Source organism: Vibrio sp. 2096 (assembly GCF_033339595.1).
Lineage (GTDB): Bacteria > Pseudomonadota > Gammaproteobacteria > Enterobacterales > Vibrionaceae > Vibrio > Vibrio alginolyticus.
In genome coordinates, this window is the sequence record NZ_JAWOUX010000013.1 from 57,672 (window position 1) to 115,342 (window position 57,671).

A 57,671-nucleotide genomic window follows, 5' to 3' on the forward strand; every position below is an offset into this window, starting at 1 on the left:
AATTCGCTCAAGGCCTATATTGCTTTTTATCCATAAATGACAATGGTAGATTGCAATGAATAACATTAATCTCATTACAGTGGGGATTGCTTTAGCGGTTTCCGCCCCCTCTGTAATTGCTTCAATCAAAGCACCACACAATGCAGGGAGCTACAATAAAGTTATTAAGGTTCCTTCACACATGAACCAAACAAGTGCAGTTGGCTTGGATGATACTTTAGGCTCCAGAAACATCTCTGACGAAACAATCGTTGAGCTCCCAACCGTCCCAGATGATCCAGTAGGGGACTTTGAGATCCCCAAACCTGGAGAGGATGAAGATGAGGCAGTAGATATTACTATTAACTGTGGATGTGCTTCTGTGAATGTCGCAAGGGGAGCATGTTTTTCTCCAAAAAGAGCTAAAAGCGCAATGGACAGCAAAGCAAGTGGGTACTTTAGCTCATCTTATGGTTCATATTGGCCTAACTCGTCGAACATTGATTTCCTTGTAACATATAACCTGGAAACCAAAGGGATCACAAAAATAGCCATCACTGATCATAGTAAAATATACAATCTCACTGATGAAATCGCTAATGCTGGTTTATTTGAAATTTCCGGGCCAGTGACATCAACTGCTACACCTAGCTGTAGAGTAAGCTTAACTCGTGCTGCGTTTGCTGACATGGGATACTACACAATGGGTGCAGATGATCCATGGAGAGTAAGGTATAGAGGGTGGGCACATTACAACAAACCTTCCGGTTCCAGATACAAAACTGTAAATGGTGGTACCACAAGCACTCGACCTCCATCCGGGAAGACCTACTATTACTAGATAGCTTGAGTTTGTAAAAGCTTTTCTGGGCCTCTCAAACAAACCTTCCTTGGTGTACCAGGTCTTAATATACAAGTGGTACATCAAGGACGTTTTCTTAAAGCGTTAGTTTTCGTCCTAAATGTCACCCCAGACACTATTGGACCATAGTAAATCAATAAGATAGAAGAACACCTCTATCTAAGTGTGACATCTAGGACGAAAGTTTTCTATCTAGTGCCACCGCATATATTTAACTCATTGATATGCTTTTCTACTTTCTTATACTCAAGTAGGCTTTACGTCCTAGATGTCACAGAGAAGAGATTTTTATCTTTATTTTCAATGCTTTAAATATATTCAATGATATCTATAGTAACTAGCTTTTCTTAAATTCCCAACTGGGCTAAACCATTTTACCCCTACGAATGTTTTCGTCCTAGATGTCACCTATCACTCTTTACTGTATATCGAACGTAGAGAAAGTATGACTCCAGTGTGTAGCTTTTTATATCAGCCTAAGGCACAAATAAAATATCTTTTATTTTCAGTCAGTTATAATCATTAAGTTTGAGCTTTATTCTATAGAGTACTGGACACACATTGTTGCTTCTTAAAGTATCATTTTAAAACCGTCCTAAATGTCACCCCTCACGCTCTTGACACAGAAAAACAATTAAAATACATATACTTATAAAAAATCCGATTAAAACATCGCCATAGAACAGTGACACCTAGGACGAAAATAGAGAAAAAAACGCATTGCATATTCATTGATCCCTTACTTTCGTCCTAAGTGTCACCCCTCCAACTAGAAGCAATAGATACTATCCTTATAATTCAATACGTTAGAAGGAGTTCTGAAAAATTAGCTTAACCTTCATTTACAGGGTTTTCATTCAAAGGAAGCAAAAAAGCAGGTTATAAAGAAAGAATTGGGTCTTCATCACCCACAAAACAACTTCAATCACGGATAAAAAACAACAATTAGGGAGTTGGATCACAGTTATTGAGAGGTTTAGCCACCAGCAATATCTGGTAAAGGTGACACTTAGGACGGTATTTTGAGGCAGAACTAGCACACTTGATTGTTGAATGTGCTAGTTGGATGGAAATTTACTTCTTTGGTGTGCTAGTTGAAGCTAATCTTCATCATCTGTGACTATTTCATAGTCGGTTACATCAATGACGTCATCTGATTTCTTCATTGATGTACCTTTAGCATCTTTTGACTCTTCACCAAACTTCTTAATAGCGCTTAGGACAGCAGGGGATATATCTTCACCATTCAGCAATAGTTCTCCAATCTGCTCAGTCAATGCGACCATTTCACTCTGCTTTGGTTGAAGGTTGGCATTGATAGCTTTGATTGCTGACCTTGCAAGGGATAGTTTACTTGGGGCCTTTTTAGAAAGCTCCCAGGTAAACTTAAATGCGACAGTCTTGGTACCTTTTCGAACATCCTCGTAGGAAAGACTTTTGAAAATGTGCAACTTATTAAGTTCTTCAATTGCTGGGTTAAGCCAACGTTTCTTAAGAACCGCAGTTCTGTCATACGAAGAGGGCAGTTGCCACCTAGAGCGCATCCAATCAACATCTAGAATTAGGTTATTTCTTAAATTCTTCCACTGATTGATAGCCTCATAAAGCCTCATGGTATAAACGGAAGATAAGTTTCCTGCTTCACCTATCAGCAGCTGTGTATAGTTTGATGTGGTTTGGTTAATGATACTAATCAACTCAGCATTCAAATACAGCACTACATGTCCTCGTTTAGGACGATAGCTCTGTTTAGTGGTCCAGTGGATAGCATCATAAGCTTTTTCACCATCTTTGCTGTCTTCATCAGGAAGATAGATAACCACACTTTTCTCATGTAAAGATTGTGCTGCGCGTTGTATGTCTCTTGATAGGTTTTTCTTCGACTCATCATCTATCTCGAAGTATTCGATGAACTCTTTGTTAGAAATAGTGATCGGATACTGACCATATTCCATTGTTTTTAAATGTTCGGGAGTAGGGTTTTCCTGATTAATCCGCTTGAGGCACATGTATACAAGCCGCTTCTCATAACGAGTAAGGCTATAAGCTGCCGTTGTTAAAGCGTTCGCTTGTCTAACAGTAAGATCGTTTTTGCTGTTGTTCTCGGTCATGATACTGATACACACAATAAGAAATTGTACCAAATGTAACATTGTAGGCTTAAATGTGCCAGTAAGTAAGCAAACCAACCTTATACATACTTATACAGACTTATCCACAACCGAAAGCGTCCTAGATGGCACGGTAAGTCGTCCTAAGCGATCTTCAAATCTTCCTAAATGTAATAGTGTTTCGTCCTAGATGATCTTAAACGAATTCCTAACTACTTGAATTATAAAAACATAGATAAGTTATCAACACCCTAATAAGATCTTAAAAAAGATCTTAATAAGATCAATAAAAATATTATTATTAAATAGTGTCTAGAAATTAATCAGTTAGAAGGGTAAAGGGACGATCTTGGAGAACAAAGAAGTAGTAATAGTTCTTTTTTTGCATGTTAACTCAAAAAGCCACTCAGTAGAGCTATATGAGCTAATTTGCTCTATTTAGACACATATACCGGGTTGTGTCCAATCATAAGCATAGAGGCGCTCTCAGCTTGCATTTGCCCTAAATTTTCAATGACGATCTTTAGATCATTCATTTAATTAACCATTTGGTTTAAGGATCATACGCACGAACACAATGGGTTTAATCTTCCGAGGCTCTCCAGAACCATCATGTCATATAAACAAAGAAAGTTAAAAAATCATACACAAACAACTGTTATAATATGGTATTTACTGTTATACTAATGGGGAATTAACGGTTCTATCCCGTTGAAATATATGTAATAGCTTGGGGGCTAAAATGAAAAGAAGATCTTTTGTAAGTAGAGAAGAACTAAACTACGCTAAAAATTTACTAGTCTCTTATGGCTGTATGAATAAGGTGATTAACAGCGCAATTCAAATGGTAGATGAACTTGATATTGAGCCTGGCCTAAAGTTCCAGGCTAAGATGGGATCATTTAAGAAGGAATTGGATGTAGCTATATCAGCTATAGGAAAACCAGAATCACGTGCCAAGTTCATTCTAAACATAACGAACTTCTTGGTATCATGGTATGAAAGTGGAAATAAGTGCTTAGACAAGTTCTCGGTTGCCAGGTTTTCAATTTTGCTCTTTCATGCTACTGAACTTAAATTAATATCCGCTCGACAACAATTGGATATCATTTATGGGTGTTTGAAAGTTAGCGAGTTACCAAAATCAGACACACATCTGTTAATCCAACTGCCCATAACCCAGGATATCTTCACTTTAGAGAAAGTGCAGTCTCACCAATCTAAGGCTCATGTTATCAACCAAGACGATCATACCCTCGTTCAACTTGATATATCTGATGTTCCAAAAGAAAACCAAAGTGCGATAATTGGTGCGCTAGACGATTTAAGTCTGGATGAGGTCTCACTTTCAAAAGATGGAAAGTACCTTTCATTACTCGCTCCATTAACCTTGGAATGCGGCTTAGAAGATACACTCAAGAAGGTTGAAGCTCTAAAGGCGTGTTCAATGCTTGATGTATTTTGCCAATTTAAACCAATCTCTTTAGAAGAAATAGCTGTTAAGTATTGGGATGGTAAGCAGTACTTTGATGAGCTGGCGACAATGTATAAAGCAAGCTCTCAGTCAGAATCTACTCGACAAACTATAAGCAGTGCACTTGAACTAGTTAATACCGGTTACATTCTGAGTTCTTTAGATGGTTTATCCACTCTTTGTCATCGTTTAGCTGTAGATACGGACAAGGACTATAAATATAAAGGATCGTCAGCTCTATATGAGCTTCTGGACACTCTAAGGGGGTTTTATAGAGACTTACTATGGAAACTCGAAGATATGGGTTATGAGTTTCAATATACATCTGCATTTTCGAACGTGCTTTAGTTGATTTTCGGGGATTCCGATTAATGCTTCCACTAACTAAACACATTAACTCGGATTCCCTTTGCTCCCTGTCGCACTTACAAGGTCATAGCGCTAGATTTTAGCTGTATGTACTGGATAGAAACTAGGCATGGGTATAGAAGTTAATCAGAAACACTTCGACTTGATTTAACGTTTGACACTAATTAATAAATCAGCACTCAGAGGGAAACATTTTGTCAGATTTAGACTTCACAAAGCACTGGACATCCGAACGTACCCGCAAAAAGCAAACAGCTCTAACAAAGCTATCAAATGGACTTCTAAAAGAAGTAGTCGAAGACCCATTCTCTAGAGACTTGTTTGAACTCGAAGAAATTGAAGCGATGAAAGTCGCAGCAAAGGCTTTGAGTAAAGCAAAAGAAAAGTTTACCAAAATTAAAGAGAAGAAAGCCCGTATCGAAAAACGTAAGGCTCAAGAGTTAGCAAACATCAATAAACAAGCGAAAAAATATGCTATTGAGGTATTAGATTCGCTTAATTCCAATCCGGATACTTTTACACGAGAACAGCTGTGCCTATGGGTGACGGTCGCTCACTTTACTAGTTCTGTTTTAGATCCTGAGAGTTGGGAGATAGACATTAACGATAATATTGCTAATCACTATTTAGAGAGTGATCACGCATTAAGAAGGCGTAATGTTTGGACTATGAGAAGTAAGGCTCTAAACGCTTTCGAAAATTATTTTAAAAGAGCATGGCAATTCTCTTTTGAAACAGACTCTTGGGTAGTACGAGTGCCAATTAAAGAGTCCGTAGCACAACTTAAGGCACTAATAAATCATGATGAGTACATCAAAAATGAAAAGCTATATGCTCATTTACTTGAGCCTTTAGAGGCTTACAATCGTGAGGTTGATGCAATTAAACGACGCAAGAACATGAAGTCTATTTAACCAGGAGAAGATTCACCAATGACATACGAAGAATTGTACGCCGACTGGGAGTATTTGTTTAAAAAAGTTGGCTGTGCTGAAGACATGACGGGTGGTTATGTTGACTCTGAAGATTTAGAGGAACTACTTAAAAAGCCAACTAAATCTACAGCAAAGAACTGCTTGAATAGACAGATCGATTATTGGTTCAGAGCTGGAATTCAGTTCGACTATGACCTCAAAGGTAGGTCGGTTTTCGATCTCATAGAAGAGTATCCGAAGATAGAAGAAATCGCAGACAGACACTTTGTTGATTTAGATGATTGTCCCGACCCTTTCGTTAAGACAAATGATTAAAGGGGAAAGCATGGTAGATTTATCTATTTATAATATTCGACCTGAGCCTAAAGAAGCTGTCTGCATTGGCTGCGGGTGTAGTGATAATAATGCATGTTTTGAGAACTCCCAGGCATGTTATTGGCTAAAAGTGGATAGAGAAAAACAGCAAGGTGTTTGCTCAAACTGTCATGACCTTTTGTCTCAGTAAATTTAGGAAATGGATGAATTTTCTATAATCACAATCGCTTAATGCCTAACTATAGGAAGGAAATAATGAGTCGTCTTGAAACACTTATAGAACAGAGCAATGATGAACTTTGTAGTGTGTCAGTCCCTGTTAAAGAACAGTGTCTGAACCGATGCAATGAATGTCCAGTTGATGATGAGTTAATTGGAACGTTGACAACAGATAGTAAGAGCTCAACAGAAGAGTCACCAAATGAGTGAGAAAGTACTTCTAGGCACATTATTGGTTGCAGGTTTTTTGTTAGCAGTGAGATGGGCATTTAAGAGTGATACATCTTCATTTGATGAAGCACTTAACAGGTTTCTATCAAGTGAACAACGAAAAGAGAAGAAAGGTAACTCAAATCCTAGTAGTGCTTACGAACGACGCAGGAAGGCTATGTTTAGCGGCACAGATTCGATGGGTTGCTATCAAAAGCACAAAAAGGCCAACGAAAGGCTTCATCGTAAAAGGTGAACCTTAGATAAAAAAATAGGCCCCATATCATGCAATATGATGACCTGGTTTATTAATTGGTCTGGGATGTATTGGTGTAGGAGAGGAATAAAGTTTCATGCTGGTTGTCTTGAGCATCCACAGATTGAGCGGTCCCATTCAAATACGTTTCTGGACAATTATCATTTTCGGAAAATCAAACATTAGCAATCCATGAACAACTCTATGTCTGGGAAACTACTCCCGAACTCATTATTAAGGTTGATTTAAAACGCCCAGCCCCAATATTCTTATAATCCACCCACAACGCTACCTTGGCTATGCAAATCAAACGAGACTTTGACTACTACCACAACCTTCACAACGTCATTACCCACGCCCTGCTTCATTTGCTGTGTCAGGTTTCCGCATCTTCCCGTTTTGTTCCAGTAAAATCACGCAATGACATACTGATAAAGTACCTTAAGCCAAAGCTCAACGATAAGTCGTTATCGAATATCAAAAAAGACATCAAACTGATGATCAGCTTAGCAAGAAAAAAAGGTGGGAACCTAGAAATGAAACTGCATCAACTTAATTCACAATCGAAGCATACAAAACTCATCGGTGCTGAAAAGCTTTATAACCTACTCGTACACCTTTATGACGTAGAGGGTATCGAATCAAGACTGTTTGAGGAGGGTAGTGAAGCGGAGCCTGGGATTCTTTATATGCTAGAGGAACAAGTCGAACACGGTTTTGACCAAGAACACAATCAACTCACCCCGTTATCGATGCTTATCCAACTAGAGCGTGCACCTGAATTAATTGAATCGATTAATGCTCACGGCCTATTTCTTGCTGAAATGAAAGAGTGGAACACCGAGAAACATCAAGCCCACATCTTAGTACACCCAGCTTAAAAAAGCTGGCTAGCCATCATTTAAACGCCCGCTCATTCTATCTTCCATGAACTGGCTTCACCAGCTAGTTCTAAGTTGGACATAAACGTTTTAGAAATGGCGGCGTACTCTGATGGCTGCCATTAAGTATAAAACTTTAATACTCAGTATCAAACTTATTGCTTAGTAACGAAACTTTATTCCTCACAAACAAATGGAGTTAATGGGTTTGAAAGCTCTCCACTAACAGGGTTCCCCCTAGTCGCCACCGAGGCCCACCCGCCGGACTTACCCCTGCATTACTAAGTCTCGTTCCTCGCCAAGTATTGCCGCTCATGGGCTGTTGTCCACCAGCGCTAGTACGATGCCAACAAAACCCCATTGTCACCGTCCTAGCAGAATGCTGGTGGCCATATGATCCGCCTTCGGCGAGCTAAAAAGCATTTGTAACGCTTTTCTTAACGGCTTCGCCTAAAAAGCTGACCCTCTATCGAGCCCTATTGTGTCGCCTTTGTCCGGCCCAAAGTCCAGATAATAAGTTAATTATATTTCACAAAGGTTAGTGTTTAAATGTGGTATCTATTTGTTGTTTTTTATATAATTATGACATAGTTAAGGCAAGTGAGATCAATTGCTTGGGGGCAGTATGATAAAGGTATTAGAGAAGAAAGTTTCTCTCCATAGAAATAAACTAAGAGTATTCTTCGAAGGGCAGTATTTACTAATGGCGGGTTTTAAAGGAGGGGCTAAGTTTCAGCTTAAGTCTGACCGTACAAAGAAAGAAATTAAAATAGTTATTGATCGTTTCGGCTCTCGACAAGTGACCAACTCAAGACGAAACGGTAAAGAGCGACCTGTCATTGACTTAAAGCACGCTGATTTAGATATTTTCGGAGACCATGTAAAAGCCTACATCAAAGATGGTGAAATCCGAATTGTCGAATTGCATTCAGTCCAAGAGATTCGTGACAGAGAGCTGAGGTTTAAGGATATGACGAGAAATCTTAAGCCTTTAAACCATGCCGTATTCAGCTTTAATTCTAATTTAGTACTCCTTTCTAACGAGTTGGAATACAACTCGCCAATAGAGCTGTTTGATCTAAAGAAGAGTAGCATCAAGGCTGAAGTGATTAGCTTACAAGGTGCGCCAGAGGCTAATTGTTACTTTTACTTAATGACTGCCTTCATCAAAACACTTCAACCATCTGCAATTTTTATAGATACACAGTGGACAGATCCTCTTGAAGCCGCATTTTCACATACTATGAAAAATATGGGTTACGTAAAAAATGATGAATTGAATGGTTACTTATCTAAAAATATCACAGGGGCTGAGCTTGGTTCTGCTTCTGTTGAACTAACTCCGGCTTCACCTATCAAGAAGTTAAGTCTCGATAGAGTGATAAAGACTTGGAGGAATCTCAAACAAAAAGAGCGTGTTCAGAGAGCTATGTCAAAGTACAAAGCGAATATACCTTTATCCACTTCAGATATATTTAATGGTATAGGGGTATTGTGCTCAAGTATTTCCGATGGACTTAAGCGGAGTAAGCTTTCTACTTTCGTAAAGGTAATTGTCGAATCGAGTGAAAGGTACTTCAATGCATGTCTGCAAAATAATCCTGTGTGGGCTGTGGAGGCACCGGAAGAGCAATACGGATTAAATATGCGATTGGAGAGTGTTGATTTGTCCAGAGGTGGCGTTAGAACGGAAGTCAATTCAGGATCGCTGCCTTGCGAAGGGAGTTCCATAAGCGGCAGATCTAAGAACGGAAATAAATTTGCAGAAGCACACAAAAATACAGGCGGGTGTTTTATCGATTTCTTGCATTGGCAGTCGATAACGAATCCAATTATTTCTGTTTTTGAGAATGTTACTTCATTTACTAAATCAAACTCATACGCTGTTATCGTAGATACGTTTAGTAAAGTGTTTGGGTACAACTTTATAAATATGACATTAGCAGGTTCTCAGTTTGGTGCACTTGAAGATAGAAAGAGGCTTTGTGGTATTGGATACTGCAGCTCCTTCAAAGAGGGTTTAAAGGACTTTATGCCCCAAAAGGTAAGGACAACTTATAAATATAGCTGCTTAGCTGATGTACTCGATGATATACCTGAAACTCATGAAAGCTATAAGCCCTATACATATTTAGTGGAAAAGGAAAAGAGAGACATTGCTCAAAAGAAAGGCTTTCGACTCCAGTGGCTTAAGCCTACTGCTACAAAGGTAGGGTGCATAACCAAATCATACCAAAAGTGTCGATCTACCGATCCATTTCTAATCCATAGCAATGGTAAATTAGCTAGGTTATTTACAACTGTTGAACATGCCAAGTGCAAGCAAATACCAGAATCGTTCGTTCGCGATCTGACCGTAGGACTAGCCCACGAATGTTTGGGCCAGTCGGTGATTTACTCGGCCTTTTGTTGGGTTGGTGAATGGGTTGGTAAGTGGCTTAACAATGTGTTAAACACACAATACGAGCGAATGGCGGCATAGAATCTAAATAGAATATCGACCTGCAATAGAGCTCTTTTTTATTGCAGGTTATGAATTTCTCTCCACTAACAGGGGTTCCCCCTAGTCGCCACCGAGGCCCACCCGCCGGACTTACCCCTTGCATTACTAAGTCTCGTTCCTCGCCAAGTATTGCCGCTCATGGCTGTTGTCCACCAGCGCTAGTACGATGCCAACAAACCCCCGTTGTCACCGTCCTAGCAGAATGCTGGTGGCAATATGATTCGCCTTCGGCGAGCTAAAAGCATTTGTATCGCTTTTCTTAACGGCTTCGCCTAAAAAGCTTTCCCTCTGTCGAGCCCCATTGTGGCCCCTTTGTCCAGGCCAGAGTCAATCTAAATAGTTAATTATATTTAACATTTATTTGTGTGTTAATATGGTATTTATTGGGGGTTGTTAGTATAATTAACACATCAAATAAATACGTTAAATCATTTGTTAAACATAGATAGCTTGGGGGCTACAGATGCAAAATTTAGTTAATAAAAAAATCGAGGAATACATTGGAGAAGACAAGGATCTGCTTGAATATAAGAGCCAGCTTGATCCTTCATCAATTGAGCGAGCTTTTAATGGCCAATCTCAATTTCCTGAGCGTCACGCCGCTCAAGCAGTAGTTGACTACTGCAACGCATTACGGACATTCAAAATTTCACTTCATGAGCTGATCAAGTCCACTTCGGAAAGCGCACCATCGAAGGCGTTTAATTGTTCAGTGGAAGAAATTGTTGAAATTGAGTTTGAAGAATTTCAAAGAAAGTTAAAACGCTACTTCGATGAGTACATAAGTGCAGAGTCCAAATGTATCTCATGGCATGTAACAGGGCCAGCGAGATTCCCTGTGGCGAAAGCAGAAAAGGCCAATAAGAATAGTAGGGATAAGCTTAATCAATATGCAGATTATCCTCAGAGAGCCTTAAAAGCCATTGCAAAGAAACTGTTCCCCGATGGGGATGGTTCAGTTGTCAAAATGTCATCAGATAACCCGGTTGAGCAATTAAGAATTAAAATTAGTGAAGCGGAAACAATGCATGGCTACATGAAAATAGCTAATCGTTTAGTGCCAGCTGCATATAAAGCGTCTGAAAATGGAGAGCTTACAGATAATAGTGCTGCTGTACTTGAAAACAAGATGCTTGAACGTGGTATACCTCAAAACCTCCTTAAAACGTTTTTGGAGCCAAATCCAATAGTAAACACTTGGGGACGATTTAGCTTAGCAAACTCAAATGCTAATATCCGACGATTAAAACAACGTTTAGTCGAAGCAGAGCGAGTCGAAGAAAGTCGAAATTCAAACTCATTAGAAGGTGAATTAGAAAATGGAATTAAGCACGGGGTTATTGATGGGCGCATTGGTATTTGGTTAGGTGGTAGGCCACCGAAAGAGGTTACCCAAAGACTAAGAAAGTTTAGCTTCAAATTCTCACCAACCCGAAATAATGCATGGGTTCGCGCTCATACTGTGAATGCTGAGGCGGTATTTAAGAGAGACGTAGTACCATTTCTTGAACAGCTAGATCCTCAAACATTTGATTAAACGCTCCCCAAGCGAAAAGCCCTTGCTTACAAAGCAGGGGCTTTTTTTTGTCCGTATAAATTCAATAAAAGAAATAGAGACCTTGCAAGAAAATTTCTCTCCACTAATAGGGGATACCCCTAGTCGCCACCGAGGCCCACCCGCCGGACTTACCCCAGCATCACTAGGGCTCGTCCCTCACCAAGTTCTGCCGCTCAAGGCTGTTGTCCACCAGCGCTAGTACGATGCCAACAAAACCCCGTTGTCACCGTCCTAGCAGAAAGCTGGTGGCCACATGAATCGCCTTCGGCGAGCTAAAAGCATTTGTATCGCTTTTCTTAACGGCTTCGCCTAAAAAGCTGTCCCTCTGTCGAGCCCCATTGTATCGCCTTTGTCCGGGGTAAAGTCAACCAATATAGTTAAATATACTTAACTATATTTAATGTTTAAATGTGGTATTTTAGGGCGTATTTTAGTATAATTTCCTTAGTTGCTTATGTAACTATCTATTTTAAAACAATTGCTTGGGGGCAATATGAAGATTTCATCATTCGATAAGAAAGTAGTCATTTCATTACTTAATCAGCTGACACCCGAAAAGACTGAAACATCCACGGAGAGAAACGGCGAAATAGACAAAGTAGCCCTAGCTGTTCGATTAGGGAAAATCCGATTCATTAAACAAGAAGACCAGTATGTAGATTTAAAAGCTCTATCTGGTGACCTATTTAATCCTGATGTGAACATCGATATAAGTAAAGAAGAACTTAAGCGAAGTGAAAGTGCTTTTAGAGTGCGCGTTCATCGTGAAGGTGTTTGGATTGTCGAATCGCAATATTGGACCGGGAGAGCTTGGGAAGGTATCGAAGGTATCTCAAACAATGTTATTTGTGGCTTTGTAGGTGATGACTTTGTTGGCTCTGGATACGAACTGGATTTAGGTCGCGAAGCACTTACTGCATACAATAGCCAACCCCTAGACGCGCTTGGCTTTGTAATTGATCCGTTCCGTCAAGAATAGTAATCGGTAAATCTAACGTGTATAGAGGGCTCAATGGCCCTCTTTTTTATAAAAAGTTGCTTGGGGGCAGTATGGACAGAATCATAAAGATCAACGAAGAAAAGAAGGCACAAGTAAAAAAAGCACTTACACTAGCATTCAAGTGCGTAAATGCTATTCAAGGCAAACGTCTTAGAAGCATCCGAACCCAACCTATTCAGAGCAAATACGGAAATTCCGACAAGGTGCTAGCATGCTGGTACAAACAGGTACGTGAATTCGAAACCAAACTTGGGTACTTACTGGATGATTTAAATACGGTGCTCCCTTACCTGGAGTGGGTCAATCAAGTACAAGATTTAGGAATCAAAAAATCTGAATGCAAAGGCCAACTTTTAGAGGTTGATTACATTACATGTAATCTCCTTACCAATCTGATTTACAAGTGTACCGCTTTTACAGAATCCTCAGAACACCAAGTAGGTCGATTTACATTCCACGAAATACTTCATGAGTTCATAAATTTAATGACTGTAAGGCATGCACTTGTTTACGGGCTACCACCTAAAATTGAAACAGTCTTCCTAAAGATGATCCGCAATAAACAATCAAGCTTTTTTAAGAATGGCTTTATCCCAGATCTGTTTGTTGTTGATGCTTGCAGTGAGATCAATAACACACTTAAAGCCATTAAATGTAGTAAAGATCGCGTATCTACCCACTCTGTAGAGCCTGGGTATAAGCTTACAGCTGAAGAAGCTAGCTACTACGATTTATATATACTGTAGAAAAATTTGACTGGTCATTATGGCCAGTCAAGCGCTCTCCACTAACAGGGGTCCCCCCTAGTCGCCACCGAGGCCCACCCGCCGGACTTACCCCTTGCAATGCTAGGCCTCGTGCCTCGCCAAGTATTGCCGCTCAAGGCTGTTGTCCACCAGCGCTAGGACATTGCCAACCAACCCCCGTTGTCACCGTCCTAGCAGAATTCTGGTGGCCATATGATTCGCCTTCGGCGAGCTAAAAGCATTTGTATCGCTTTTCTTAACGACTTCGCCTAAAAAGCTTTCCCTCTGTCGAGCCCCATTGTGGCCCCTTTGTCCGGGCCAAAGTCAACAAATATAGTTAATTATATTTAACAATCATATGTGTATTAATATGGTATTTATGTGTGAGGTTAGATATAATTATTAACAGTTAATCAATGATATACATTGCTTGGGGGCAGTATGGAAAATTTAGCATTAAAGTTAGTACCCGTTTCAGAACAATTTGAATCAGAATCCTTTTATCAAACACCTGAAGAGATCAAGAAGGAGTTCGAGGTCTCCTCAAAAACTTCAATCGCACGTAAATCTGTTAGTGCCCCATTAAAACAGTTTCTCTCACAGTTCCCTCATTTAGTGTCAGCCCCAGCTTTGAACTATGCGAAAGGGCGTGAACAAGAAAGTAAGGACACTCAAGCTATATACGATTTATCAGGTATGTGTGCAGAGTACGATTACACATTTTGTCCTGATCTAGACATTCTTAAAGCGCATTACTCATTTGTATATTGTGGATATTGCACCAATGTATTGCCCCCTTTACCCAGAAAACAGGTCTGGAAAAACCTAGCTAAGCTCTGTAGTCAAGAGGGCGGCATAGTCGTTGTTTCAGCTCGCTCTAATACGGACCGAGGAATTAAGGGAGTACCGGAGTTTGATGGGTTTCGTACACTCCGAGGTACGTATCAAAAAGGATATTTTAAAGATGAGTTGTTTTTTGAGGCGAAAGAAGTCTTTTCCCACGTAATAGAGCTCAAAACAAAGGGCGCATTTAGGATGGTCATTTGTTCACACTCGAACATCAATTTAGACCAAGGGGAAGGCTAATGTTTGATATCAACAACCAATATACAACAGTTGAGCTTAGCACTGGCCATATAAAGGAAGGAGATGTAGTTGCCCTTGATGAAATCTCTAAGGAAGAATTTTCATTAGTAGCAAAACGAAATACGGGCTATTTCATTAAATTGCATACACAACACGATTTAAATATCCGTAAAGAATATTCTGACGAGCTAAATTTTATTCTTTCGAAAGCAGCCCAATTGGGTTTTAAGTGTGTAGAGTTAGATTCAGATGCAGGAGAAGAGCGATCATTGCCGATCTTTGAGTGGTCCTAACCTATAGAATTTAGCCATCGTCTCGGTGGCTAAATTGCTCTCCACTAATAGGGGTTCCCCCTAGTCGCCACCGAGGCCCACCCGCCGGACTTACCCCTGCATCCCTAAGGCTCGTTCCTCACCAAGTGCTGCCGCTCAAGGCTGTTGTCCACCAGCGCTAGTACGATGCCAACAAACCCCCGTTGTCACCGTCCTAGCAGAATGCTGGTGGCCATATGAATCGCCTTCGGCGAGCAAAAAGCATTTGTATCGCTTTTCCTAACGGCTTCGCCTAAAAAGCTGACCCTCTATCGAGCCCTATTGTGTCGCCTTTGTCCGGCCAAAAGTCAATAAATAAAGTTAAATATATTTAACTAAATTTAGTGTTGTTATGTGGTATTTAATAGTCTATTTGGTATAATGGCTATTATGGATTGGGGCAGAAATGCTTTAATCGTTGATTGATATTCAGGGCTTGGGGGCTTTATGAAAATTATCGTAACTGAAGGTGCATTTAAAGGTTGCAAGGGAGCACTACTTGAAGTGCTGGAAGATGGATTCTCTTATGTAAAACTTGAGACTTCAAAGGGTAGTGAAATTAAAGTTGTTTTGCGGGGCAATGAGTTTGACCAATATACGGAGTTTTTAACTTCAGTTCGATTTGGCTCTTCAGAGAGCAAAGCTTTCGTTGTCAGTGCTATCAATCCTAAGCATGCAGCCTATATTGCAGCCCAGAACATTAAAGAGTGTTGTAAAAATGAAAATGTTCATGACTTTTTTGTCGATTTGGTAGCTGACCGGGAATTCAATATCAGTCAAGGATTTCAGTTCTCATCCAAAGAGCTAGAGCAAGATTTGTTTACTGGCTTAATAGCTTAATCTCAAGGAGTAAGAGAGGAATATCCATGCTGAAATATATTGAAAATAGCTTAACTTCAATACCATTGTGCGAATCAAGGTTTACTTCTGGAGAGGAGGTCATTGTCGTTAATGGTTATGGCTTAGTTCTGCAAGGCTTCAAAGTGATAGGTTTCTCACAACCGTGTCAAGAGAGGCAAGCCTATATTCACTTAGATTGGGACTGCTATTGGTTCTCATTACCAGATAGCAGGGTATTTAAAACCTATGAGCTGAGCTCTTTTTATCGTATCTACTCACCAACCAAAGGATTTTTAGGTTTGGACGATGATAACAGCCTGATCTGGCTCAGTAACTCGCAATACAGTGAACTTTACAGTCAAACCACAAAAGACAATTTTTCAGCTACTTCAATGTGTGAAAACGGTGTTGCTGATGCTGTTTATGTTAAAGCATTAGACTCAGAACCTACCAGGGATTAACGCTCCCCAAGCGACCAGCCCCGGCAATATTGTCGGGGTTTTTTTTGTCTCTCGTGTTAATGAAATCATAGAACTAAAATAGAAACTTAAAATTGCTCTCCACTAATAGGGGGTTCCCCTAGTCGCCACCGAGGCCCACCCGCCGGACTTACCCCAGCATCACTAGGGCTCGTCCCTCACCAAGTTCTGCCGCTCAAGGCTGTTGTCCACCAGCGCTAGTACGATTCCAACCAACCCCCGTTGTCACCGTCCTAGCAGAATGCTGGTGGCCATATGAATCGCCTTCGGCAAGCAAAAAGCATTTGTATCGCTTTTCTTAACGGCTTCGCCTAAAAAGCTGACCCTCTATCGAGCCCTATTGTGACGCCTTTGTCCGGGGCAAAGTCAATGTGATTAGTTAATTATATTTTACTTTATTTAGTGTTTAAATATGGTATTTGTCTATGGGGTTAGATATAATTATTACCAGTTAATCAATTAGATATATTGCTTGGGGGCATTATGGAAATTACAACATTTATAGACGAAGATGGTCTGTCATTCATTCTTTCACAATCATTAGGAAATGTTGAGGTGCTTTATGACTGCGGCTCTTCCGTACTTCTAGACACCCCTAGTAAAGCGGAATACAAAAAAAAATTTGGTGCTAGTCGTCCCTCAAGAGCAATAGTTGTTCACAGCGATACAAAGCCCAATTGCTTAAAGAGTCTGTTCATTATCAACAATATGAAAATGTCGGCACCCTTAGAAGACACTTTCTATTACCAATGGCTGGAGAGAAATGAGTGCGATACTCGCCAGGTAACAGGCAATAAGATCATTGATAAAGCCAATTTTTTGAACGCTCTTGGTTTCCACCCAGACATTCACTTCATCAGTGAGGATACTTTGACTGTAATCAAGCATGCACATGACCATTTCTTTTTCAACAAACTTAATGAGAAAGAGCAATCTGATGATCACTCCATTGAACATGAACTGTCATTGCTTCTACCAATAGACAACACACTAGTATTACCTCAAAAGCAGCTGAAGCACTACAAAGCGATAAAGAACTTATTACTTAAGGCTGGAGGCAAATACAAAAAAGGTGCATTTCATTTCGAGTATAGAAACGTAGTTGATATACAAAAGAAACTTATCGAAGGAGAAGAGCTCAATGATAAGAAAAAATACCAAATGTTTTTCTCTCCGGACACTCTAGCAGATGAAATGATGATTGACTTAGATCTCAGGCCTGAACATAGATGGATGGAACCTAGTTGCGGCGATGGTAGGTGTGCAAATCGTATGGCTCGAATTAGTGATAATGGTGTTGCTATCGAGCTGAACCCTCAGAACTTCGACATGCTTAAGCATCATAGATACGCAACTCACTGTATGGACTTTATGGAGTACCCTGAGGGTAATAAGTTCGACCGTATTTTGGCTAACCCCCCATTCAATAAGCACCAGGACATTAAGCATATAAGAAAGATGTTCAATCACTTAGACATCGGTGGCCGCTTAGTTACCATAGCAAGTGATGGAGCGGTTAACGGGACCCGTAGAATTCAAAGAGAATTCCAAGAATGGCTGAAGGAGCTGGGCGCATCGGTCACTAGTTGTAAAGAAGGGACTTTCTCCGAATCTGGTACACAAGTGAAGACTGTAAAAATAGTGATTTCAAAAGGTAAATCTAATGAGTGTTAAATGTATAGCAAGACCTAAAGAAGGCGAGAGCTGTTTAATTACTGGACTAGAGGCATCTAATCTATATTGCTATGGGGAAAATTTTATCTTGAAGGAGTTGGTACCAGCTCCAGCTGATGGTTGGACCTACGAAGATTTAGAGGAGTGCTGCTCTAAGTTTGAATACGATTATGCAGATGTCTATCTAGGCGAGCAATGGATAGGCAGCACAGAAATTTAGTGGTTAATTGAGAATGCCATGGCCTTAGATTTTTTAAGGGCCATGTCACCCCAGGAATTCACTAAAGACGAACAGAGTAATAGAAAAAATACCACAACATAGATGTTATAATGTGGTATTTTAATTCGTGTTTTGTTATACTCTTTACATGGCTTGTTAATAAATTCAATTGCTTGGGGGCAATATGAGACACAATAATATTCTCATTTCTTTTGAAGAAATGAAGCAATTTCTCAAGTTTCATTACAGACATTCACGGCTATATGGCCGTAACAAAGATAATGGCTGGGATGATGGATACGGTGACCGCATTGTAGAGGCTTATCATATCGATATCATTAACGGTAAGCGCTGCTATATCTCCCGGCATGAGCACCAGAAAGCTGATGGCTTAAGTTTCTCTTCCCAGGATGTATTCAACTATATTGGATACATTTCATCAAATGACACCCTCGAGGCTGAGCTTGAAGTGTTAAAAGAAATGCTAGGCACTGACAGTCAAACAGAACCTAAGTTAGGTAAGAGCTCACATGTTACTACTAAAGATTTGGCAAAACAGAAATATGCTATTTACACGAGAATTTTAAGCCTTCGACCTCGAGCTAAAGTTTCTTGAGGATTACCAGTATAAAGTTTTATTTCGTTCGGCAACTAGGAGCTAATCTTATGAGTAACAATATTATCGCTTTCTTATTAATAGCAGCACTTTCTCCCTCGGTCAGCGCGGTGGGTCAAATCGATGAGAACGTGAAATATACCTCAATACCAACGGTTCATCATCTGAACCAAAAGTAGTAGAGATACTTCAAAACCCCTCAAAAAAACTCAGTGTTAAGCACTGAGTTTTTTTTTGTCCTGTGAACAAGATATTGAGATGAATTTTCTCTCCACTAATAGGGGTTCCCCCTAGTCGCCACCGAGGCCCACCCGCCGGACTTACCCCTGCATCCCTAAGGCTCGTTCCTCACCAAGTGCTGCCGCTCAAGGCTGTTGTCCACCAGCGCTAGTACGATGCCAACAAAACCCCGTTGTCACCGTCCTAGCAGAATGCTGGTGGCCATATGAATCGCCTTCGGCGAGCAAAAAGCATTTGTATCGCTTTTCTTAACGGCTTCGCCTAAAAAGCTGACCCTCTATCGAGCCCTATTGTGACGCCCTTGTTCGGGCCAAAGTCAATAAATAAAGTTAAGTATATTTTACTATTTATAGTGTGTTAATATGGTATTTATTGGGGGTGTGAGTTATAATGTTTTTAAGTTAAGAGAACAACTTATTCTTAATCTATTTTTCCGATGCTTGGGGGCAACGATGATTAAACCAATTTCAGTTACTGTATTATTTTCTGAATCAAAAATGCTTGAAGAGAAAGATTACTCTATCGAAGATTTTGAACAACTTGCTCATGAAGTAGCTGCAAAATGCGAACTAGGGTATGAAAAGACAGATGTTAAGGTAACTTTCGATTCTGGCACGATTTTCAATATTGACCTAAGCCTGGGTCGTGGTTGCGACAAAAGTATAAAAGAGCGCCTAGGGAAGTTGAAATCGTATGTAGAAGAATTCAAGGAGCGATTGACACGAGAAGAGCTGCTTGAGTTTGGTTTTCTAACTAAGGTCGATTTAGAAGATATCGACAACAGCAAGAACAAGGCACTTTATTCCTCTATTATTGCCGAAGAAGCTAAGCGCAAGGAAGAGGAAGAAAAGAAAGCATACGAAGAAAGGCAAAAGCGCATAATGGAACATCGGAAAGCGGTAGAGGCTTTCCAGGACAACTTATCTATCCCTGAAGATGCCCAGGCGGTTATCGTTGCCAAATTTACCTCTATGAGTGATAGATCAGACCCTTATACTGATTATTATGAAACACAAACTAATAGAACCATCATCCTGGCATGGTCAAAGCACACCCGAGATCTATTTTCTGAGATGCGTAAAGCAGCGCTAAACCACCAAGACACCGCAGCCCTATCCGACAAAGAGCTTAGTACAGAGCACAGAGAAAAGTATTCTATGGGACGAGGCTTTTATCTGACAAATAAAGATTACATTCGTTGCGGTATAGAAATTAGAAAGATAGTGCTCAACACGAACGATAAAAAATCAAGTGTTCCTTATGGAGAAATAGCTATTCCAGAAAAGAAGGTTACTGGCAAGAAAACAGAAAACAGTAGTAATCAATCCGAAGTAGACCTTAAGAACTCTATTGTTGGGAAGGCCAAGCCAATTGAGGTGATGCATCACACAAAAAAAGGCCATTTAGTTTTCGTGGTGAACTTCGAAGAAAAACAAAGCCCTGATGTTTTTAAGTCGTTGCTTTCAGTGGCTAAGGAGAACAATGGGTATTACTCAAAGTTTAAATCTGATGGCGCTATCCCAGGTTTTCATTTTACTGACCGTTCGGATGTAAATGGCTTCTTCAAATGCATTGGTATGTTGGCTGATTACTCATGCCTTAACGAGCCATCTAGTAATGGTCAGCAAGACAACTCTAACAAGGAGCCTATCAAGCTTAATCATTCCGAAGTCGTCAGCGTCGAAAGTGGAAAAGAGAAGGAAGGGCAAGGAAGTAGCTACATCAAATCTATGATTGCCAATAAGAAAAAGCAACATGAAGATGTAAAGAAATGGATTGGATTTACTAAGGTTATCACAGTACAGGTGGGTAGCTTTCCACAGGAACAGATAGATAAGCAGTCATTTCTCGATATGTCAGAGTTGTTCTTAATGTCAGAACCAATCGTTAGTAATAACACTGTGGTTTATAGCTATGAAGATACGATTTTCACACTCGAACTTGAAGCAAACATTAGCTTGAATGTACATTAGACTTGGTATTGGTTTTGGGTTGTTTTTTATGTGGAAATTATATTATTACAATTTAGGTGGGTCAGCAGTAGAGAGAAAGCCTGAACCTCTTTCGCATACTTTAGAAGACAGCCTGAACATTCTCGAGCGTAGGTTTAAAAGCCAATGCCTAACAGAAGTGGTGAAGGCTAAACATTTTTCCTTGTACTCTATCTGTGTCCCCCATAAGGGAAAGAGCAATCAAAAGTCAATTAGTGGAAGATTGCTGGTATATAGAGAACCAGCACCAGAATAACCGCTCCCCAAGCGACCAGCCCCGGCAATATTGTCGGGGCTTTTTTTTCTCTGGTGTACATAAAACCAATCAACTACAATCGAAACATAAAAATTTCTCTCCACTAATAGGGGATACCCCTAGTCGCCACCGAGGCCCACCCGCCGGACTTACCCCTGCAGCGCTAAGGTTCGTTCCTCACTAAGTGCTGCCGCTCAAGGCTGTTGACCTCCAGCGCTAGGTCGTTGCCAACAAACCCCCGTTGTCACCGTCCTAGCAGAATGCTGGTGGCCATATGATTCGCCTTCGGCGAGCTAGAAGCATTTGTATCGCTTTTCTTAACGGCTTCGCCTAAAAAGCTGACCCTCTATCGAGCCCTATTGTGTTGCCTTTGTCCGGTCCAAAGTCAATCAATATAGTTCAGTATATTTTACTATGTAAAATGTGTAAATGTGGTATTTTAGGGCGTGTTTTAGTATAATTTCCTTAGTTGCTTATGTAACTATCTATTTGAAAACAATTGCTTGGGGGCAATATGAAAACAGAGTTCTGCAATTACGATAATCTTAAAAAAGTCGCTCAAGGCCAAGCAATGCTCTTTGTTTGGCCAAATGAATTAATCAATAAATCACTCACAACAATTTCTTTTACTGATGAATCTAAAGAACTAGGTCTTCAACCACTACTGATAGACGCATTCACTGCTTCCATATTAGTAAAGGTGTTAGATGCGCTAAGAGAATCAACGCAAGATAAGGTTAAAGAGAGAATTCAAACAGACAGAGCGAACTTCTGTCTGTTCTACGAAAGAGCAATGAGTGTCATCTGACAAGCAAGATCATTTGTAAATGTTAGGAGGAAAGACATGTTTAAGTACTTACCAATAGCAGCTTTTCAAGCTGAATCGTTGCCAGAGACGAATGCAATTGCTACTACCCCCGATAAAACTGAATATTATCTAGACATAGCCGCTGCCAAGGAGCTTTCAGTATATGACCAACTGGTAGATATTGAGCCAGAAATTGCCACATTGGCTGAAAGCGGTACGGAAGTAATAAACCTAAGTGTTTACTAATTAATGGGTACTTGACCCCAGGTAAGCCGCAATGAGTAAACATTGCGGCTTACCTGCTCTCCACTAACAGGGGTTCCCCCTAGTCGCCACCGAGGCCCACCCGCCGGACTTACCCTTGCAATGCTAGGTCTCGTGCCTCGCCAAGTATTGCCGCTCAAGGCTGTTGTCCACCAGCGCCAGGACATTGCCAACAAACCCCCGTTGTCACCGTCCTAGCAGAATGCTGGTGGCCATTAGAATCGCCTTCGGCGAGCTAAAAGCATTTGTATCGCTTTTCTTAACGGCTTCGCCTAAAAAGCTGACCCTCTGTCGAGCCCCATTGTGTCGCCTTTGTCCGAGGTAAAGTCAATCAATATAGTTAAGTATATTTAACCATATTAGGTGTGTGAATGTGGTATCTTATGGCATGTTTTAGTATAATTTCTTTAATTGCTAATGTAACAATACATTTGAAAAACAATTGCTTGGGGGCAATATGACCAAAACAATAAGCAGCTTATCTATAAGCAAGAGAAAGAAGTACATAACTACCTGCGGAAAGACCATATCGTTGTGCCCTGAAATGCACATCTGTAACTATAATTACATGGATCAATATGGTACTCAGATTGCGAGAAGGAAAGAGCTGTTCCAGAAGAATGAAAATGCATATCTCTATTTTTCATACAATCTGGAACCAGGCAGTCCAGTGTATTACTTTTCGAATGGTTACAATGGGATTCACATCGATGACGTAGACCGGGAGGACTGTCTATTCTTCGGTATTATCCTCACTACTCAGATCATAGAAACGGACCTACTCATCATTTTTTTAATGTCTAAGATGCTGGTCAAAAAGAAAATCAGAGAAGGGACATATGTCTATGGCATTCATGACAAGACACTACCAGGACAGCTAGCACACCACGAAGTCGTATGGGATAAGCGCAAACAACTTTTCAACGATCATTCTGAAGTAATTAAGAAAATAAATGAGATTCATAGCTACCTTACAAGCAAGGAGATATTAGAACTCCATAAGGAGGCCGTTCATCATTCAATCACTGCTAGTAAGGAGAATGTATGAGATTAGTAGGATTAAAGGTATTCAATAAAGATAAAGTATTAAAAGGGAAGGTTACCCAGCAATACACATCCAGTACTGATGATAGGGAGGTGCTACTAATCAACGATGATTATGAGATCTGTATAGAGCAGGTTGATTACATACTCTTCACTCTAAAGCCGGATGAGCGTGGTGAGCATCTAAGAATAAAATAACCTTATGATAGCGGCTCAGGTCCGCTATCGAGCCTTAAGCCAGAAGAAAACATAATATCAGTCTCTTTCAATATCAAAGCTCTCAATAGACTACCAAAATTACATGTGTATAAATGTGGTATTTAACTCGGCCACTTGCTATAATATATAATAGTTGTTAGCAATTGCTTGGGGGCAATATGAAATTTAGAGAAATTGATGGAAAGCAACAGGTTTGTTTCGAACTGGAGGACATTCCAAGTTTTGGCAGTGACATCTGGTTTCAGGTCGAATGCTTAGATGGTCTGTATTGTTTGCTTCTTAGTTACCTACGAAATTGCGGACCAACAAAGCAAGAAGAGACGATAAATAAAAAACGTAGACTCGCATTGCTACACATAAGAAAAGCATGGTGGATAATAAAAAGACAGAGATTACCTTTAGATGTCGTCAAAGGATTTAGTGTGTCAAACAAGTTTGCAAAACTTAAAGGCTTTACAGTTCTAGGATAGATTAAACTACAAGGTAATTGAGTGATGACTGATACAAGTGATCTACGACATGTGTATAGGCTAACACAGCTTGGCAGTGGTACATGTAAGTTTGGCGACTGTGAAGTTTGCAACGAGCATTTTGATACCGGTTACTACCTAGTTCAAATGAGAGTGTATCTGAATAGATTTACCGGGAATGAACATTTGACATATTCAGGGTGTTTTACACTATTTGGTCATAAAGAGTGCTTGATTACTCAAACATGACTATATCGATGATTTTTATCATACGCTAAAAAGAGGCTCCCAAGGGAGCCTCTTTTTATTAGGTGGGTTTGTGAGATTTTAGCTCTCCACTAAGAGGGGTCCCCCCTAGTCGCCACCGAGGCCCACCCGCCGGACTTACCCCTGCATCCCTAAGGCTCGTCCCTCACCAAGTTCTGCCGCTCAAGGCTGTTGTCCACCAGCGCTAGGACGATGCCAACAAACCCCCGTTGTCACCGTCCTAGCAGAATGCTGGTGGCCATATGAATCGCCTTCGGCGAGCAAAAAGAATTTGTATCGCTTTTCTTAACGGCTTCGCCTAAAAAGCTGACCCTCTATCGAGCCCTATTGTGTTGCCTTTGTCCTTCCCAAAGTCAATAAAATATGGGAACAATAATTTATAAAATATTGTGTTATCATATGGTATATTTGTAAGGGTTAGTATATAATAACGCCAGTTTAATCAATTATTTAAATGCTTGGGGGCATGTATGGAATTAAATACTTTTACACATATGGTTACTGGAGAGGAAACTTTTATACCTGCTATGGTATTCATCCCTAACACGAACCAGCGCTTATCAGTGATGTACTGCGAAGAGTTAAAGGCGGTTGTTTGTATCAATGGGGGTTTATTCCTACCAGCTGACACTGAAGCAGCTTGCAATGGAGGCGTTGCTGGTACTCTTCAACTAGCATCGGCTTATGAAGTAGGACAGAAAGAGGACACTAAAAAAACAATCAAGCTAGGCTCATGTGAACCAGGCACAGCAACAGAATTTGGTACTGTTAGTAAGTCAACAAACACAAAACAATATAACGCTATCGTCTTATACAACTCAATAACTGGGAGTATTCATTCAGCGTATGATGACGAAGAAAAGGCAAATAGCGCTTTTGATAAAATCTGGTCATTAACGCAGTTCCCATCAATGAGGCTCAAAAAGCTGACTTACTGGTCAGACATTGGTAAGGCTCATCAATACCTAGAAGGTGTATCAGTAGACTCTTGTTGTGCTTGATATCAACAACCTGCCCAAAGCGGCAGGTTGTTGATTTGCTCTCCACTAACAGGGTTCCCCTAGTCGCCACCGAGGCCCACCCGCCGGACTTACCCCTGCAGCGCTAAGGTTCGTTCCTCACTAAGTGCTGCCGCTCAAGGCTGTTGACCTCCAGCGCTAGGTCGTTGCCAACAAACCCCCGTTGTCACCGACCTAGCAGAATGCTGGTGGTCATAAGATTCGCCTACGGCGAGCTAAAAGCATTTGTATCGCTTTTCTTAACGGCTTCGCCTAAAAAGCTGACCCTCTATCGAGCCCTATTGTGTCGCCTTTGTCGGGGCTAATGTCAATCAAAAAAGGCAACAATAATTATTAAATATTTGGTGTTACAATGTGGTATTTTTTGGGGTGAGGGTGTATAATAAATACATGAAAACAAAGGCATAGTTTTCATGTTAACTGATTTTTAAATAGCTTGGGGGCTAAAATATGTCAATTGATAAAAACTTCGCATACTCACTTCCTTGTACTGTAGGTAAGCAATTCAAACCATTTCATCTAGTGAATGTTCCAGCTTCAGTATTGGTCTCACTACTAAACATCGATAACAAGGGTAGTGTACTTAAACGTAGCCAGCGAGAGGTAAATATGAAGCGAGCGAAAGATTTCGCGAAATACCTTGTGAACAACTATAAGCGTTTTTACATCATCCCAACTATCATTGGTGTGGTTGTGTCGAAGAAAGATAAAAAGCCTGAATTTGAAGAGGTTATGGAAGGAGCGCGAGTTGGTCTACTTCATATATCTATGGATAGTTCCATTAAGCTATTCGATGGCCAACATCGTTCTGTTGGAATCGACTTCGCTCTAGAAATGTTGTGTGATGAACTCGCCGAGTTAGGTTTTGATCTAGAGAACGTAGATGTTCCTATTATGCTATATACGAACTTGACACTTAAAGAGAGGCAGTTGGGCTTTTGTGACATCAACCAAAACTTGGCCAAACCTCAACAAAGTATTTCAGATGCCTTTAATACACGTGACCCTCTTCCATGTTTAGCTCGTTACATAACTGAGAACTGCGTTGCGTTTAAAGACCTGGTTGATATGGAGCACAATACGATCACCAAGAAGTCTGAAAAGTACTTTCCTTTGAAAGCTATCAAAGATATCAACCAAATCCTGCTGGGGTTGAGTAAGGAAGTAAAAGAAATCTCTGATTCAAAGTACCAGCTAGCAAACGAGTTTTGGACTACTGTTTCTAGAGCCATGGGTTGGGGAGGCTTAGCATTCAGCGATACGTCAGCAGAAGAATTCCGTAATACCTGTATTCTAACTCATGTAGCTACACTAAAGGCTGTTGCAGTAGCTGGAAATATCGCAATGAATCACTATGGCTCTCTCGAAGCAGTTCAGTGGGATAAGCTTGAAGAACTTAACTACTCACGCGATCTAGGTACGTCTGACTTTACTGGCCGCATCATAGATGACAAGAGTGGCAATATGTCAGTGAATAAAACTAGCATTGACTTGGCTGCAAATAAACTCCTTACAACCCTGGGTGTACCACTTTCTGAAGCACGGCAAAAGTTAGAGGATCAGTACTTTGGTTCTCAAAGTATGAGCGATGATAGTGGTGACATTAATGGAGCAACAGAACAAGCCGCTTAACCAAGCTTTAATTAGAGAAGCCCTGACTAAGTTCAGGGCTTTTTGTTGCGAGTAAACAATATAACGCATTCACAATTTTCTCTCCACTAACAGGGGTTTCCCCTAGTCGCCACCGAGGCCCACCCGCCGGACTTACCCCTAAGCACTAAGAATCGTTCCTCTTCAAGTGCTTCATTTAATGAAACCCTAGAGCAATCTGATTGCCAAAGAAAAGAATTTGTCATTCAGATTGCTACCCTAGGGTGCAAAAGTTTATCTCGCTCAAGGCTGCTAGACCTCCAGCGCCATAGAAATGCCAACATAAACCCCGTTGTCATTGCTATGGCAGGGTGCTGGTGGTCTAAATGAATCGCCTTCGGCGAGCTAAAAGCATTTGTATCGCTTTTCTTAACGGCTTCGCCTAAAAAGCTGACCCTCTATCGAGCCCTATTGTGTCGCCTTTGTCGGGGCTAATGTCAATCGAAAGGACAATACTTATTTTTCAATACATCGTGTTATTATGTGGTATTTAACTGGGTGGTTTGATATAATAAATACAAGTAAGTTACTGTTTATATTGTTAAATTGCTTGGGGGCATTATGAAGACAGTTATTCAAAACATTGAAAAAGTGACTATTGGTCATATAGTAGGCGGGGTTAAACAGGAGTCAGAAGTACGTCTATTAATCATTGAATCTAAGGACGTTGGCACGTTCGCTACATGTGTAGTAGAGAATGATGAATTTGGTACAAGCTTGTATGAGGTATGTAGCGTCAAAAGTCTAGACAACATTGTTGATGATGTTCAACAAGGCAGAAAGGTCGCGCTTAGTACATGGGAGCCTACCTTAATCCCTAATGTCGAGTATGTAGCGGAGCAGTTTGAGATCGCAGAGCTATTGAGTAACAAACCAAATCACATTAGTTTATTGAAGTAGGGGCACCACTATGAGAACTGAGAAACAGATTGAGCTAATTAGTAAGCACTATAAAGACCAGATCAGTGTATTCAGCGGAGAACCGCATCTAATGGTATGGACAGAAAAAGGAACTGGCTTTGTTTCAGTCAAAGAAATGTCTCAGAATAAATTCGATGAATTCTTGAAGGTTGCCCTTAAGCGTGAAGAAAAAGCTAACAATGAAGTTAAGCTAAAACAGATTTGTGCAGATTTCGGGGTTCTAGAAATACTTCAGTCAACGGCTCAATGGCGGGATTCAATCGAATCATTATTGACCTTGTTTTCTTTTGCGTTACTTCCGACACGCCTTGTGGAGCTAGAGAAGGAGCTTGAAAGAGCAGCGTTGTCATTCGACCATCAATAGATAAATATTGCTCAGATTTACTGGGCAATATTTGCTCTCCACTAACAGGGGTTCCCCCTAGTCGCCACCGAGGCCCACCCGCCGGACTTACCCCTACATCACTAAAGCTCGTGCCTCGCTAAGTGCTGTCATTGAAATTTCATTCAAACCTAAATCACTATGGACGCCAACAAAAATCCGTTGTCATCCATAGTGCAGTGGTAAGGTTTGATGAATTTCAATGTATCGCTCAAGGCTGTTAGACCTCCAGCGCCATAGCAATGCCAACATAAACCCCGTTGTCATTGCTATGGCAGGGTGCTGGTGGTCTAAATGAATCGCCTTCGGCGAGCTAGAAGCTTTTGTATCGCTTTTCTTAACGGCTTCGCCTAAAAAGCTGACCCTCTGTCGAGCCCTATTGTGTCGTCTTTGTCCGGTCTAAAGTCAACTAGAATAGTTAAGTATATTTTACTTTATTGTGTGTTCTAATATGGTATTTATAGTTGCGTTTATTTATAATACATACTCTGAACAAATAAATATCATAGGCTTGGGGGCAGTATGAAATTAGAAGTTATCATCAATAATTACACCATTATTTGCAGTCGTTTATTCGGTTATGTTGGGAAAAACAATGTCGGTTTAGTAGAGGGTAAGTTTATTTCGATTACCTATGAAAAGGTGATCAATGATTCAATATACATGGACTCAGACATAGCTTTTATCTTAGGTACTAACTCGGATATCGACACAAGACATAATATCGTAGAAATCCTAAGTTGCTTATCAGAGGAAGGGCATCGTGGTTCTTCTTTATCAAAAGTAATTTCAATAGGTAAGTTTCTTCTAGGGAAGAAGTTTAATGAACCTAGGTTAAAAGTGATGAAACAGTTTAGGGGAAAGACGGTTTCTACTTATGAATGGGATGTGTCAGGACAACCCTTAATAATCGAACAGACCAATGAGCCAGATTCATTATTATCTAGTTTCAAACTTATCTAGTGATATCTGACATATATCAATTGAACATACTAGCTAATTGAAAAGGAATATATTAAGGGTAGGGGGAACATATTGAATTTAGCAGCATTGTTATTACGCATTTACGCAGTAGCTGACGCTCTAACATTTATTTTTGAGCGTTTGGGTTTCTCAAATGTGGCTGATGCTTTTACAGTATTTGTACTAATTGTTGGGTTTGCAGAGGCTTTCGGTCTAATAGATAAAATTGTAGAAACTATCAAAACGAAAACGAGTACAAAGCAAAGAGTAAAATTGGCGATACTTTTAATTTTAATACTAATAACTATCCAATTGTAACAAGTAAATTTGTTTCAATTGGACGCTCTCCACTAATAGGGGTTCCCCCTAGTCGCCACCGAGGCCCACCCGCCGGACTTACCCCTACATCACTAAAGCTCGTTCCTCGCTAAGTGTTGTCATTGAAATTTCAATCAAACCTAATTCACTATGGACGCCAACAAAAAGACGTTGTCATCCTTAGTGCAGTAATAAGGTTTGATGCATTTCAATGTATCGCTCAAGGCTGCTAGACCTCCAGCGCCATAGCAATGCCAACATAAACCCCGTTGTCATTGCTATGGCAGGGGGCTGGTGGCCTAAATGATCTGCCTTCGGCAGCTAAAAGAAATTTCAACGCTTTTCTTAACGGCTTCGCCTAAAAAGCTAACCCTCTATCGAGCCCTATTGTGTCGTCTTTGTCTGGATAAAAGTCAATAATAATAGTTAAGTATATTTTACTTTTGTTTGTGTTTTAATGTGGTATTTTAATCTGGTTTTGGTATAATGGAAACAGTTGGGAATACTACTGGCGGGACAAAAAATGAAAGTAACAGTTCATAACTTCTACATCACTAACGGCAAGATTATTGGTCAAGTTGGTGATAACGATATGGGTTTAACTCAGGGGAGATTCTTTAGCGCGGAATTTCAGAAAAAAACTCCAAACGCTGTCTACTGTGAACTGGGAATAAAATATGAATTCGGCAAAGCCTCAGAAACACCTATCGGAGACCTTGTGAAAGAAAAGTTGTTCGATCTTCAATTCGAGATTACGCAGGGGTCAATAGTTGCTAAGGCACAAGAGTTACTGAGAGAAACGTTTGGTGTGGAAACTACGCCTTCTGTAATTTCAGAAGTCCAGTACAAAACACGTTTAGTACGTAAATTAGAGTGGTCATTCTTTGGTCGCAAGATCACCATGACAGAGTCAATTGATCACTCTGGATATAGCGAATTATCCATTTAAGCACTTAGGGCTAAAGCCCTAAATGCTTAATTTCCCGCTTCTTGGGGGTCACCCCCGACAGCTCGGCCCCAGCCAACCCGTCATCCCCCGATCACAATGCAATATCAAAGAACTTGACATTGATTATTTCGATCTATATTTTGGCGAAGCCCTTTTAATTATTTTAAATTTAAAAGTATTAAAATATTTTAATTCTAAAGAAGGGTCTGCGTTTTGTTTAACAGACTTGTTTTTCTCCCATATTTGTAAATATCAAAAATTACACTGTCCTTTTGGGCTCCTTTCTATGACCTTTAAGTGTCCGATTACTCTCACTGTGACGTAATGCTTTACTCACTTATTAAATGTCCATCGGGTATATTAGCTTGATTAATGCCATCCAATTGCCATTACAGTCCCACCAAATAGCCACTAATCGGTCAGGACAAAAAAGACCCTTTGCCAGGGCATATCTACAACTGTGAGTAATTAAGTGCTGTGGTGGATTTATCTTAAGTTATCAACTTAAGAGCATGTTTTAGCTTTAGACAGCTCAATGTGTGATGTTGCCAAAGCGATAGGTGCGTCCATTTTTAAGATGTTAAGAGACGTATCTTTTGAAATAATGTGAATATTTTGAGTGAAGGCCAGGGGGATGTTGGGGAGAGCAACTGAGGTCTACTTAGAGCAAGGAGCTCAGAACAATTTACTTTAAAATGAGGTTGGAACCTTAATGATAACCTTCCACCTTTGTATTCAGAAATTGAAAATACTATTTATTATTTGACCTATGTGAATAACGAGGTTGGCAAGCAAATGGCTAGTGTGGCACGTGGGGCCATCGACTGTCATCAACTGACTTAGTGTATAGACAGTCAGAGCCAAGTTGTGTTGTTCCGTTAGAACCTCACAAGCGAATGTTAGCTACAAATCAAAGTATTGAGCTCCCATGATGTTCAGATGATTAGGCAAAGAAAACGTCGGTTGCTTGATTCGGCTCTTGACGTATGTGCTAACGTAGAAGCACCAAACTGGCTTAACTGACTACATAAGCTTCCAATTGTCGAGGGCTTAAATTATATATATTTGCAGCCTAAATCGTCGATTTGACGAAGGCGGTGTTCGCGAACATTTTGCATCACTGTAATACGATTAAAGTCTCGGTCAATCATGGGATTTAGCATCGGTTGAGGTACTCAAAGCTCTGCATGTTCATTAAGTATAAGAGGACATATTAAAATTGCTCTTACACTCTTAGTGTATATTATCTATGTTATGTTAAATTCGCGACGATTGGAATTTTGTACACGTAGTTGTTACCACCTACCAAATATCAATAAGTTAGATACCTCCTTTTGAAAGTTGACTATGTGAAATCTCTTTCCCCTGTGAATTTGAAATTTGTGAGTATTAAACATAATGGCCATTTACCATAAAATAGGTTATCAGAAGATCTATTTAACTAAAGTTAAATAGATCTTCTGATAAAAAATAACTTAGTTTTCGATTACTCTTACTAAGATTCGAAGCAATATTTACTCATTTTATTCTTTGGTAGTTTTACTCTATGTCGTTTTTCAATTAACGTTGATACCTTGCTATTCTGGCAATATTCCCATGTATTTTGTCTAATCACTACATCGACTAGGTCTAAATTTAAACCTAAGTATTTTTGTACATTTGAACTGTCAGAAAATTGTACATATACCATTCGATTCTTTTTCGATATATAGAGAGATGATACTTCTATTTGGTAATTTCTCTCCAAGTTCTCCTTTAACTTCTCTCGCCAGTCTTCAATCAACACCTGCCTCCTAAAGTGAAAATATTTGAGGTTGTCACAGACATGCTATATATTGCATTTATCACTAAAAAACAATAGAGATATTTTACTATGTTTAACGACTGTTCAACACTATTTATTGGGTATGATGACGGTAATGCCCAACATAAGATCTCAGCTGAATCTGTTAAAACCTCCTTTCCTACACACATCCAACGTTCGACTGAACGTTTTGCGGTACTAGATGAAACCTTTTCAGTATCAAGTAATGCTCCTGTTCAAACGAAATTTACTTCTGCTGTTACAGGTAACGCTTACACCATTGGTGAGGTAAAACAACCTATTCCCAGGAACGATGACTTCTCCAATAGTGAAGCAGCTCAGGTTTTACTGCAGCATGGCTTAAATCAATTTGGAGATGAGTTACTCAATAAAAAGTACGTTCTTTGTACTGGAATGCCATTAAGACAGTTCTTTAAAACAGATGGGTCCGTCAACGAAAACAATGTTAAGCAAAAGATGCTCTCTATGCAGAGATCTTTTGATCACTTAGGTACTGACCCGGAATCGAAGCTGCGGAAGTCAAATATTGAAGCTCTACTTGTTCAGCCCGAAGCACTAGCAGCCCTTCGTGTATTCCTATTTAAGAGAGATGATTCAGGGATGTTGGTACATAACCCTGAATACATAGGAAAAACGATCGCAATCGCTGATCCTGGTGGTAAAACAACTGATATAGCTGTGTTTGACGATGGAACTATTGATATGGATCGTTCTGTCACCCAGGACATCGGGTTCAATCAGATTGTCAAAAAAGCATCCAACTACCTTTACGATTTAGGTTTCACCACACCCACACATCAGCAGTGCCGTAAGTTAATTGATGAAGGTATTGTTACAGTTCGGGGGGTTGAAAAAGATCATTCAGAATGGGCAGAGAATGCACGGAAGGAGCTAGCTAGTAAGATTTTTGGCGCAATCACTGATACCTTATCTAAAGCTGTAGATATTGATTTAATCATATTCATTGGAGGTACTATTGCCGCATTGCGTGAAGAAATTACACCTTTAATTGAAGAGTATTACGGTAAAGATAACAACTCATTCCTCATACCAGATGAAGCAGACAAGCTAAACGCTTGGGGCCTTGAGTTGTTTGCAGAGCTTTGGTACCAAAACAACAAAAAGAATAAGTAGGCAAAGGTCATGGGGCGCTTTTCATTAAAAGTGGAAATAAGGATACCAAATGATTACTCAACAGAATGCCGAGAGTTAGCGAATTCAAAATCAATAACTCTCAAATCGTTAGTCGAAGAGTTAATTAGAATTGGGTATTTCATCGAAGAGGGTGAGTTCGATAAGCTTATGTATTATTTTGATAACATCCTCCCTCATGAGATCAGAGACTGGGATTGGTGCCGCAACTTAGGGTTACACATTGATAAAGTAAAGAGAAGAGCTAGCATACACATAACGGATTCTTCTGTGTATCACCAAGGTCTCGTTCATACTTATTTGTCTGCACATTCCGAAAACGATCCCAAGCAAGCTCTTAATGATGTCAACCAACATGCTATCAATATGATGAATTCTGCTATTCATTTCCTTCAAAACCAAAGTAATAAAGAAAGGTTTAAGTGTAATGAGTACAAGACACTCGAAAATGTTGAGCAACATTTGGCTAAAATAGCTTCAAGTATTGAAAAGCTTTCAAACCACCCTATTGGCTTTAGAGCTGTTGAGGGGCAAACTGAACAGCCAGATGCTTTTTCTACGAAAGATGATTATCTTGAAAGTAAAGATGGTGTCTCTGATAGCTTAGCTATTGATAATTTCAACATGGAGTCATTGCTGATAGCTTAAGAAAAATGGGGCTAATGGGGCTTAGCACTGTTTAGTTAAGCCCCACTTTTGAAAGGAGTTGGTAGCGATTTTATTCGTCAAAGAGAGCCTCAATTTGTTCATTGTCTAAGTCCCCTTTCCGACTTTTGAACCTATTAAAACCTTGTTTAACTGTTTCTTTAACTCTTGCTTTAACAGCGTTAAAAAAGTCCTTCCAGTCGATCTTGTAATCTGAGTCCAATGTGTATGCAATAATGCTAGGAATTGAAGATCGTGCAACGCTATCCAGAACAGCCATCTCTTGTGGTGTCGGTTCCGCCTCTTCTAAATGCAATTCAAAAACCTTGATCGTTATGTACCACTTCTCACTATCGTAGTGTACTAAGTCACTATCGAATTTCGAAAGGAGAAATTTAATCTCGTTAGAACTTAGTTTATAGGTAGGGAAACCAACGACAATGTTCATGAATTTTGCAGCCATACCATTGTCTATTATTTTTCTTCCTGGAATCTGGCTAGCACTACCCTTTCTGAGCTCGTTTTTGATGTGTGAAAAACTACAACGCTCTGTGAACTTAGCCCTAAGTTCGACTAGGGTGTGTTTTGCTGCTCTATCTGCAATCGTACTTGCTTCAGTTATACTGATTTTTTTGTTCCTATTTTGTTTTAGCAAAATTGCTGTTTTAAGTCTTCTGGCGTATAAGCCAGGGAAACCTTCTAAGTCACTGTAAGGGTAATCGTATGCTGATTCTAAACATTGTTCATACAGTTCCACCCAAGGGCTTTTTAACTCTTCTAGCTCTACAGTCATTGTGAACTCCACTTTCTATTGTTTATAGTCCATTTATAGCATATATCTAATTTTATTAACACAAAGCTGACTTAACATTTGCTATAATATATAATAGAATTCTTAGCAATATGGTTATTACCGCAATATAATAAATACAAAAGTAGTAAACCTTTGATTTAAGGTGATAAGAATGCCAAAAACCAAAAAGTTACTTATCTCTAGGCTGGCAGACATTGTTCAAAAGATTGAACTACTAGAGAATCCCAAACGCAACGCCCGAATTTTAGAGTTGGCACTAGGGCTAAATGGTGAGGGTCCACATACTCAAGCTCAGATTAAAGAATTTCTTGACGTGGAGTACCCAGAAGCAACTGTTAGTACCGAAAGAATCCGTGTCATCAAGAGTGTACTTGTAGATTCGTTTGGCAAGGAACTAGTTAAATCGTGGGATGAGTTTTTCGAAAATCTGTTTGATTACCTGTACTCTCAGGTCCCAATTGAAATTGGGCTACTTGCCCAACGTTTAGCCGATCCCAAATATCAGAGTTTTAACCCCAAGCTTGGACATCAAGAAGCATTTAGTGAAAAACCATTTAATGTTTTGGGGCTGATGAAAATCCTAGAGTTCAGACCAAAAGTCGACACGAGACAACTCAAAATTAAGAGGCTCTATTTTGAGTTCAATGACACACGTATAAAGGGTCGTGAGAGAAATACTAAAGAGTCTACGCTTTTCCTTATTCCAAACAACTTTAACGTTAAGTTAGAAAACCTTCTTAACCACGCAGAACGAGCTGTAAAGTTCAATGGGATGATACAAGAGCAAATCTTACTACCTCTCATGCCTAAAAAGCTGCCTGTACATAAAAGAGAGGAATTAGCTCACTCTTTGCTTATCTGTCATAAGGATTTCATGTGGCTAGATGAGCGATTAGGCTACTTGACCCTAACTAACTCTTTAGATAATAGGATTACAAGATTTGCAGCTAAGATTTTTAAAGTTGTTGATGAGATTTCAATTGCCCTATTTTCATGCCAAATATCAAGAGCAGTACGGGCCCAAGCTCGCGCATTAAGAAGTGACTCAGATTTAGAGTTTCTACAAGAGCGCTCAAATTTATTGAATAATGTCTCTTATGGTTCTGACATACCTTTCAAAGTGCAAGACGCTTTAATGTATTTCGTTAGAGCGGGATTATGCACGATTGATGAGAGCAATACTCTTCGTCCTACTGAGCTGTTACTGGATAACGTTGATGTTTCTCTTCGTCGTTCAGAAGAAATAATGATGGACGTACTAAAGAATGCACCAAACCAAACGTTAAGTAACTCTGAATTCCGCGAGAAAAGCATAAAAGAGATATCTGAGAGGACAGCAAAGCTGTATGACGAACGTTTTGAAGATTTTATTGCTAAGGACATTATTCTTAAGAAAGACCAGCTCGTGCTTTTTAATAGGGATAGCGTTGACTCTTTAAAGAGATGCACTAGAAGCGCTATTGAATCTCAAAGAAGCATTTATAAAGGCGCTCGACAACCTCTTTATCTAAGACTAATTGAACTTGCCAGTTTATATATTGAACGAGCCAAGAAAGCTAACGCTTCAATTGCATCTAATCGTACACAGTTGAGAAAAGCTAAGGCAGATAAGAAGGTGAAGCTTGAGAAAATCGAATCTCTTGAATCAACCTCTTCTGACTTACGTTTGTTAAAAGCAGAGTGCTCTGATTTCTCGTTAAGAGTTGATAAGTTACAAGAGGAACTGCAACGATTAAACAGAAAAGTTTCTCAGTATGAAAAGGCAGGTGAATCTAGGAGATCTTTGTTGAACTCAGAACTTGAAAGGATTCATATTGCTGAAAGACACATGTCATTCTGCGAGCGATTGCTAACTACAAGAGACTCAATTTATGAAAAATCAATTCAAATCGTTGTCGATGAGCTTTGTTCTACTCTGATGTCACTCAAAAGTAGTGAGGTTGATGAAGAAATACTCAAATCCAAGTCAGACGTTGCTATTAACGATGTTCTCGGCTCAATTCTAAACAGAGTTGAAGGCATCGATTCTGAGTTTTCTAATGATCTCGAGAAGCTTAAATTTACTGATATTCTAATCTACCGTGTGATATCAGATTCGATTTCCTTACTCGATAGACTCGACTCTGAGCTACCAGAACCAAATGATAAATTTTCAGATTTGATATTGAATTTGATTTTGGAGTTACCTGAGGATTCCGATGGTAATAGGAGCACTACGTATAGCGAGTTTAAATCAGCTTTAATCGAAAGAGCTATCGCTGACGAAAGAAACCATGCTGTTGGCCACTTCAACCAACATAATAGCTATAGCCCCCTCTTTGTTCGTGTGAGAAAAGCGGAATACTCGTACGTAGGTACTGAAGCTTCTAAGCATGCTGACTTTGAGTATATATAACTAAGAGATCAGGAGTACAAATGCTAAAGATTTTTAACAAATTTATGATGTTACTTGCCCTATTTGCTACCGTAAGTTTGGTGTCATCAGTTGTTGAAGGAAATGCAGTCTTAGTCTTTATGACGTCGGCATTTGTACTTGGTTTGCTATGCATCATTCATAAGTTCAAAGGTGGAGTACTATCTCCTACCCTCTTAAAGGCCGTTGAGGTTGCAGTGGTAATTGTATCTATTGGATGTTTGCTTACAGCTCCTCCCGGCGAGGGATTTTACGTTTTAGCTTGGTTATGGACGACCGTGTTTTTCACGCTGTATAAAAAGGCCGATACTCATGTCTAATTCATTAAGCAAAAAAGTTAACATACGTGGGCCAAATAACTACCAGTTTTTAAAGTGGATTCTGGATGCTAACGATAATTTTTTGGCACTTAACCACTGCAATGACCCGGATGGTTTTCGTACAACATCTAAAGCAATTCAATCTCAGCTTAATAAAATTGATGAAACGGATGTACAGAAGATTCGGTCTACTTTCATGCAATTATTGGTTTTCTTTCCAGAGTCTAGAGTAGATAAGTTCGTCGGTTTGTTTCATGCTGCGAAATCTCGTGATAAAACTTCAACAACCACAATGGCACTGTCTAAGCTTACCAAAAAAAGGTTTGATTCCTTATGTAAGAGAGTAGCTAAGTCTTCAACGAATGATGAGTTTTTAAATCTGCTACTCGATTTAGCGGAGACAGAATATGGGTTGGATGAAAGTAACATGAGGTAGTGGTTTGGTAGGGCCCATATTACTATTCATATTAGAAAATAAAGCAGCTACGATAGCTGCTTTAATTTAAAAATTAATAGTTAAAAAACTGGGATTGTTGACTATGAATGCTATGTAAGAGCTTATCACTATATATGGCCCCAGTGGATACTGCCCTCTCGTTCCTCTTATGTATGTTATGACGATGAACACAAACATAAAGAGTATTGTGAGCATTGTTATCTCTACGCCAGCCCAAGCCCCTATACCAGCCCCCAGCCTTAAATCACCATTTGCCATTCCAATATTTTTGTAAAGCACTTTATGCATAGTATTGAAAAGGTAAAGAAGCCCATACCCTAATAAAGCACCGCTAAGCGATTCTTCGGAAGATAGATAGCCATACTCTGTACAAGCCAGAACCAAACCAGACCATAAAATGAAATTTGTTAGTTTTTCTGGTAGAAATTGACTCGCTAGGTCAACCAAAAACGCCATTGCTGTTAGGCAAAAGAAAATGAGCATTAAAAGAAACTGCTCAAATGAAGTTGCTATTTGGTATAGAGTCACCGTTGAAGCGGCTACGGTAATTTCTAATACAAATACCTCTTTATAAGTTTGGTTGTTTCCCTTCAGGCCACCAGCAATGCAGGAGAAAGGTACCCAGTATCCAACACTTTTGCATAAGCTAGTGAAGTCAAACCGTCCTTCACGGTTACTTGGTTCTAAAGAGTATTCAGGATAATAGGTGATGAGATCATTTCTGATCTCATCTTCTTCAATTTGTGGCAGTAATCCAGCTATGACATAAGTGATCTTTGCAATGAGACTACCAGTAATTACCAGGAACAGATAAGAAATCATTGTTATCTTGTAATCTCCATAGTTTCTTGCTCTTTGGAGTTCATATCAGAACGCGAACCATCACCTCTTCGCAATGTTGCTCTCCATGGCTTATCTAAATCAATCTCCGTTTTTAAAGGAGTACTAATTTCAGTTAGATTCTCAAATGCTTTAGCTACGAAGTAGCTGTATGGCTCACGTTGATTCTTCTTCGCTGTTCGAGGCATTTCTTTTGCAGCTTGTATTTCACGTTCTGCTACCAAACCAGCTGCTGCAGATTTTAAACTTGAAATCTTTAAGGACTTTTGTGTCCCATCTAGTGGGTCTTCATACAGTAGATTTTGTCTACTACTAGGGTCATTCTCAATAATACCTTTCTCTTTAAGATCGTTAACTACCTTCCTTACTCCAGTTTCGTGCAGTCTGGTAGCAACTTTGTTGTAGTATTTAGATAGTTCACCTGTATTACCCACAGGGCTATTCCATATGCCGAAAAGAGCTTGCCTAAGCGTATCCTCAGGTATTTGACGTTTTTCAATAGCGTCCTTTAGACAAATTCGACTAAAGTATATAGGGTCATTAGCGCCCTTAATTGGGCTTGAAGGCGTGGTAAGATATTCATGTACCTTTGCGTGTAGCTTTTTATCAAGAGCAGAAAATTTCGTCACGTAGCCTTGCTCATTGCGTGTAGATTCGATCATCATCCCCACTCTAGCTTCAGTCGCCAACCAATTGCCTATTTCACTAGCTTTAGATGCATATTCTTGTTTAGCTAAGTTGTCTTCAGGTTTTTTTATTGATACCAATACTTCAAGTGCTTTTTGAGTTAGCTCTTTGGTATCTGATTCTGGAGATGTCTTTGATGCGTATAGGAAGGCTGCTTTCTTTTGTATAGCTGACTGTCCTTTGTCGCCTACAAGTTCATTAGCAAGTTTCACATAAGCTTTTACATCAGGATTATCATCGAAGTCGAAGTCATTAATATTGACCTTTGTTGTCTCCGAGAATGTTTTGGTTACAACCTGGATAGGCTCCTCTGATTGGTTAGTCACTTCTACTTTATGTGGTGTCTCAATTCTACTTTTAACGTCATGGACGTCTATGGCATTTTTGGCTGCACTCTCAGCTATGTTTGTAAGTAGTCCAGTAAGATGGGCCACACTCTCCTTATCTGAGGATTTGAGTGACTGAAGTACTTTTAAAAGTTCCTTTTCTATCTCACTTTGGTGTTGTCCATTTCTGGATTCATCCTTTATCTCGTTTGCAGGAGCTGTATTTTCTATGTCAGGGCTTGTTGTGTCTTTTGACGGTATCGCATCTGAGGATGTCTGTTCACTATTAGGGTTATAGGAAGAGGAAGTACCATCAAGGTCTGGTGCAACATCTAGGTTCGCATTAAAGTTTTGGTTCTCAGAAAGCGCAATTTCCTCAAACATTTCGACTTGCGCCTGGATTGAGTTTGCGGCTCGTTGTTCATTCCAAGCTTTCTGCTTAGATTTATCGAATATAGACGTTAATTGTTCTGTTGTTGGCACATTAACATCTGGAGCTTCTACGTCTACTAAAGGTAAATCGATTTCACTTCTAACATTCAAAGTAGAGGCTTCTACAGTGGTTGTTGATTTCCAATATTTCGAACTATCGGCCCAGGCACCTACCGTCGTAAAGCTTGAAATTCCAACAAAAGTATCTTTTGGTGTGAACTGGTCACTAAAGTTAATACTTGTAGCATTTAGTTCATCTAACACTAGCTGACTTAATGATTTTGCCCCAGTATTAGTTTTTATTACTTGTTCATCGCTGTTTGGTGGTCTTGTTGTAGAGTTGACAAGCACATCTGTCGTTCTATCAATCTTCTCCATAGATTGCTCAGCCAAGGAACGCTCGCCTACCCCTGTAGTTTTCTGATGCTTAAGATCCAGTCCATCGGACTTGGGGTCAACTTGACCCAATTCAATACTTACGTCATTGATTGTCGTATCTATACTGTGTCTTTCTGCTTGACTTACAGATGATGGCTGTTCGTTAGATACGGATTGGACTTCCACTTCTTGGTCAGCTAACTCAAACAAATCTATTGTGCCCTGGTTTTCAACATGTTCTGAGCCAGCAACACTAATGGTTTGCTCTTCCTCATCTATGCCGAAATCATCAAGACCCCATTCAACGTCTTCCATACCTGAAAAATCAGGCATATCGCTCTCTAATGGGTCGATTGTTGAGGGTTTAAACGATGGGGCGTCAAGTTCAGATAATTCATCCAACCAGTCATCTGCATTATCGAGTAATTCTGGGCTATCCGTTTCTGCCTCAACCTCAATGCTCTCTTCCAGGTTATGATTGCCGTGAGTGAGTTCATCGGACCAAGCGTCAGGGTTAGTCAGTTCTTGCTCGTGGTTTACAGGCTCGTTGTCTGTTTCTAGGTCAATAGCATCAACTATATTTTCTTTGAGCTGTTCTAACTGGGCTCCCTCTATTTCAGGTTCCAGTTCATTCATGTCAAGGTTAGCTAATGTGTCAATATCAAAGTTGAAATCATCGACAATGGGTTCTATTTCATGTGTGGTTTCAATAAGATCATGGTCCAAGCCTGTATATTGTTCTCTGAAATCAATATCGAAGCCACCATCGGCAGCAAGCTCTGCGAAGTTGGTACTATCTAAGGTTAATTCATTATCGTTATCTAAACCTTCTGTATGGGCGTTTTCGATGTTGTATAGCTCAATTAAGCTAAGAGTCTTTGTCGGCTCTCCAGTTGATGCATTAACCCAGCTACCCTCTTGGTTCAACATTATCGGGGTATCATTTGATATTGGGAGTTCGTACGTCCCCCAATCTGTTGAATCAATTTGTACTAAGCAGGTTTCTAGTTCTCGAGAAAGTTGACCAGGTTCCTCTTGCAGTGGTGCTTTTGGCTGCAATAGCGGTAAATCCACAGGGTCGATTGTTGTTGATATAGGCGTTTCACCATGCTTTGAAATATAGTAAACGGTTGTAGGTATGGTGAATTTAGTGCCATTCAATGCGTCAATTTTATTCTCTGCAAGAGCCAATGAATCGAACTCATAGTTACCGTTTACAGCTCCATTAGGTGCAAATGATTTAACTGTGTAAGGTTTTGACTGCCGCTCAGCGGGTTCGATATAGAAGTTTTGATCTGCACTAGAAAAAGCAGATGTATCGATATCAATAATGTTTGGTTGAGAGCTGATTCTGTCAAGCTCATAAGCAACTTCATTACTGTCAATTTCTAATTCAGTTACTGGTTCAAGTTCGTTTGTCGTCGTACAATTTATTTTGATTGTCTGATTTGAGTTTTCGAGCTTTGCTTGTATCGACCTTGGGTCCACTAATGTAGACATTACTTCCGATACGCTGAGGCCGAATTCTTCCTCAAATGTCCTTGAAGTAGTTCTGTCTGGCTTACCATCTGCATCAATATCTCGTAATACAAAGTTTTGATCAGTAAGCCACTGATAATTATTGTTACTAAAATATATTGATTCGACTACAGCGTTGATGTCTTGTGCAAGGTCTGCTCTGCTGTTGTATCTCGGTTGTTTCAGCCCTTTGCTACCTCCGATAACAAGCTCACCATCTTCAGAAACTCTTATTGGTCTAGCAAATGTTCCCGTTTCATTCTCAACAAGCAAAACGACATCATGGGCCAATTGAATATCCCTAATATCGTTGTATGTATCTGCGGAAGTAAAAGGTACTTTTGATTCCTCGTCAAAGCATCTGTATGTTGAACCAACATATTCGAGAGCTTTGGTGTAAGCACTATCAAGGTTTTTTTCAGCTTGAGAAAACTTCTCATAAGCTATCTGAACTGCGTGTCCCTTTTCAATTTCTAGGTTTATTAAAATTTCTTTAGCGGTGTCTGCTTTCTCAATAGTTTGCCAATCTCCGTCGATGTGACGTTGTAGCGAATATGACACTATTCGTTCTATATTATGTTCATTAGGAGCTACGTTAGCTTCTTGAACAGGTAGCTCAGAGACTCGGTGATCTATTCGCTCTTGTTCTACGGATACTGCTTTTGGAGTTTCGAATTGCATTCCAACGGGAAAGCTAGTGGTTAGTAGGGTCCCATCGATGCCATATGCATCAAAGATATCAGTGAATTTATCTCTTTCTGCATCCAGAAATTTCCTGGGAGCGACATACTCTTTTGATGGTGTAGTATTGTTGCTTATTACCAGCTCTAACTGGTCTCCCATAACTTCTATAGCTTTATCATATTCAAAAATATCGAATAAATTATTGTAGTCTGTAGCCTTAATTGCAGTGGCTTCTGGAAGTACATCTAACTTTTCCCAATCAACGCTAAAGCTTTTTACCCCAAATTCGTCGTAAGCTTGAAGAGCGACCTTCGCGCCTGTATTCAAATTAAGAGCTCTAATCGAGTGTTCACTCGTAGGGGCTTTTAAAAAACAGTCATTATCTGAGGCGTTTAATAGGGGGTTGTTAGGGTAGTCCTGGCTGTACCGCTTTATTGCGTGAGAGATATTATTAGCAAACATCGCACAAACAACAGCAACATCTAAACCACGTTCCTTAGCGGCGATAAACAAAGACCCTCCATTAGCAAAGCCTTCACTCGTTATGATCGTTGTCTTAGGTGTAATATTGCCGAGTTGAACAAAATTGTTTTTCATGTCGTCATTCATGACTTCAAACATTTTGTTAGTGGGATTTTCTTTGTTCCAGGGAGAGCCATTATGGGCTAAGAACTGTAACCCTCTAGTCTCCTCCACATTAGGGCCCATTTGAATGCTAACCGCTGGTTGGTCGTATAAAGATGTTAGTCTCATCAGACCATGGAGTTCTGGATAGTTTAGTAAGGCCTCCAAATGTTTTTTTTGGATATAAGTGCCTTTTACGGAATCTTTAGTGAGTTCTGGTTTTTCGAAATTGGCATCAATTAAGGTTTTAACCTCGATCTCACGTTTAGCGTTAGCTTCAGCTATCTCTTGCATCTTCTGTTGATGCTTAAGCTCTGCTTCTTTTGCGGAGGCAGCTATTTTATCCGCTAGTTCTTTTTGACGAGTTTCGTGAGCAAGACGAGCTTGCTCAGCTGTTAGGTTTGCCTCGTTACCCAAAGGGGCACAAGGTAGACGTTCGCACCAGCCTTTGAAGTCAGGTTTAAAACTGATAAATGTAGAGTCTCGACCTATAAGCGAAATACCGACGGCAAGTGAGACCGTTGGCGTTATGTCACTCGGATTTTTGTCGTTGTAAAAAACCCTAATCCCAGCTGCAACCGACCATTCTGACTTTTTACCGCCTTTGTGGTGGAATTCCTTAGCGATACCTCCGACTTTTGCACCATTTTCACCAATAGTTGGAGAGTCAGCGTATGAGTTTAGGTCAATGTCAAAATCAACGCGCTTACCACTAGAGCTTGTGTACTTTTGACTATCTGCGTAACTTTGTATCTCACTTAAGTGCTCTTGAAACATATTTTTACCAAGAAGCTGCAGTGATTTAGTGTCTGCTTGATACGTTTCGCTCAACATTAGCTCATAAAGTTCAGCTTTGTGTTGATACATTTGAGCAGGATTAGCTAGTTCATTTTCATGAACCCCGTTATTTAGAGACTTTATGTTTTCTCTAACTAGCTTCTCTAATCTAAAAAGTGAAGAATGATCTATGTACCCAAGTTTAACTGCTTGGCTAGAGAACTCACTTAAAAGTGAATCTTGAGCTTTGTGAGTTTTATCTAAGATTGATGCTGAGTTGTGTTCTGGACTAAACCTACGTTGCCATGCTTCATATGCTTTGTTTTTAGCGGCCACATACTCAGGATTTTTATATACATCGTCTCCGGTAGCCCTGAGCTCACTTGCAATTTTTCCGAGCTTTTTACGCTCTTCAAAGAATTCAGAAATACCATTTTTTGAATAGACTTCAAATCCAGATGTTAGATGGATGGCCAATGCAGCGGCTTTAGCCCAATGAACTTCTGCAAATTCCCTCGAATAAGTTTCATTGAGACTTTTTGACTTTCCATTCACGTAATCGGAAAGCTTTAAACTAGCACCCATTGAGTTCTTGGAGCGTCCGAATGGATGTCCATAATCTCTCAAAATAGTTTTGTTACGGTCTTTTTTAGTGGCATAGACCGTGCCTCGGAGACTTGCTTCTAGTCTTTCTACAATGTTACTAGGTGTATTGTGATTCATAGTTCCCCCTACTCGCTAGTTTCATGTTCAATTTGGATAGGTCTAACGAGTTGCCCAAGTGCATGAGGTTCGCTTTGTCTATAAATAGATTGTTTATACGTGAATTTTTTTAGTGCGCCTGACTCTGTGGCCGAATAAACCCATCCGAACACCATAAAGCCATTTTGTGCTGCAATCAGTGCAGTATTGGCAATGAATTCGCTAGAGATTTCTCCAATTATTAGGAACTGCATACCTGAAGAAGCGTACTGTGAGAGTAAACTATTGATATCACCTGAGAGGTTTGTGTGAACAAGATCTGTTAAGTAGATAGGAAATGAATCTTCATACGCTAGAAATGTATCTCCATTTTCTTCATTCAAATGCTCTCGTACGCTATTGATCATTCCACCAAGTGGATCTTGTTTAATACTCCCGAAGCTTAACTGAACAATTCCCTCTTGAATTTCAGGAGTGCTTGTCTGATTTGTCTCTATCTCAAACTCAGATGTGTACATCATGTCCAAAATTAGGGTATAGCCGCCAGGGATAGGGATTGAGTTTATTTTAATGCCGCATTCAAAGCTTTCATCAGTATGTTCTGATGTAAGCATTTCTATAACCGTGAAACCTGAATACGGGGTTTCATTTAAAGCTTTGGTAGGTATGCCGGATTCTTGCAAAAATAGCTTTAACCCCTGATACATACCTAGAGAAGTCCAATCAAAAGATTCAGTAACCATTTGATTTAGACAGACGACTCTATTGATAGAGCTATCTATAATATTGAAGTGGATCTTGTGTATCAGGTGCTTTTCCGCAAAAGAAAGAAATTCAATACACCCTTCGGCCTGATGTGGTAATTGGTCTTCATATAGCTTTTCATTAACTTTCGAGAATACACTGGAGTCTATCCTAGAAAGGTTACGAACAATCTCACTTTCAGGTGCTATGGCTATATAGTAGTTATTTGCCATGACTTGTTCTTGTATGGCGATCCCTGTACCGGGAGCCGATGATTCGGTGGCTGTTGTAGGTAATAAGCCAGCGCAATCAAGCCAAAAAACGATTTCGTTAGAGTGGTTTTTGCTACTAATATCGAGCTGTAGTTGATAGTAATCATTTTCGCTAGGCAAAAATATTATGGGTTTATTGTTTAGGTTCAGAACAATTGATTTACCATCAGTGCAATAGTCATAGAGGTCCTTATACTTGTAGGCTTCTTTGTTTATTTCTAGTTGATACAAGCCATTGAAGTAAGGTACTCCTGATTTCAAGATAGATAACTTTTCTTTACTCATATTTAGGTGAGGAAACTGAATGCATAGTTCTTCAAGCGTCATATTGTTAAGCAAACCTAAGTCAACGCTATCTTCAATGTATTGATCTAGTAAACCAATGTGCTTTGCGATTCCGAAGTGCGAAAGCTTGCTGGTCTCTTGATGGAATCCTAGAAGAAATTTAAAGTTTGTTGGTACGTTTTCACTTTCCATTAACTCAATAAAATTGCTCATCGTTAACCTCTTCCTAACCCAAGCATGTTGATGGTTGTGTTAATTGTATTTGTAATGTTTTCAACAGTTTTGTGCATGTTTTCCGCAGCTTTCTGGACAATCTTGCTAGTCTGCATACCTACTTCCTGAACGTTTTCTCCAGAAAGTAATTTAGTTGCAGTTTCAAGTGATTTTTTACATTGGGATAGCTTGTCTTGGCCTACGGCTTTGCCTAGTTGGTCAATCGCATTAGGACCAAGGTTGTCCAATCCCTTTTGAACTTTTGAAACACTTTTATTTAGGTCACTAGCTATCTTCTCGAAGTTTTTCTCAGCTTTTTTAAGTGTTGAAGCTGGTGCTCCTTCTGCAATCAGTCCTTTTAGGTCCAGGTAGGACTGTTGAAGATCTCTTGACCTATCAATGACACTGTTGATTTGTTTCAACCCTGGCTGTTCTCCTTTTAATTTGTTGTAGGAGTTTGTTAAGAAAGAAGGCCCACCTTGAGCTTTGGAGCCGTTATGGTTGAGGTTAAATAGGCCATAAGAGTTCCTATTTGTATTTATGTTTTGGTTGTACTGGTCGACCTTCTTGTTTTCTTTATTTTGTACACTATCCTGCTCCCTTCCGTTTTCCTTACTTGGTGGGGTAGTTTTTTTTCTATTATTTGGTTTCTCTTCATCCTGTTTAGGAACGTTTTCATTCTCAACATTACGTTCAATAGTTGCTGGTTGGTCTGGGGATGCAGTTTTTTGTTCTGGGGGTTCTTCTTTTGTTTTTATATGCTTTTCCTCAGCAGGTTCAGTATGCTTCAATACATGCTCTTCAGTTGAAGGTGATCCTTTTCCTACGGAGTGCTCAATAGCTGAATTTTTTAAGCTCGCAGCTACATTTGTAATACCACCAGCATCGATACCAGTACTTTCAATGTTAACGGTAGGTGAAAATGAATACCGTTTTATTGGTGTGTCAGGTGTTATTTCTGATATTGGAGTGAAGTTGATAGTTTCTGGTAAATTGGGAGCTACAGAAGAGGTGCTTAAGCTCTGTCCTTGGCTTGCGAATTCAAAGTCAGGTGTTTCAAGCCTAATAGACTCTAGCGGGATGCTGTTAATAAGGTCTGTTATTGAGTGTTTGTTATAGTCCATTTTCTGCTAACTCCGCTAAAATTTGAGTCTTAAGAGCAAGGTTGGCTTCTCTTGTAAGTAGTGATTCGTAGTAGGCCAAAAGGTATCTTGCTAATCGTGCTGATTGAATTGCATCCATCCGAGCAACACTTTCGCTGGTCGGCCTAGGAGACAGCCCATTAACTGTCTCTACAGGCATTCCTAAGGATTTCATATCGCTAAGCTCTTCCGTTCTGCCTTGCCATATATCTGACTGAATAGAGTTCATATCGCTCAATTGGGAGCGTTTTATATAACTCGATTTCATAGTGGCAATCGCTAAGTCACTTCGAAGGTATCTATTCAGTTTTCTAGTTAATCTGAGTTCATCGTCAGAACCTTTCATGTCTTTTGGGTGAGGGATCGTAGATTGATTTTGAGTTGTTAATAGACCAACTAACTGATCCATAGCTAAACGGTCTTCGTGCGATAACTCACTCAATACTGCTTGCCCAAAGGTGTCATTTAGAAGGATTGTGTATTCTTCGTGAAGGTTAGGTGCGCCAATAGGAGCTCTATGAGATATGCTGGACTTAAGGTTATCAAAGGTTTCTTCGGCTAGTTTTCCAGGAAGTACCTTCTCCCCCTCAATTACTAGTGAACTAGTTAGGCCATCATCATCAAAGAATAGACAGCCTTGTTCATCAAAATTAGCTACATACGCCCTCTCAACAAATTCACAAAGGCCTGGTGTAACTTCCATCTTTGATTGCATTAGCAAATTGTGCGTTTCAGAGTGACTACCTGATACAGTAGCTGTATGGAAAGCTTTGAGGTTGTCGTCGTTTTGGAATGATTTAATCGCGTTATTGATCTCGTTTGCCATTTCTTGAGACTTAGTCAGCGCTCTTTCAGCTGCTGTCATACCATCAGTGGCTGTTTGACTAGCTTTTTGACCTGTTTTGGCTGGATCTACAATCGTCCAAGCTAAGAATGCATGGCTTGTGTACGGAATGAATGCAACTATAGCCACCCCAATTGTAAAGAATTTCTTCATCTTTCCACCCCAATAGAAATGTCTAATGCTGGGTTAACCACTATTTCGTTATCTGGAATTAGATTGTGCTTGTAGGTTGTCTGGTTGATTATCTGGTTTTCAACACGATTACTTAGCATTGATTGCGTGTTAGGTACGGCCAAACCTGACGAAGGTTCGAAGAGATAGTCTGTTCTATCTAATAACAACGGAATCTGATGGGCATTCGGTGAATTGCTGCTACGATGGTGTTCAACAGATCGCTTAATAACACTATGTAGTTCATTCAGCTGTGCAACCCTTAGCCATGTCTTAAAGTTTTCACTAGGTTCGCTTTTATCAAGACGAATACCGTGCATCTCTATTATGGATAGAAGGGACTGTTGCTTTGGCTTGCTCCAATCAATTTCATGGGGGAGTTCGAGCGATGTTATATCCCCATCTTCATCAATAGAAACAATAGGCAGCTGGCAGTCAAACGTAGATGTTCCGTTAAGAGCATTAGCAGCCATGTAAGACGAAAGCATCAACTCATTCGTGTTCCAGTTAACTGCAAATTGAAGGTGTTGCTTTTCATTGATAGTTAGACCTAATGACCTACTAATTGAATCAAAAACATGGTCTTGTAGGCTATCTTCTAACCTCATGTTTGCCTCGTTGCGCGGGGGGTAATAGTTGTATAATATAAGACATTCATCAATTAAAAACAATGGTGTCAAATGGGTGACTATGAGGGAAATGCAGCCTGGATTGCTGCAGTTAGTGGGCGAGCAGACATAGAGCTATACTCTATCTTCAGCCTAGAAATTAAAGAAGTGTCGGAAGGTAGAATAGGACTTTCAAGGAGTATGTCTTCTATGATTGCTTATTCTATTGATTCAAAACACAACCACTATTTAGGTTGGCCACTAGGTGAAGTTTGGGATGCTGTAAAGAAAATTGAGTTTACCGGGTTCAAAGTAGAACCAACACCACTCTCTTTATCAAGTAGTCACGAATTGCAATTGCATTATGAAGTCGAAACGGAGGTGATTGTTTCTGAACGATCTCGCAGAGGGGTTCATAACATGACAAAGAGTGAGAATCGTCAACTTCATATGTGCCTACCTGTTACAGCAAGCGTTGGTAACAAGTTAGAATCTGCCTCTCTAATTACTCTAGTGCCATATGACGGTAATCATGAGTCTGACGATGCGGATGCAATAGTAGTAACTCCCATAGATTAGACTTTTATTATATTGAATAAAAATTTGGCCCAAGATGGGCCAAATAAAGTTTCAGGGTTTGGGATGATCTCTAAAGTTATTATCTAGTTACTAACTTTCCTTTCGTTTTAGTAGATCGAAAATTGTTCTATCACTTCTCATAACTCCGCGAATATAACCCCTTTCACTTGCTGGAGTGTCTTCGTCTCCCCAAACTAGGTAGGGAGTTCCACCTGCGAACATTAAATCGCCCAAAATCTTGAATTCCCTCATTTTAGTTTCACAACTCTTCGAAATGTTACTTGGAAAGTTTCTTAAGCTCTTAGTAGAAAAGAGTTCATTGTATGCGGCTTTATTATCATCAGAGCAGTATCCATTAAGCACTAACTCACCAAAGCTATTAAGGGGCTCTTGGTGAGTACGATATATATACTGATCGACTGTAAAGTTATTCTCGAATGGGTAATCAATAATCCGTTTTCTAGGATAAGGCATGTAACGTACCTTTACACCCTCAGCATTTAAAGAAGGAATTAGAGTATGTAGCTGTTTACATACTGGACAACTAAAATCGGTAGCAACTGTCAAAGTTCCCTTATAAGGGACATCTGCATCATTTTCATAAACAATAAAGCTATCATCATCTATTGCTGGAAGAAGCATCGGAGCGTATGTAGGTCCTAACTTTTGACGCATATGAGGCTCGATGTTCTTTAATTCATCCATGATTGTGTTAGATGTTTTTTCGGAGCTTACGCTTGGAATAGATGACTGAGTTACGGGTTGTTGTTTGCTAGAATCAGAACTTTCTTGATGCTCAAGCTGTTCTTGTTTCGCTTCCATGGCCAACTTTCTTTTGATTAACGCCTGAACTCCTGGAGATTTACGTAAAATCTCGTTTATCTTTTCTTCATGAGAGCTGTTTAAGTTGGTGTTATGTTCAGAAGGTTCAGCTGGAATTGGTTGAGGCTTGGGCTTGGTGTCGCTCAATTTGACTGAAGCTTTATGACTGCTATCTGTGAAAGCAACTATTGCCTTCTCTTTGGTGATTATTGACTGTATCTCATCCTTATGTGCGCCGAATATACGACCAAGGATGTTATCGCCATTGGACAGATCAATCATTTTCCCCTTAATTGCAAAGTTAACATCGCTATCAACAATGAATGTCCCTTTGTTTGTGAAGGCGGCATAAAGGTTAGTGTCTTCCATGATTTTAATTATTTTGTATGTGGTTACACTCATTTTTTCTTCAACGAGTTGTTCAATTGGCAAAGTACTCGAGCCACTTACATAAACCTCACTTGTTGGATTACTCTTTATAGGTGCTTTATCAGTTTTATACTCAGCAAAAGCGTAGAAACTGGCTAAGGCCATTAATGATAGTGCTAAACCTTTCTTTTTATGGAATTTGATCATGATTACCTACTCATCGTTAAATTATCAAACAAGGTGTTGGCCATGTTGTTAGTGATAGTTAGTTCCGTCCCATCTACTTTATGGTTTACTCGTTGGGTGATTGGATTTTGACGCATCTCTATATGTTCTAAGAGAGAAGGGAAAAGACGCTTAGTGATAGAAAACTGAAACTTTAGAGCTTCTTTGTTCAGTTGTGAGTTAATGTAAAAAGCTGAGCTAAGGGAACTACAAAGAGTTGGGCTGGTAGAAGGCTTATATAGGCCAAGTTCATTTAAGCTTTGTAAGATCTGGATATCTGGGGAGCTGCGTTTTAAACCAGGCTGAACTAGTTCTTCAGTTGACAAAATAGGTCCACCAGCATCAGCTAGATACGTCTTTTTATCGCTCAAGCCCAAAGCACTTTTTGTAAATTCAGTTACCATTTCTACTTCTGAATGTTTGCTGTACACGGAACGATGATCAACGACATAAATAGCTGAGTGGGCTTGGTTTCTTTCTGTTAATGCCGCAAATCTTTCCATGTCTATAGCTACACAAAGCTCGCTTAGGGTATCTTCTACGGAGTTCTCTGCACTTGGATACCAATAATTCTCGGTCACACGCCCGTATGAAAGCTTTCCAGATTGATATAAGTCTTGAAGATTATTTGCGATATCACAGACAGGCGTATCGTAGTGTATTGCTACGTTCTGGTAGATGTTTAAGGTTGATGGCGGTTTCGTTGGAACTTCAACTAATTCAGACTCGGCTGACTTTAGGGAAGTGTTGTAAGTTAGGGCTTTAACGGAACTTTCATCATCTAAGAATGTAGCTACATTAAGAGTAGGTGTATCCATTAAATGGCTTGCAACCATTAACTTATGAATACTCGTTGGTCCAATACCCTGATTAATACCATAATTGGCTACTTTAAGATTTAATAGTCGTTCTGTATGTGCTTGTGCTACAACGTCTAGGTTTATTGGCCTAACCTTACTCAGTGCTGTTTTTATGCCTAAAGGTGATAACTCACTCAGATCGGCTTTCACAAGTGAACGACCATATTGATTTGCTATGGTTTGCAATTGGTAGGCGATGTACTCTCCTTGTTCGTCAGCATCTGTCATAGCGATAACATTGTCTGAGCGTTGAATTTGAGTAGACAGATACTGGTATACGTCAGAGTTCCTTGGGGACCACTTTAGAGAAGGGTCTCCGACCTTAAAATCGAAAACTCTCCCCATAGTAAATCCGCAAGTAAACTCTTCTTGAATACCTAGTGCACCTAGAGCCAAGTTAACTTGCTTCGATTTAAGGCTGCTTTCAACAAGTATTAAATTCACATTACCACCCTTTTTTCACATCCCATTTTGGTTTGGTAGATTGGTTGGTATCTCTTGATGAACTAGGAAGGTTTTGTTCAGATTGAGGGTAAACGGCTTGTCTGCTTGTACCGTTTCTACAAGGTATTAAGTTACCTTCAGAGTCAAAGAAACTGTCTAACTCTGAGCATATTGGCAAAGTTGGGTCTTTCTCAGGGTCATAAGGTTCTGGGTCTGGTTCAGTTACCTCTCCTTCATCATCCTTACAGTATGTAATTCCATTTTGTGTATAACATTCTCTGTCTCCATGATCAGGGTCTTCTATGTCTATAATGTCACCGCCACCATTCCCATCAGACGCACATTCGTACGAAACCAGTTTTCCCTTGTCGTCATAGACAGGGCAAAATTTACTTTGCATCTCAATTTGATCATCGAAGATGCCTTCCATCAAATTATCTAGGTCGAGGTCTACACTATCTGGAATCGCATCAAGTACAGGGCCAAGTGCGTCGTCAATGCCTTGCTGCCCAATATCCTGAATGGTATCGCATAGAGCTCCTTGTAAACCATCGAGGCTAAACGAAGGTAGACCTGGCAAACTAAAAGAGAAATCACACCCTTGAGTCGGGTCTATATAAGCAAATGGGTTTCCCATCTTAGGATTGCTTGTATCTACGTCACATATACCAGCTGAAGGTGCTGGCAATGAGACTTTTTGTCGACATACCCTTGCTGCTTCACTCTTAAAGGGAGTGACAGTTGCAATGACTGAAGCTAGAAGTGCAAAACGAATAATTTTATTATTATCCATCCTTAGTATTCTCCTGAATTAATCTTTTGTGAGTTGCCAGTGCCAATCGAGTTGCATCCTCACTCATATATTGCTTGTCGAATTCGATTAGAAAGTTGAAGAGGTTTAATCTTGTGTGAAGAATTTTGGCAAACTTATACCGGTTTCGGTTTTCTATACTTTGACTCGCTAGAGTTTGGTTCGCGTGGATAGAGACAATGTAATTCCATTTGTGATCGTTTTGACTAAAAGCCCCCAGCCAACCAAAAGCAGCTAAAGACGTTTTTAGCGGTAAGCACCCCAAAATTACGAGTAACCGATCGGCTTGCTCTTGCACATCCTGATTCAATGGGAAATTTGCTAATTGAGGTAGGTTTTCAGCAATGCGATTAAGTTCTCTTAATGATGGAGACTGATCCTCAACAACCCAGCTTTCTCTGGCCTCAAAGGATGAAATGCTGCTCATTACTTTTGGCTCAACCTCTTGCCAGTATTCATCTATCCATTTTTTATCGAACGTTAGTCTAATCATAGGTGACTTTTGGGTTTTGCTGATGTTGTTTTTTATTGTAATATGACATTAGTTTCGAGTCTATTAGAGGTTGAAATGAAATTCAATAACTCAATTATCGGCCCATTGGTCGACCCACAAATGCATATCTTAAGAAACCACCCTGCCTCGAATCGCGAGGTTGGACTAAACGATGCAAAGTTCGAACATATGTGTCTGCAAATTGGTGTTTCAGAATACGCATTGAATACGGATAGGGCGTTGAAGACTGGTCATTCTATTGAACATACACAAGTGCCTGAACTCGACTTCTCCGAACTATTCAACGAAGCAACTCCATCCAAACCATCAAATGATGGAAACTCACCGTCTCAACCAACTCAAGACCTATCATTTGATATTGGTGGGTTTGATTTATAGAGAGCACGCTAATGTTTAAGAAAACGTTATTAAGTTTATCCCTGGCGGTCTTATTGCCAGGGACAGCAAACGCCGTAATCTGTACAGACCCAACAGGCTTAGGTCAGATAATCAGCCAAAGTGCTCAAGATGCGATGTTATGGGCTGAAGAAAAGGGTTTAAAGATTTCTGAAATGACAATGACAGAACTAATGGAGGAATGGAAAGCATCTCAAGATACGATGCGCGAACTCGCATCAACACAGGCCATTTCTAACAGTGTTTCGGAAACTTCTAACCTTGAGCTTCAAGCAAAGATGGAACCCTCACCATTGATGTGTGATGGCATAGCAGCGGTGTCTGCACTTTATGAAGCTACAGATGACTTTTATTGCGAAGCCCAGACAAATAGCCTTGATTTTGCTGTGCAGCTTTCAGATGAAATTGATTGTGAAGGAGATAGATGTGAAACAGGGCTGCAATCATTAGCAGATGAGTCTGTATCACTTTTAGAGGGCGTTACGCATGGAGATACTGTTGAACTCGATTTATTAAATATAAAAGGTGTTTTACCCGGCATGGGTGAAGGTGGCTACTCCAAATCAACTGATGAGAAAGAGCGCACTGACACCATGCTTAAAGTACTTTTTAGCTCCGGTGAAATAAATAAAATGCCCCGCGGTGAGAATAACCAAGTTATCAATGAAAACTCGGGTGCAGATGCAAAGATGGCTTACAACCGATGGCTTAAACGTCATCTAAGAACTACAGCTGGATTTAATACAGCTCTTAGAGTTAACGGGCTCACCAACCCTCGTGATGAAAATGGGCGCCCTATTCAATCTATTCTTGAGCAAATAAAGGCTGATATTGATTTCTATAACTCTCCTGAGCAAATAAAGCTCTACGGAAATGGTGGTGACAAGTCTTGTTATTCACGCAAAGCCGCAATGGTAAATACCCAGCGTGAAATGGATGATTGGTTAAACACACCAGCTGGTCAAGCTTGCAAGGCTAATTTTACCACTGTGGAACAAGTCCAAAGAATGAACGCTCAAATTGATGCAAGGGTCCTTGCTCTGCTGGGTCATATACTGGATTCCCAGTTATCAAGCGAATTCAATTTAGGCTTACAAACTCAACTGCTAAATGAAATAGCTGGAAATGCAAGGAAATACTAATTATGGCTGTAGAGGTCACTGACGTTCTAGAGCGGTTTCTGACGCATGAATTTGTCATTTTAGTTGATGGAATAATCCTAGTAGCTCAGGGGCTGGGTTTATATCTATTTGTCCAGGGTGTCTATTTATGGCTTGCCCTCATGAGGACAAGAACGTCGTCCCCCATGGTTAGCCAAATGTATGGAAGTCCTCCCTCACCTAAATTGATAATGGCAGTTTTTATAGCTTCAGCATTTATGTGGAAATTTGGAGAAGGAATAGCTGCTTGGGGGAGTCTATTTTGGCATGGTTCAGGATTAGATTTTAGCACTCCCTATTCTGCGGCAATGTTTGATGACATAAGTCAGCGAGCTACTAACCTAGTCAATGTTTCTACCGTAGGAACGGGGATGCAAACTCGTTCTATTGCTATACGAGCTTGTTTTGCGGTCATGTCTATTTACGGAGTTATATCTTACTTCAGAGGTGTGATGGGAATAACTCTCTTAGCCAATCCACAGATGTCAGGACAAATTAAGTTTAGTCATATTGTTGTTCATATGGGGTTCGGAATTTTCCTTGTGTACATCGATTTCTTCTATCAATCACTGAGCAACACTATCACAGCTGCAACCATGAACTGAGGTCCCCTATGGCAACTTGTGCAGATTTTACTCTTACTTGTATAGAGGCTCATGTTCAGACAGGGTCGACAACAAACTTTTTAGCAATTTTATTCGGTGGTTGGGTACATCACCTTTTTGGTAATCAGAGTGTAGAAGCGACATTGACGCCTTTAATGGTCATGTTGGGGGGGCTCAATTTCTTAGCCCTACTCTATGGATCAATAAATGTCATATATAACTCTGGTCACATCATGATGAATGCTGCTGCTACAGGTCATGTCTTTGGGAAAATGTCACCATACGTTCCATTAAGAATTGCAATAGCGTTGGGGTCATTGGCGCCTATGATTCATGCTGCTGGTTCCTTTGTATCGGTAGGACAAGCTTCTGGGATGTATGTAATCGTCCATGGTGCGGGAGCAGCTGATGTATTCTGGAAAGCTGGAGTAAATGATTATGTGAATCATACTGGAGCGCAAATAGCGTCTACGAATGTAGGTGAAGTGTTCTCAGTTGGAGAAACTATGGTTTCTATGCTTTCTTGTGCTGAGTTGTTTGAAAGCTCAAATGATAGAAAATTCACTTTAAAATCGATTAATTCAAATGGGACATCTAGCATATTCCCAACCGACTCATTTCCATCATTTTCACGAATCAGCTCAATGTACCCTAATTCAAGCGGGTCTTCTTCTTCTCTTAATTATGTCGATGAGCCTATAGGAAAGAATGGGGCTGAAAATACTGGCGCTATTTTAGAATTTCGTGGAGGAGCCTGTGGTTCAATCAGGTTTGATTTCGCCCGTAAACCTACTGCTAGCTCATCAGTGGAGCAAAAGCTTGCATATTACTCGAACTACTACGGTACAGAGGCTACGTTCACTTTCATGTCAGAATTACACACGCTTGTATCGAGTATGTTATCGCGGCTGAAGAACGCAGATTTATCAAAATATGTAACGGCAATGCGAAGAAGTGATGACTCTTATTATCGTGAATATTTACTCAATGAATTAGGCTCTAAAGAGTTAGCTGAAAACCTATTCAAAGCGCACGTTGATTTAGCAATGTGTAAGTCTAAAGTTGTAGAGCGCGGTTATATGGGGGAGTTATCTCAGTCTTGGCAGGGTCAATATGAAGCAAGTCGTTGCGGTAGTTCTAAAGCGAATATCAGCATATCAGGCTCATCCTCGCTGGTCGAAGAATTAACAGAAGGGGGCTGGATGATGGCTCCTCTAGCGTTTAGCCGTATGAATGGAATGATGCAATTAGCTTCATCTGGAGTAGGTTTTTCATTAGACAATGTAATGAGTACAAATATACCGGAAAGAACCAGTTTCTGCCGTTCTGTATTCTCATGGATTCCAAGTATAAACCTTTTCGATTCATCTCTTGATGATGAAATAGATGAAGCAAACGAATGTAAGACGTATTGGCTGGCAAGCAATTTTCCAAAGTTCACTTGGGACTTAACTGAACAACTTGCAATGAGTGGAGACATAAAATCAGATTGGCCTGAGGCGCAGAAGTTGAATAACTGGTCCGCACTAATGGCCGTTCACTCGACAAATGAAAACGCAAAAGCAGCGGCGACTGGCAACGAGTCTGCAATAGTATCTGTTGCTTCCG

The 57,671-nt window shown here is 40.0% G+C and carries 54 protein-coding genes (1 of these 54 only partly in view); 42 read left to right on the forward strand and 12 right to left on the reverse strand.

The window, feature by feature from the left end:
• Positions 1-55: 55 nt before the first annotated feature.
• Entirely contained in the window at positions 56-820 is a 765-nt protein-coding gene (locus R7Q41_RS19955; RefSeq protein ID WP_025633937.1) for a hypothetical protein, read from the forward strand.
• A gap of 1,121 nt (positions 821-1,941) precedes the next feature.
• Here R7Q41_RS19955 and R7Q41_RS19960 read toward each other — a convergent pair.
• Positions 1,942-2,952, reverse strand: a complete 1,011-nt coding sequence (locus R7Q41_RS19960) for a RepB family plasmid replication initiator protein (protein WP_158083951.1) — start codon at positions 2,950-2,952, stop codon at positions 1,942-1,944.
• Positions 2,953-3,694: 742 nt separating this feature from the next.
• On the opposite strand from R7Q41_RS19960, the gene R7Q41_RS19965 reads away from it, so the two are divergent.
• The 33 genes from R7Q41_RS19965 to R7Q41_RS20125 all read left to right on the forward strand — a co-directional run bounded on the left by R7Q41_RS19965 (position 3,695) and on the right by R7Q41_RS20125 (position 34,030).
• Positions 3,695-4,774 (forward strand): hypothetical protein, encoded by a 1,080-nt coding sequence (locus R7Q41_RS19965; RefSeq protein WP_025633934.1) that lies wholly within the window; start codon positions 3,695-3,697, stop codon positions 4,772-4,774.
• Between the two features lie 215 nt (positions 4,775-4,989).
• A complete protein-coding gene (locus tag R7Q41_RS19970) occupies positions 4,990-5,709 on the forward strand; it encodes a hypothetical protein (RefSeq protein ID WP_025633933.1) in 720 nt (239 codons plus the stop codon).
• Positions 5,710-5,727: 18 nt separating this feature from the next.
• Positions 5,728-6,045, forward strand: coding sequence for a hypothetical protein (locus R7Q41_RS19975; protein WP_025633931.1), 318 nt, complete (start codon positions 5,728-5,730; stop codon positions 6,043-6,045).
• Positions 6,046-6,300: 255 nt separating this feature from the next.
• On the forward strand, positions 6,301-6,474 hold the full coding sequence (locus R7Q41_RS19980) for a hypothetical protein (protein WP_155486753.1): 174 nt from the start codon (positions 6,301-6,303) through the stop codon (positions 6,472-6,474).
• Positions 6,467-6,730, forward strand: a complete 264-nt coding sequence (locus R7Q41_RS19985) for a hypothetical protein (protein WP_025633930.1) — start codon at positions 6,467-6,469, stop codon at positions 6,728-6,730. The genes R7Q41_RS19980 and R7Q41_RS19985 overlap by 8 nt, the downstream gene beginning before the upstream one ends.
• Positions 6,731-7,029: 299 nt before the next feature.
• Positions 7,030-7,611, forward strand: a complete 582-nt coding sequence (locus R7Q41_RS19990) for a DUF2913 family protein (protein WP_054574998.1) — start codon at positions 7,030-7,032, stop codon at positions 7,609-7,611.
• A gap of 625 nt (positions 7,612-8,236) precedes the next feature.
• On the forward strand, positions 8,237-10,093 hold the full coding sequence (locus R7Q41_RS19995; protein WP_025636632.1) for a DNA cytosine methyltransferase: 1,857 nt from the start codon (positions 8,237-8,239) through the stop codon (positions 10,091-10,093).
• A gap of 484 nt (positions 10,094-10,577) precedes the next feature.
• Positions 10,578-11,651, forward strand: coding sequence for a hypothetical protein (locus R7Q41_RS20000; protein ID WP_025636739.1), 1,074 nt, complete (start codon positions 10,578-10,580; stop codon positions 11,649-11,651).
• A 514-nt stretch (positions 11,652-12,165) separates the two neighbouring features.
• Positions 12,166-12,651: a hypothetical protein gene (locus R7Q41_RS20005; protein ID WP_025636715.1), complete on the forward strand. Its 486-nt coding sequence runs from the start codon at positions 12,166-12,168 to the stop codon at positions 12,649-12,651.
• A 71-nt stretch (positions 12,652-12,722) separates the two neighbouring features.
• Entirely contained in the window at positions 12,723-13,418 is a 696-nt protein-coding gene (locus R7Q41_RS20010; RefSeq protein ID WP_025636716.1) for a hypothetical protein, read from the forward strand.
• A gap of 441 nt (positions 13,419-13,859) precedes the next feature.
• Complete coding sequence (locus R7Q41_RS20015; RefSeq protein ID WP_025636769.1) at positions 13,860-14,504, forward strand: hypothetical protein; 645 nt, start codon at positions 13,860-13,862, stop codon at positions 14,502-14,504.
• Positions 14,504-14,797 carry a hypothetical protein gene (locus R7Q41_RS20020; protein ID WP_025636768.1) on the forward strand — a complete coding sequence of 98 codons (294 nt, stop codon included), beginning with the start codon at positions 14,504-14,506 and terminating at the stop codon, positions 14,795-14,797. Before R7Q41_RS20015 ends, R7Q41_RS20020 begins: the two co-directional genes overlap by 1 nt.
• 465 nt (positions 14,798-15,262) lie before the next feature.
• The gene (locus R7Q41_RS20025) at positions 15,263-15,655 is read left to right on the forward strand and encodes a hypothetical protein (protein WP_025636765.1); all 393 of its coding nucleotides are present in this window, start codon (positions 15,263-15,265) and stop codon (positions 15,653-15,655) included.
• Between the two features lie 26 nt (positions 15,656-15,681).
• A complete protein-coding gene (locus R7Q41_RS20030; protein ID WP_025636763.1) occupies positions 15,682-16,116 on the forward strand; it encodes a hypothetical protein in 435 nt (144 codons plus the stop codon).
• A gap of 501 nt (positions 16,117-16,617) precedes the next feature.
• The gene (locus tag R7Q41_RS20035; RefSeq protein WP_025636575.1) at positions 16,618-17,808 is read left to right on the forward strand and encodes a class I SAM-dependent methyltransferase; all 1,191 of its coding nucleotides are present in this window, start codon (positions 16,618-16,620) and stop codon (positions 17,806-17,808) included.
• 88 nt (positions 17,809-17,896) lie between these two features.
• A complete protein-coding gene (locus tag R7Q41_RS20040; protein WP_254919935.1) occupies positions 17,897-18,028 on the forward strand; it encodes a hypothetical protein in 132 nt (43 codons plus the stop codon).
• 184 nt (positions 18,029-18,212) lie between these two features.
• Entirely contained in the window at positions 18,213-18,644 is a 432-nt protein-coding gene (locus tag R7Q41_RS20045) for a hypothetical protein (protein WP_025636572.1), read from the forward strand.
• A 50-nt stretch (positions 18,645-18,694) separates the two neighbouring features.
• Positions 18,695-18,823, forward strand: a complete 129-nt coding sequence (locus R7Q41_RS20050; RefSeq protein ID WP_257390153.1) for a hypothetical protein — start codon at positions 18,695-18,697, stop codon at positions 18,821-18,823.
• A gap of 513 nt (positions 18,824-19,336) precedes the next feature.
• Positions 19,337-20,857 carry an LPD25 domain-containing protein gene (locus tag R7Q41_RS20055; RefSeq protein ID WP_138058894.1) on the forward strand — a complete coding sequence of 507 codons (1,521 nt, stop codon included), beginning with the start codon at positions 19,337-19,339 and terminating at the stop codon, positions 20,855-20,857.
• 788 nt (positions 20,858-21,645) lie between these two features.
• Positions 21,646-21,939: a hypothetical protein gene (locus R7Q41_RS20060; RefSeq protein ID WP_025636822.1), complete on the forward strand. Its 294-nt coding sequence runs from the start codon at positions 21,646-21,648 to the stop codon at positions 21,937-21,939.
• A gap of 36 nt (positions 21,940-21,975) precedes the next feature.
• Positions 21,976-22,185, forward strand: a complete 210-nt coding sequence (locus tag R7Q41_RS20065; protein ID WP_025636820.1) for a hypothetical protein — start codon at positions 21,976-21,978, stop codon at positions 22,183-22,185.
• A 475-nt stretch (positions 22,186-22,660) separates the two neighbouring features.
• Entirely contained in the window at positions 22,661-23,251 is a 591-nt protein-coding gene (locus tag R7Q41_RS20070) for a hypothetical protein (RefSeq protein WP_077202324.1), read from the forward strand.
• Entirely contained in the window at positions 23,248-23,445 is a 198-nt protein-coding gene (locus tag R7Q41_RS20075) for a hypothetical protein (protein ID WP_025636691.1), read from the forward strand. Before R7Q41_RS20070 ends, R7Q41_RS20075 begins: the two co-directional genes overlap by 4 nt.
• Before the next feature lie 179 nt (positions 23,446-23,624).
• The gene (locus R7Q41_RS20080; RefSeq protein ID WP_025636688.1) at positions 23,625-23,936 is read left to right on the forward strand and encodes a hypothetical protein; all 312 of its coding nucleotides are present in this window, start codon (positions 23,625-23,627) and stop codon (positions 23,934-23,936) included.
• 737 nt (positions 23,937-24,673) lie between these two features.
• Positions 24,674-25,204, forward strand: coding sequence for a hypothetical protein (locus R7Q41_RS20085; RefSeq protein WP_025636817.1), 531 nt, complete (start codon positions 24,674-24,676; stop codon positions 25,202-25,204).
• 468 nt (positions 25,205-25,672) lie between these two features.
• Entirely contained in the window at positions 25,673-26,854 is a 1,182-nt protein-coding gene (locus tag R7Q41_RS20090) for a DGQHR domain-containing protein (protein WP_025636717.1), read from the forward strand.
• A gap of 579 nt (positions 26,855-27,433) precedes the next feature.
• Positions 27,434-27,772: a hypothetical protein gene (locus R7Q41_RS20095; protein ID WP_025636798.1), complete on the forward strand. Its 339-nt coding sequence runs from the start codon at positions 27,434-27,436 to the stop codon at positions 27,770-27,772.
• A 10-nt stretch (positions 27,773-27,782) separates the two neighbouring features.
• The gene (locus R7Q41_RS20100; protein ID WP_025636800.1) at positions 27,783-28,157 is read left to right on the forward strand and encodes a hypothetical protein; all 375 of its coding nucleotides are present in this window, start codon (positions 27,783-27,785) and stop codon (positions 28,155-28,157) included.
• A gap of 540 nt (positions 28,158-28,697) precedes the next feature.
• Positions 28,698-29,138: a hypothetical protein gene (locus R7Q41_RS20105; RefSeq protein ID WP_025636794.1), complete on the forward strand. Its 441-nt coding sequence runs from the start codon at positions 28,698-28,700 to the stop codon at positions 29,136-29,138.
• A gap of 72 nt (positions 29,139-29,210) precedes the next feature.
• On the forward strand, positions 29,211-29,456 hold the full coding sequence (locus R7Q41_RS20110; RefSeq protein WP_025636793.1) for a hypothetical protein: 246 nt from the start codon (positions 29,211-29,213) through the stop codon (positions 29,454-29,456).
• Positions 29,457-29,979: 523 nt separating this feature from the next.
• Positions 29,980-30,405, forward strand: a complete 426-nt coding sequence (locus R7Q41_RS20115; protein ID WP_025767165.1) for a hypothetical protein — start codon at positions 29,980-29,982, stop codon at positions 30,403-30,405.
• A 1,873-nt stretch (positions 30,406-32,278) separates the two neighbouring features.
• Positions 32,279-33,364, forward strand: a complete 1,086-nt coding sequence (locus R7Q41_RS20120) for a ParM/StbA family protein (RefSeq protein WP_025634167.1) — start codon at positions 32,279-32,281, stop codon at positions 33,362-33,364.
• 9 nt (positions 33,365-33,373) lie between these two features.
• Positions 33,374-34,030, forward strand: coding sequence for a hypothetical protein (locus tag R7Q41_RS20125; RefSeq protein WP_025634166.1), 657 nt, complete (start codon positions 33,374-33,376; stop codon positions 34,028-34,030).
• Between the two features lie 70 nt (positions 34,031-34,100).
• Here the strand turns inward: R7Q41_RS20125 and R7Q41_RS20130 are convergent, their stop codons facing one another.
• Positions 34,101-34,820, reverse strand: coding sequence for a hypothetical protein (locus R7Q41_RS20130; protein WP_025634165.1), 720 nt, complete (start codon positions 34,818-34,820; stop codon positions 34,101-34,103).
• Positions 34,821-34,992: 172 nt separating this feature from the next.
• Between R7Q41_RS20130 and R7Q41_RS20135 the strand changes: the two genes are divergently transcribed.
• Genes R7Q41_RS20135 through R7Q41_RS20145 form a run of 3 tightly spaced genes read left to right on the forward strand, consistent with a single transcriptional unit; the run spans position 34,993 to position 38,010 of the window.
• A complete protein-coding gene (locus R7Q41_RS20135; RefSeq protein WP_025634164.1) occupies positions 34,993-37,236 on the forward strand; it encodes a hypothetical protein in 2,244 nt (747 codons plus the stop codon).
• Positions 37,237-37,256: 20 nt separating this feature from the next.
• Positions 37,257-37,574: a hypothetical protein gene (locus R7Q41_RS20140; RefSeq protein WP_025634163.1), complete on the forward strand. Its 318-nt coding sequence runs from the start codon at positions 37,257-37,259 to the stop codon at positions 37,572-37,574.
• Positions 37,567-38,010, forward strand: coding sequence for a hypothetical protein (locus tag R7Q41_RS20145; protein ID WP_025634162.1), 444 nt, complete (start codon positions 37,567-37,569; stop codon positions 38,008-38,010). Before R7Q41_RS20140 ends, R7Q41_RS20145 begins: the two co-directional genes overlap by 8 nt.
• A gap of 66 nt (positions 38,011-38,076) precedes the next feature.
• On the opposite strand, the gene R7Q41_RS20150 is transcribed toward R7Q41_RS20145, so the two are convergent.
• The 6 genes from R7Q41_RS20150 to R7Q41_RS20175 are packed head-to-tail and all read right to left on the reverse strand — an operon-like array spanning position 38,077 to position 49,278.
• The gene (locus tag R7Q41_RS20150) at positions 38,077-38,853 is read right to left on the reverse strand and encodes a prepilin peptidase (protein ID WP_025634161.1); all 777 of its coding nucleotides are present in this window, start codon (positions 38,851-38,853) and stop codon (positions 38,077-38,079) included.
• 2 nt (positions 38,854-38,855) lie between these two features.
• Complete coding sequence (locus tag R7Q41_RS20155; protein WP_077202327.1) at positions 38,856-45,020, reverse strand: hypothetical protein; 6,165 nt, start codon at positions 45,018-45,020, stop codon at positions 38,856-38,858.
• Positions 45,021-45,028: 8 nt separating this feature from the next.
• Positions 45,029-46,513 carry a hypothetical protein gene (locus R7Q41_RS20160; protein ID WP_025634158.1) on the reverse strand — a complete coding sequence of 495 codons (1,485 nt, stop codon included), beginning with the start codon at positions 46,511-46,513 and terminating at the stop codon, positions 45,029-45,031.
• Between the two features lie 2 nt (positions 46,514-46,515).
• Positions 46,516-47,637 (reverse strand): hypothetical protein, encoded by a 1,122-nt coding sequence (locus tag R7Q41_RS20165; protein WP_025634156.1) that lies wholly within the window; start codon positions 47,635-47,637, stop codon positions 46,516-46,518.
• Positions 47,627-48,652: a hypothetical protein gene (locus tag R7Q41_RS20170; RefSeq protein ID WP_025634155.1), complete on the reverse strand. Its 1,026-nt coding sequence runs from the start codon at positions 48,650-48,652 to the stop codon at positions 47,627-47,629. Before R7Q41_RS20170 ends, R7Q41_RS20165 begins: the two co-directional genes overlap by 11 nt.
• A complete protein-coding gene (locus R7Q41_RS20175; protein ID WP_025634154.1) occupies positions 48,649-49,278 on the reverse strand; it encodes a hypothetical protein in 630 nt (209 codons plus the stop codon). The genes R7Q41_RS20170 and R7Q41_RS20175 overlap by 4 nt, the downstream gene beginning before the upstream one ends.
• Before the next feature lie 72 nt (positions 49,279-49,350).
• Here R7Q41_RS20175 and R7Q41_RS20180 point away from each other — a divergent pair, with 72 nt between their 5' ends.
• Positions 49,351-49,857: a hypothetical protein gene (locus R7Q41_RS20180; protein WP_025634152.1), complete on the forward strand. Its 507-nt coding sequence runs from the start codon at positions 49,351-49,353 to the stop codon at positions 49,855-49,857.
• 90 nt (positions 49,858-49,947) lie between these two features.
• Here the strand turns inward: R7Q41_RS20180 and R7Q41_RS20185 are convergent, their stop codons facing one another.
• The 4 genes from R7Q41_RS20185 to R7Q41_RS20200 are packed head-to-tail and all read right to left on the reverse strand — an operon-like array spanning position 49,948 to position 53,881.
• Positions 49,948-51,255 carry a hypothetical protein gene (locus R7Q41_RS20185; RefSeq protein WP_025634150.1) on the reverse strand — a complete coding sequence of 436 codons (1,308 nt, stop codon included), beginning with the start codon at positions 51,253-51,255 and terminating at the stop codon, positions 49,948-49,950.
• A 2-nt stretch (positions 51,256-51,257) separates the two neighbouring features.
• Positions 51,258-52,577, reverse strand: a complete 1,320-nt coding sequence (locus R7Q41_RS20190) for a toprim domain-containing protein (protein WP_025634149.1) — start codon at positions 52,575-52,577, stop codon at positions 51,258-51,260.
• Position 52,578: 1 nt separating this feature from the next.
• A complete protein-coding gene (locus R7Q41_RS20195) occupies positions 52,579-53,370 on the reverse strand; it encodes a hypothetical protein (RefSeq protein ID WP_025634147.1) in 792 nt (263 codons plus the stop codon).
• A complete protein-coding gene (locus R7Q41_RS20200) occupies positions 53,363-53,881 on the reverse strand; it encodes a hypothetical protein (RefSeq protein ID WP_025634146.1) in 519 nt (172 codons plus the stop codon). Before R7Q41_RS20200 ends, R7Q41_RS20195 begins: the two co-directional genes overlap by 8 nt.
• A gap of 75 nt (positions 53,882-53,956) precedes the next feature.
• On the opposite strand from R7Q41_RS20200, the gene R7Q41_RS20205 reads away from it, so the two are divergent.
• The 4 genes in view from R7Q41_RS20205 to R7Q41_RS20220 are tightly spaced (at most 11 nt apart) and all read left to right on the forward strand, a layout consistent with a single transcriptional unit that may run on beyond the window.
• Positions 53,957-54,280: a hypothetical protein gene (locus tag R7Q41_RS20205; protein WP_025634145.1), complete on the forward strand. Its 324-nt coding sequence runs from the start codon at positions 53,957-53,959 to the stop codon at positions 54,278-54,280.
• A gap of 11 nt (positions 54,281-54,291) precedes the next feature.
• Entirely contained in the window at positions 54,292-55,440 is a 1,149-nt protein-coding gene (locus tag R7Q41_RS20210) for a hypothetical protein (RefSeq protein ID WP_025634143.1), read from the forward strand.
• Positions 55,441-55,442: 2 nt separating this feature from the next.
• Positions 55,443-56,063: a hypothetical protein gene (locus tag R7Q41_RS20215; RefSeq protein WP_025634142.1), complete on the forward strand. Its 621-nt coding sequence runs from the start codon at positions 55,443-55,445 to the stop codon at positions 56,061-56,063.
• 8 nt (positions 56,064-56,071) lie between these two features.
• Positions 56,072-57,671: the 5' portion of a DotA/TraY family protein gene (locus tag R7Q41_RS20220; protein ID WP_025634141.1), read on the forward strand. 962 nt of this gene lie beyond the right edge of the window; 1,600 of the gene's 2,562 nt are visible here — the first part of the coding sequence; it begins with the start codon at positions 56,072-56,074; its stop codon lies beyond the right edge, outside the window.

What these genes read in the sequence shown, in the direction of transcription:
- R7Q41_RS20075 (WP_025636691.1), top strand. Translation starts at nt 23,248, where the DNA reads ATGAGATTAGTAGGATTAAAGGTATTCAATAAAGATAAAGTATTAAAA.
- R7Q41_RS20065 (WP_025636820.1), top strand. Translation starts at nt 21,976, where the DNA reads ATGTTTAAGTACTTACCAATAGCAGCTTTTCAAGCTGAATCGTTGCCA.
- R7Q41_RS20150 (WP_025634161.1), bottom strand. Translation starts at nt 38,853, where the DNA reads ATGATTTCTTATCTGTTCCTGGTAATTACTGGTAGTCTCATTGCAAAG.
- R7Q41_RS20035 (WP_025636575.1), top strand. Translation starts at nt 16,618, where the DNA reads ATGGAAATTACAACATTTATAGACGAAGATGGTCTGTCATTCATTCTT.
- R7Q41_RS20130 (WP_025634165.1), bottom strand. Translation starts at nt 34,820, where the DNA reads ATGACTGTAGAGCTAGAAGAGTTAAAAAGCCCTTGGGTGGAACTGTAT.
- R7Q41_RS20170 (WP_025634155.1), bottom strand. Translation starts at nt 48,652, where the DNA reads ATGAAGAAATTCTTTACAATTGGGGTGGCTATAGTTGCATTCATTCCG.
- R7Q41_RS20070 (WP_077202324.1), top strand. Translation starts at nt 22,661, where the DNA reads ATGACCAAAACAATAAGCAGCTTATCTATAAGCAAGAGAAAGAAGTAC.
- R7Q41_RS20185 (WP_025634150.1), bottom strand. Translation starts at nt 51,255, where the DNA reads ATGATCAAATTCCATAAAAAGAAAGGTTTAGCACTATCATTAATGGCC.
- R7Q41_RS20180 (WP_025634152.1), top strand. Translation starts at nt 49,351, where the DNA reads ATGGGTGACTATGAGGGAAATGCAGCCTGGATTGCTGCAGTTAGTGGG.
- R7Q41_RS20205 (WP_025634145.1), top strand. Translation starts at nt 53,957, where the DNA reads ATGAAATTCAATAACTCAATTATCGGCCCATTGGTCGACCCACAAATG.
- R7Q41_RS20085 (WP_025636817.1), top strand. Translation starts at nt 24,674, where the DNA reads ATGGAATTAAATACTTTTACACATATGGTTACTGGAGAGGAAACTTTT.
- R7Q41_RS20175 (WP_025634154.1), bottom strand. Translation starts at nt 49,278, where the DNA reads ATGAGGTTAGAAGATAGCCTACAAGACCATGTTTTTGATTCAATTAGT.
- R7Q41_RS19990 (WP_054574998.1), top strand. Translation starts at nt 7,030, where the DNA reads ATGCAAATCAAACGAGACTTTGACTACTACCACAACCTTCACAACGTC.
- R7Q41_RS20055 (WP_138058894.1), top strand. Translation starts at nt 19,337, where the DNA reads ATGATTAAACCAATTTCAGTTACTGTATTATTTTCTGAATCAAAAATG.
- R7Q41_RS20100 (WP_025636800.1), top strand. Translation starts at nt 27,783, where the DNA reads ATGAGAACTGAGAAACAGATTGAGCTAATTAGTAAGCACTATAAAGAC.
- R7Q41_RS20090 (WP_025636717.1), top strand. Translation starts at nt 25,673, where the DNA reads ATGTCAATTGATAAAAACTTCGCATACTCACTTCCTTGTACTGTAGGT.
- R7Q41_RS19985 (WP_025633930.1), top strand. Translation starts at nt 6,467, where the DNA reads ATGAGTGAGAAAGTACTTCTAGGCACATTATTGGTTGCAGGTTTTTTG.
- R7Q41_RS20105 (WP_025636794.1), top strand. Translation starts at nt 28,698, where the DNA reads ATGAAATTAGAAGTTATCATCAATAATTACACCATTATTTGCAGTCGT.
- R7Q41_RS19960 (WP_158083951.1), bottom strand. Translation starts at nt 2,952, where the DNA reads ATGACCGAGAACAACAGCAAAAACGATCTTACTGTTAGACAAGCGAAC.
- R7Q41_RS20015 (WP_025636769.1), top strand. Translation starts at nt 13,860, where the DNA reads ATGGAAAATTTAGCATTAAAGTTAGTACCCGTTTCAGAACAATTTGAA.
- R7Q41_RS19995 (WP_025636632.1), top strand. Translation starts at nt 8,237, where the DNA reads ATGATAAAGGTATTAGAGAAGAAAGTTTCTCTCCATAGAAATAAACTA.
- R7Q41_RS20155 (WP_077202327.1), bottom strand. Translation starts at nt 45,020, where the DNA reads ATGAATCACAATACACCTAGTAACATTGTAGAAAGACTAGAAGCAAGT.
- R7Q41_RS20165 (WP_025634156.1), bottom strand. Translation starts at nt 47,637, where the DNA reads ATGGACTATAACAAACACTCAATAACAGACCTTATTAACAGCATCCCG.
- R7Q41_RS20195 (WP_025634147.1), bottom strand. Translation starts at nt 53,370, where the DNA reads ATGGATAATAATAAAATTATTCGTTTTGCACTTCTAGCTTCAGTCATT.
- R7Q41_RS20020 (WP_025636768.1), top strand. Translation starts at nt 14,504, where the DNA reads ATGTTTGATATCAACAACCAATATACAACAGTTGAGCTTAGCACTGGC.
- R7Q41_RS20125 (WP_025634166.1), top strand. Translation starts at nt 33,374, where the DNA reads ATGGGGCGCTTTTCATTAAAAGTGGAAATAAGGATACCAAATGATTAC.
- R7Q41_RS20145 (WP_025634162.1), top strand. Translation starts at nt 37,567, where the DNA reads ATGTCTAATTCATTAAGCAAAAAAGTTAACATACGTGGGCCAAATAAC.
- R7Q41_RS20140 (WP_025634163.1), top strand. Translation starts at nt 37,257, where the DNA reads ATGCTAAAGATTTTTAACAAATTTATGATGTTACTTGCCCTATTTGCT.
- R7Q41_RS20005 (WP_025636715.1), top strand. Translation starts at nt 12,166, where the DNA reads ATGAAGATTTCATCATTCGATAAGAAAGTAGTCATTTCATTACTTAAT.
- R7Q41_RS20080 (WP_025636688.1), top strand. Translation starts at nt 23,625, where the DNA reads ATGAAATTTAGAGAAATTGATGGAAAGCAACAGGTTTGTTTCGAACTG.
- R7Q41_RS19965 (WP_025633934.1), top strand. Translation starts at nt 3,695, where the DNA reads ATGAAAAGAAGATCTTTTGTAAGTAGAGAAGAACTAAACTACGCTAAA.
- R7Q41_RS19975 (WP_025633931.1), top strand. Translation starts at nt 5,728, where the DNA reads ATGACATACGAAGAATTGTACGCCGACTGGGAGTATTTGTTTAAAAAA.
- R7Q41_RS19980 (WP_155486753.1), top strand. Translation starts at nt 6,301, where the DNA reads ATGAGTCGTCTTGAAACACTTATAGAACAGAGCAATGATGAACTTTGT.
- R7Q41_RS19955 (WP_025633937.1), top strand. Translation starts at nt 56, where the DNA reads ATGAATAACATTAATCTCATTACAGTGGGGATTGCTTTAGCGGTTTCC.
- R7Q41_RS20210 (WP_025634143.1), top strand. Translation starts at nt 54,292, where the DNA reads ATGTTTAAGAAAACGTTATTAAGTTTATCCCTGGCGGTCTTATTGCCA.
- R7Q41_RS20215 (WP_025634142.1), top strand. Translation starts at nt 55,443, where the DNA reads ATGGCTGTAGAGGTCACTGACGTTCTAGAGCGGTTTCTGACGCATGAA.
- R7Q41_RS20115 (WP_025767165.1), top strand. Translation starts at nt 29,980, where the DNA reads ATGAAAGTAACAGTTCATAACTTCTACATCACTAACGGCAAGATTATT.
- R7Q41_RS20120 (WP_025634167.1), top strand. Translation starts at nt 32,279, where the DNA reads ATGTTTAACGACTGTTCAACACTATTTATTGGGTATGATGACGGTAAT.
- R7Q41_RS20200 (WP_025634146.1), bottom strand. Translation starts at nt 53,881, where the DNA reads ATGATTAGACTAACGTTCGATAAAAAATGGATAGATGAATACTGGCAA.
- R7Q41_RS20030 (WP_025636763.1), top strand. Translation starts at nt 15,682, where the DNA reads ATGCTGAAATATATTGAAAATAGCTTAACTTCAATACCATTGTGCGAA.
- R7Q41_RS20025 (WP_025636765.1), top strand. Translation starts at nt 15,263, where the DNA reads ATGAAAATTATCGTAACTGAAGGTGCATTTAAAGGTTGCAAGGGAGCA.
- R7Q41_RS20050 (WP_257390153.1), top strand. Translation starts at nt 18,695, where the DNA reads ATGAGTAACAATATTATCGCTTTCTTATTAATAGCAGCACTTTCTCCC.
- R7Q41_RS20060 (WP_025636822.1), top strand. Translation starts at nt 21,646, where the DNA reads ATGAAAACAGAGTTCTGCAATTACGATAATCTTAAAAAAGTCGCTCAA.
- R7Q41_RS20135 (WP_025634164.1), top strand. Translation starts at nt 34,993, where the DNA reads ATGCCAAAAACCAAAAAGTTACTTATCTCTAGGCTGGCAGACATTGTT.
- R7Q41_RS20095 (WP_025636798.1), top strand. Translation starts at nt 27,434, where the DNA reads ATGAAGACAGTTATTCAAAACATTGAAAAAGTGACTATTGGTCATATA.
- R7Q41_RS20160 (WP_025634158.1), bottom strand. Translation starts at nt 46,513, where the DNA reads ATGAGCAATTTTATTGAGTTAATGGAAAGTGAAAACGTACCAACAAAC.
- R7Q41_RS20010 (WP_025636716.1), top strand. Translation starts at nt 12,723, where the DNA reads ATGGACAGAATCATAAAGATCAACGAAGAAAAGAAGGCACAAGTAAAA.
- R7Q41_RS20000 (WP_025636739.1), top strand. Translation starts at nt 10,578, where the DNA reads ATGCAAAATTTAGTTAATAAAAAAATCGAGGAATACATTGGAGAAGAC.
- R7Q41_RS20045 (WP_025636572.1), top strand. Translation starts at nt 18,213, where the DNA reads ATGAGACACAATAATATTCTCATTTCTTTTGAAGAAATGAAGCAATTT.